Raw genomic sequence first — 44,069 nt, forward strand, 5'->3', positions numbered from 1 at the left:
ACCGCTCCGACAGCTCCGACAGCTCCGACAGCTCCGACAGCTCCGACAGCTCCGACAGCTCCGACAGCTCCGACAGCTCCGACAGCTCCGACAGCTCCGACAGCTCCGACAGCTCCGACAGCTCCGACAGCTCCGACAGCTCCGACAGCTCCGACAGCTCCAGCACCTCAGCCAGTGGCAACGCAGTCAGCCGCAGAATATTTGGCAAACCCACTTTAAGATTTCCGTTTAACAATAAAAAAGACGCCTTGGCGTCTTTTTTCATTTTAGGAAAATTAGGGCTTTTGCAGTTGTGTTAAGGTTTTACGCGCCAGTCCCGGATCATCTGCAAATACACCATCTACACCAGCTTTATAGAAGTTTTCAAATTCTTTGGCCGCCCCCGTATCACAGCGTTCTGTCGCCACAGAGCTACATTTTAAATAGTCAGGTAAAAAACCATTTTCAGGTCTGAGCGTATAAGGATGGACTTTCAAACCAGCAGCATGGGCATCTTTGACAAAAGTGGTTTGTTTAAATTCAGTGTTTGAAAAAATATAGGTTTTACTTGGACCTACACCATCTGCATATTTTGCCACTGATTTTAGGCCTTCTGCAGTGGCTAAACTTGCATAATTTTGAGGTGAGCTTTGTTGCTGTAAGTCACCCGGTATGGCAGTTGGGCTATCTAATAATTGAATAATTTTGCCATGTTTGAGGGTTTTCTTTTGCGTGAGTTGATCACGTAAGTACTTCAGATTGGTGGTTTCAAAGGACTGTAAATATACAGGCGCGATATCACGTGTATAACTATATTTGGCAAGCGTGCAAAACAGGGGGCTTGGTGACATGGGTTTTATCGTCATCCGAATTACATGCAGATAAACCGAAAACGCTAAATAGGAGCAGTGAAGACACGCTCCATGAGGATTTCACTTTACTTGTTATCGCTATATTCAACTGCTTTGTTAATTGTTTTTGCATGGCTGCCTCTGCATCTTTTTATATAAATGAATGATGTTGCAGGCATACATTGCAGGGCAGTGGCTAAGACTTCATGACAGAGGCGGTTTTGTCACATAAATTTACTAAAATAGCTGAAGTGGAGGCTCTCCATATTTTCTACATATTTCGCTCGAAGCAAGGTTTTTATGTAGTCTAGGCTTGTAATCAAGCTCATTGTGATTGATTATCAATAAGATTTTTTGAAAAAATTCAATCTACATTTTTTATTTCATTAATTGAAAAGTGACATGGACTGATGCTGTCTAAGTTTTTTATTTATCGACCAATTTTTGCAGGCGTATTGGCGATCATCGTCATGGCGCTCGGGCTATTTGCTGTCCTCAATTTACCCGTAGAGCGCTATCCAGATATTGCGCCACCACGAATTACGGTCAGCGCAAGTTATAGTGGTGCGTCAGCAGAAACAGTCGAGGAAAGTGTCACACAAGTTCTTGAGCTACAAATTAAAGGAATTGATCATCTTTTATATTTTAGTTCAAGCAGCGACTCTTCAGGTCGAAGCCGGATCAGTATCAGTTTTGAAAATGGTACTGACCCAGATACCGCTCAAGTACAAGTACAAAATGCCATAAATGGGGTAATCAATCGGCTGCCCGAAGATGTGCAGCGCCAAGGGGTAAATGTCTATAAATCTTTGGGTGATACCCATATGGTTATCGGCCTCTATGATGAGACTGGCAAGAGTTCGAATATCGAACTTGGTGACTATATGATGACGCATCTAGAACAGGACATTGCTCGAATTGAGGGCATCGGTGAAGTCGATGTTTTTGGTTCGCAATTTGCCATGCGCATTTGGCTCAACCCACTGAAGCTAAAGCAATATAGCCTTATGCCCAGTGATATCCGTGCGGCTGTTGAATCACAAAATACGCAGGTGGCCGCCGGCGCCGTAGGTGAATTGCCGAGTTTATCGGATCAATATCTCAATGCAAAAGTCACTTCAGGTTCACGTTTAAAGTCAGTTGAAGAATTTGAAAATATTATTGTCAAATCTGCACGAGACGGCAGTTTTGTCTATTTAAAAGATGTTGCACGTGTTGAATTGGGTGCGGAAAATTATTCAGGGGTGAATACCATTAATGGTTATCCATCTTCAGGGATGGGGATCTCATTGGCATCTGGGGCAAATGCACTTGAAACCTCAGCCTTAATTAAGCAAGAAATTGAACAGTTAGCGAAGCAATTACCTGCCGGTTATAAAATCGTTTATCCACGGGATAACACGCCATTTGTACAAGAATCGATTAAAGAAGTGGTGAAAACGTTATTCGAAGCCGTTTTACTGGTGGTTTTGGTGATGTTTATCTTCTTACAAAATTGGCGAGCAACGCTGATACCTGCGATTACGGTGCCTGTGGTGATTCTTGGGACTTTAGCGATTTTATATGCTTTGGGCATGACCATTAATACGCTCACATTGTTTGCATTGGTACTGGCCATCGGTCTGTTGGTCGATGATGCGATTGTTGTGGTGGAAAACGTCGAACGTTTAATGCATGAACAACAGTTAACAGCAAAACAAGCGGCCATCGAGTCGATGCATGAAATTAGCGGGGCATTAATCGGGATTACTTTGGTATTGACCGCTGTATTTATTCCCATGGCGTTCTTTGGTGGCTCAACGGGCGTGATCTATAGACAATTTTCCATCACACTCGTGGCTGCAATGGGCTTGTCACTGATGGTTGCGCTGATTTTAACCCCTGCATTATGTGCCTTAATTTTAAAACCCAATCCGAAACCACAGCGCTGGGCGATTTGGTTTAACACCAAATTAGAGACTTTAAAAACCAAATATCTAGCACTTGCACAAGCCACGGTTCGTTATCGCTTATGGACGGTGGTTTTGTTTGCGGGGCTCATTACGGTATTTGCTTTGTTTTATCGTGCTTTGCCGACCAGTTTTATTCCTAGTGAAGACCAGGGCATTTTGAGTGTGCAACTTAAATTACAAGAAGGTGCACCGATGTCGAAAAGTCGTGAGATCGGTGAACAAATTCGGCAGTACTTTTTGACTGAAGAAAAGCAAAATATTGATTTGGTGATGATTCGTTATGGACGAAATTTTTCTGGTACGGGTCAAAACTTAGGGCAAGGCTTTATTGCACTGAAGCATTGGGATGAACGTTCAGGACAATACAATTCAGCGCAAGCGATTCGTGAACGTGCTATGAAACATTTTAAAAAGTTCAACAATGCACAAATCAATGTCAGCATGCCGTCTTCAGTCAGCGGTCTTGGGCAAACCGATGGTCTGGAGTTTTGGCTGCGAGATATGAATGGTGAGGGTCGTGCTTATCTCGATGAGCAATTTAAAAGCCTGCAAGAGAAATCCGCACAATTCAGTAGTTTCGAAAATTTAGACAAACGCTCTAACCCAGACAAAGCTGAACTGAAAGTTGATATTGATCAAAAACAAGCGATGGCTATGGGTTTAACGCAAAATGCGATTAATAGCACCATGAGTAGTGCATGGGGCGGGAGTTATATTAACGATTTCATTGACCGTGGACGTATTAAACGCGTCATGATGCAGGCAGATGCCGAATTCCGTTCTAAACCAGAAGATTTGGCTTATTGGCATGTACGTAATGACCAAAATGAAATGATTCCATTTAGTAATTTTTCAACCATTGGCTGGAGTGGCGGCCCTGAAGTCGTCAATCGCTTTATGGGATACACCGCATTACAAATGGAAGCGGATACAGCCAAAAATGTCTCAAGTGGCCAAGCCATGCAGGATGTTAAAGCTTTAGTCGATCAGGTGCCTGGCGTGGATGTGGCATGGAGTGGTTTATCTTTTGAAGAGCAAAAATCAAGTCATCAAGCGATTTGGCTATATTTGGTCTCGATTGGATTTATTTTCCTCTGTCTTGCCGCCCTATATGAAAGTTGGAGCATTCCGACCGCAGTCATGAGTGCGATTCCACTCGGGATAGGCGGTAATATTTTGTTTAGCTACATGACCGGTTTTCCAAATGACATCTATTTCCAAATTGCCTTGCTGACGACCATCGGTCTGTCCTGTAAAAATGCGATCTTGCTTGTAGAGTTTGCAGCGATGGCACAAGAAAAAGGCAAACATGTAATCGAGGCTGCAATGGAAGGCGCAGCACTACGTTTACGTCCTATTTTGATGACCTCTTTGGCTTTTGGTGCAGGGGTGGTTCCTTTAGTTCTTGCTTTTGGCGCAGGTGCAGCCAGTCGTCAAGAGATTGGGGTAAGCGTACTCGGTGGGGTAATATTCGGTACGGTCTTGGTGCTGATTTTTATTCCGTTTATGTATGTGATGGTCCGCTCTATTTTTAAAATCAAACCGGTGTCTGAAACTTAGAAATAATTCACGCACAGTGTATAGCTCTAGTAAAAGCCACCGTGAAAGCTTGAGTACATCGCGGTGGCTTTTTATGTCGCCAAATTTATGTCACCAAACTTTCGACAGGGAATGTTCACAGAGAATTTTCGCAAACAACGTTCACCGAGAACATATTGAAGAGATTTGAAACTCTTTAGTTTATCCTTCAAAATGTGCTCTACATAGAAAGATTAAAATAAGAGTGAGTTGAATGGCGGATTTAATACAAAGACAGCGTGAAATTTCCGCTTTGCTGCAACAACAAAATTATGCAGCAGCAGTTTTCGCTTTACAGCCTCTGAACTACGCTGATCAGGCTCGTTTAATTCAGCAATTTCCAATCGAAGATCAAATCGAGTTACTTTCAGGTTTAGACCATCAAGGCTTGGTATTTGAGTTTTTCCCTTTTGAGTCACAGCGACAGCTGATTTCACGTTATCCACTGCGTCTACAAATTGAACTATTTGATGATATGCATTCTGATGATGCAACGGACTTATATAAAAGTTTAACTGATGCAGAACAAGATCGGATTTATCAACAACTTGATCAAGATACCCAAGAGCATCTAAAGGCGTTATCTGCATATGCAGAAGAGTCTGCAGGTGCAATCATGAGTTCAGACTATGTCAGTATGCCTGCTGACTTTACCATGCAACAAGCTATAGAGGCCTTACGCCATGAACCGCATGACCGTGAAACCCTGTATTTAATTTATGTCACCAATGATCAGTCTCAATTAGAAGGGGTGATTTCACTGCGGCAAATTTTGCAGGCCGATCGTGATGCACGGATTCAACAGGTGATGACCAAAGATGTGGTGACCGGCTGGATAGATGAAGATCAAGAAAGCATTGCGCGAAAATTGGCAGAATATGATTTTATGGCCTTGCCGATTGTGGATCATGCCCAGCGTTTGATGGGGATTGTCACCTATGATGATGCGATGGATGTGGTACAGGCTGAAACCACTGAAGACTTTTTAAAAGCCAGTGCGGTGAGTACCGAACCAGGTATGAGCATTAATAAAGCACCGATTTTAAAGTTGTATCAAAAGCGGGTGTTCTGGTTGGTGACATTGGTCTTTGGCAGCTTATTGTCCGGATTAGGCATTTCATATTATGAAGACATCATTGCCGCACATATCGTCTTGGTTTTTTTCTTACCCTTATTGGTCGGAAGTGGAGGCAATGCAGGTTCACAGTCTGCAACCTTAATGGTGCGAGCGCTTGCCACTGGGGATGTAAAAATTCGTGATTGGTTTTATTTATTGGGTCGGGAGACGCTCGTCGCGCTTTGCCTCGGTGGAACCATGGCCATTGCTGTATCGATTTTAGGCTACTACCGTGGTGATGCAACCGTCGCTTTGGTCTTGGCTTTAAGTATGATGGGTATCGTATTGCTCGGTTGTTTAATTGGCATGAGTTTGCCCTTTGTACTCAATAAGTTGAAGCTCGATCCTGCAAGTGCATCTGCACCCTTGGTGACCTCGATTTGTGATGCGACAGGCGTGGTGGTGTATTTGATGATTGCTTCACAATTGCTCAATTTATAGAGATTAGCATTTTGCTACAGATTGAAGACTTCTAATATGTTTTAATCTCAGTGATTTACACGGTTTTTATTGGATAAAACATGACTGAACCATTAAAACAAAAAATGTCAAAGCAAGAAGTCATTCGTCTTGAACGCGATCTCGCAAAGTTTGCCAATATGATGGACTCCGTGGTTCGGATTCCATTTACTCGACAAGGGGTAGGTGCGGACGCAGCGTTGAGTACCATTCCCGTAGCTGGTGATATCGCAGGATTTGTCTTGACCTGTTATGCCGTCTATAAAGCCAAACAGATTGGCGTACCACAAGCCAAATTAAATGGTGTGATGAAACTCGCAGTTATAGATGCTGTCGTGGGGTTTATTCCTGTTGCAGGGACGATCTTTGATGTGTTTATTCGACCGAGCCGTAAAGCTTTAGATGTTGTACATACGCACATTCGTGAAGAATATCAAATCAGTACAGATCAACATGTGGTACATCCGTTTTTACATGAAAAATTAGAACAGAAACAACAGCAATCTGCTTTTTGGCGCAACCCTGTGGTTGCATGGATATGGATCCATATCCCAGATATACTCGGGATGATTTTCTTATTAGTCTTTATCTTTGCAATTTATATGGGTGGTTCATTGCTTTGGCAATGGTTAAAGGCCAATGGGGTATTGTAGAGAGAAATGCACTGTTGCTTGAGCGCGATCAATGAAAGGCTATTCAACTGAAAAGTGATTGATAAAACGGTAAACGCTCTGAGAAAAATTAGACTCAATAAAAAAGCCTCCATAGGGAGGCTTTTTTACGACTTACATCAGATGCTGAATTATGGGCAATCTAATTGTTGTAAAGCCGCAACACGTTGTTCAATCGTTGGGTGTGTTTGGAACAATGCAGCTAAGCTGAAACCTTGTTCTTGACCCGCAGAAATAGCAAAGGCTTTCATTTCTTTTGGCATTTGATCTGGCATTTCAGATTCTGCTTGTAAACGTAATAGGGCAGAAATCATCGCTTGTTTACCTGCTAGACGCGCACCAGCTTCATCGGCACGGTATTCACGGTAGCGAGAGAACCACATCACAATGGCAGACGCTGCGATACCAAAGACAATATCTAATACAATCGTAATGACGAAATATGCGATACCCGGTGCTTCACCATCTTCACGACCGAAGACATTACGGTCGATAAAGTCACCTGCTACACGTGCAAAGAACATGACAAAGGCGTTGACTACACCTTGCACCAAAGCAAGGGTCACCATGTCACCATTGGCTACGTGACCAATTTCGTGAGCGAGTACGGCACGCAGTTCATCTTTGTTCATACGCTCCAATAGACCGGTAGAAACCGCCACTAAAGCATCATTTTTGTTCCAGCCTGTTGCAAAGGCATTAGACTGGTACGATGGGAAAATACCCACTTCTGGCATTTTGATACCAGAACGTTGTGCCAGTTGCGCAACTTCGTTGAGTAACCATGCTTCAGCTTGGCTACGTGGTGCATTAGGGTCAATCAGCTCTGTACCCGTGGTTTTTTTCGCCATCCATTTTGACATGAATAGTGAGATCATCGAACCCACCATACCGAACACAAAACAGATAACGAGCAAGTTGCCTAAGTTTAAGCCGCCTGCACCGTGGTAACTACCGACACCGAAGAGTGACAAGATTATGCCAGCTACAACCAGTACCGCGAGGTTGGTCAGCAAGAACAAACCAATCCGCATCATTGGGTAAATCCTCTTATTATAGAAAAATGATCTGATTTACAAATAAAAATCATTAAACTCAATATGAGGTGAAAGTCTTAAAATTTCAAGGAAAAATTAGTAAAACAGATGCAATTTTACAAAATCAGTGATTTTATTCATTGAAATAAATGCGCGCTGAGGCAGAAGCATTTGCTGTCGCAAATGAACCTGAAGGTGCATCGGTAAAACTACCATTGTCCGTTTGAATAATTTGACGTGCTGGAGACTTGGCTACAGTAGGGGCAGCGGCATGATAATTGTCCGAACTGGCAATAATCCGACCACTATTTGAAGTGCTATTTGAACTACTCGAACCCGAGACACTTAAACTACCAGCATATAGGTTGCTGTAGCGGCTAGTGACACGGCGGACATAGTCTTGAGTTTCACGAAAAGGAGGGATGCCACCATATTTTGCGACATTGCCTTCACCTGCGTTATAACCTGCTAAGGCAAGTGAGGTGTTACCATTAAAACGTTTCAGCAGCCAAGATAAATAGCGCGCACCAGCCATAATGTTCTGATGTGGATCATAGGCATTTGATACATTGAAGCGACGTGCAGTAGCAGGCATGAGTTGCATTAAACCTTGCGCACCGACAGGCGAGCGTGCATTGGTGTTAAAACCTGATTCGGTATGCATCACCGCTTTGATTAGACCTTCGGATACACCATGCTGGGCCGCGGCTTGTTTAATAATATTGTCAAAGGCATTTTTATTACGGCTATAACTTGGTAACACAGACGCTTCATTTGAGCCCCAGTTACTATAACTATGGATATTACTGTCCGGATAGTAGGTTTTTTTCTCGACTTTCAGATTGCTATAGCGGCCTTGTTTATTGGTTAGTAGCGTTGTGCCGTTACTTTCACGTAATTGATAGATCGTTTGGCCGGCAAAAATGCTCGGTGCAGCTAAACTGATAGCCACACTTCCACTTAATAACAGCCCCAAAGTCCAAGTATTGTTTTTCATTTTATTGTGAAGAAAAAAATTCTGTCCCCAAACAGTTAAAATAGAGTTTATCAAAAAAAAATCAGATGAAAAGGCTTCGAGGGCTGATTTCTTCTTTACTTTGTAAAAATCAAGTCATTTTGATGATTCAATAATCAAAAAAAATATTTATTTTTTTTTAATGAGCATAACTTGACACATCTAAAGCATTGATAAGTAAGGGATAATAAATTGATCAAAAAATGATCAATTTAAATAGAAGCCTTAAAATAAGGGCAGCTCACCTTGTCAAGTCATTTAAAATCCACAAAGTTATCCACAGCTTTTGTGGACAACTGTGGAAAAGTCCAAAAGATAAGCGTTTCGCCTAAAAAATGAACTCGACCGTATAAAATAATGCGCTGAGGATGACGTGATCATGACAGTATTTTTACTTTTTTCGGAAATTACATTCTTTTGATGCGAGAAGTCTGCGAATCGGATAAAATTGCGCGGTATTTTTTTTTAGGTTTAACTCGTCTATGTTCTCGCCAGTTGAGTCCGAACAAGGATTTAATTTCAAACCAGAACTACCAACTAGCTCTGCGTATTATCGTTTATTGAAAAAGCTACGCCGTCAGGTCGGTCATGCCATTCGTGATTTTAAAATGATCGAAGAGGGCGACAAGGTGATGGTCTGTATTTCAGGCGGTAAAGACAGTTATACCTTGCTCGACATTTTGTTGCAGTTTAAGCGTATTGCACCGATTAATTTTGATGTGGTTGCGGTCAACCTTGACCAAAAACAACCGGGTTTCCCTGAAGAAGTATTGCCACGTTATTTAGAAGAAAACAAAATTCCGTATTACATCTTAGAAAAAGATACCTACAGCATTACTAAACGTTTAACCCCAGAAGGTAAAACGTATTGTGCAGTATGCTCACGTTTACGTCGTGGTTCGTTATACGGCTTTGCTCAAGAAATTGGGGCGACGAAAGTGGCTTTAGGTCATCATCGTGATGATATTTTGGCGACGTTCTTCTTGAACTTGTTCCATGGCGGTAGCTTAAAAGCCATGCCACCGAAATTATTGTCTTCTGATAAAAAGAACATTTTGATTCGTCCACTGGCTTATGTGGAAGAAAAAGACATTATCAAGTATGCAGAAATGCGTAAGTTCCCAATTATCCCATGTAACTTGTGTGGTTCACAGGAAAACTTACAACGTGCGATGCTAAATGACATGCTGCGTACTTGGGATAAAGAATTTCCAAAACGTTTACACAGTATTTTTGGCGCATTGCAAAATGTATCGCCTTCACAACTGGCAGACCGTGAGTTATTCGACTTTGAAGCCTTGGATGAACAACGCGAATTTGACTTCAAAAATAGCGAAAGTTGTTCAACTGAAGAAGGTGAGCCTGAAAGCAAACGCATTAATATGGTGAACTTAGGTTTTATGGCAGATTAAGCCGAAAACTTCATCACGCAAAAGGCATTCTACGGAATGCCTTTTTTATGCTTATGATTTTTCTCATTTTGTTGTTAAACAGTTAAATATTGAACGGTGCGTACAAAAAACTTTAGCCTTTTCGCAAATGATCATGCTATAACAAGCCTCAAGCAAAATATGCTTGCACTGATGTTGTCCGGAACGGCAACACACACGAACAAAATAAATTGAGGAAAGATCATGCCTGCTTTTTTAACTGATGATTGGTTTTCAACTGTAGAAACTCTGACAGCTCAAGCTGGTGATTTAAACTTACCACCTGCATTGGCTAATCTTGCAATTAACCTTGTGGTTGCTGACGCTGCAGGCAATACTGAATTGTCATTAGATGGTGGTGCAATTAAAAAAGGTTTATCTTCAAACGCGAAAACAACGTTGAACATGGATGCTGAAACTTTACGTAAAGTATTCCTTGAGTTTGATATGGCTGCAGCGATGCAAGCGTTTATGACGGGCAAAATAAAAGTACAAGGTGATATGTCACAATTGATGGCATTACAAACAGCAAAACCAAGTGCTGAGCAAAAAGATTTGTTCAAAAAAGTACTTGAGCAAACTGCTTAAGTTTAAAACGAAAAAAGCTTACCTAAAGGTAAGCTTTTTTTTGTGCGCTCACATGTAAATGTTAGGTGGACGCATATTAGATATTCACAAGTTGAGGTGTGGTTTTAATATGTTCCAAATACGCACGAATACGCGTGACATATTGCACAGCTTGACGATAACGACCATTGCTGGCCTTGTTACGGTCTAGATAAGCATATAAATTCACCCACTTATTCGGGTTTTTACCCTGAGACTGGATGCGCTTTTGAATCTGACTTACAGCACCAGGACCCATGTTATAAGCCACTAAGGCATACCAATTACGATCAGGGTACGGAATGTTACTATAACGGTTTAACATTTGGTCATAGTACTTTGCACCACCTTGAATGCTTTGAGTCGCATCTGTACGGTTGCTCACACCCATGGCTTTTGCTGTACTGTTGGTCAGCATCATAATGCCACGAACACCCGTTGGGGATACCGAGTCAGGTTTGAGGTAAGACTCTTGATAACCAATTGCTGCCAATAAATGCCAGTCTAGGTCGTATTGCTTGGCCGTGTTTTTAAAACTTGCCTTATAGATCGGCATACGTTTACTTAAATCACGTTGAATCACATTCCAAGAATCTTGTTTGACCACATTACGGTTGTAGAATGATGCCAACTGTCCAATTGCGCCATTTTGTTTGGTACGGCAAATAAAGCCACTCGCGGTTTGGCTGAGTGGATCGTCTGCATTTTTAAATACCCAGTTTAAGTTGCTGTTTAAACCATTCTTTTTCAAAGAAACGGTATCACCACAACTGGCTGAAAATGACGTCAAATGCTTGGCTTCAATGGTACTCATTTCGGCAGTGGTCATAGCAAAATTGGCTTGACCTTTGGCAACCATTTTTAAAGCAGTGGCATTGTCATTCACTGTTTTAAAATCTAATTGGACATTTAAACTTTCTGCATAGTTACGTGCAAGGTCGTAACCAAAACCATGTCGATGTTTACCATCCTGAAAAACAATGTCAGGATTGGCAACGGCAACAACAGTGAGTTTATTACTGTTGACGACAGCATCATATTGATGAGCTGTTTTGCTGGCATTAATACTGTGAAAAGGAATTAAGACAGTACTAAGTGCAAGCGCTTTAAATGGGAGAGAGTTAAAAGAGTTAAGGCAAAGCCTCGACCCAGAAGTTGAACTACTGTGCATGTTGTCTCCGCTACAAGTAATTTATGCCCTAAAAAGCAAAGGCAAACACGCCTCAGACTTTTTCAAGTTTGATAAATTCAATAAGGGTTGGGCAGTCATGACGTCATTCAAAAATGACTAGGGGTTTTCGGGAAATATGTAGAAAATCTACACTGGATAAAAATTAAACAAGCCTGAAAGATGTGCGCATAATAATAAGCAAAAAAATACTTGTCAAATTTTGTACGAAAAAATATTAAAATATGTAACATAAATAATTGATTTTGTTTGCGAATAAATTTTATATACTTTGCCTGTGTAGAAATGGAGGATAAAATAGGCATGTTTTGTAAAAATCAGCGCTTGCTCAAGGCCGAAAAATCATCATGAAATCTAACTTAATTACCCGTGGTGGACACGATTTATTGGTCGCTGAACTTCAACATTTATGGCATGAAGAACGACCTGAAATTACCAAAAAAGTGAACTGGGCGGCCAGTCTTGGCGACCGTTCGGAAAACGCGGATTATCAATATAATAAGCAATTGTTACGCAAAATTGACCGACGTGTACGCTATTTGGGAAAACGTTTGGAAGAGCTTCGTATTATCGATTATTCACCCGAACAAAAAGGGAAAGTCTATTTTGGGGCGTGGGTCGAAATTGAAAATGAAGACGGCGAACAAAAAACACTAAGAATCGTGGGGGTAGATGAAATTTATGATCATCATCCGCAGCATATCTCAATTGATTCACCTATGGCTCGAGCACTCCTGTCGAAGCAAGTGGATGATGAGGTCGAAGTCCTAACTCCATTGGGAAAAAAATGTTGGTATATCAATTCAATTCGTTATGAAATGGGCGAAAGTACTGAAAAATAACAAACTGCTTTTATTTTGTTCAATTAGACGTATTTTTTACAAAATAATTTGCCATTGCTGAATTTTGTTTATATGATGGCGGCCATGGAAGCGTGGCAGAGCGGTTTAATGCACCGGTCTTGAAAACCGACGAGGGCGCGAGTCCTCCGTGAGTTCGAATCTCACCGCTTCCGCCAAATTCAAAAACCCTGATGTTTTTAACATCAGGGTTTTTTTATATGTGTAAATTTAGGCAATGCAATTAGCTATGATCTCAATTTAATACATATTTATTCACCTTCAATTTTTCTGACCTAATCCAAAATTTTCGAATCGCCTAAATTTTGTATGAACGATTCGCCAAGTGTTCAAAATAAAGCAAAATAATTTGCCAAGCTGAATTTTTATTTATATGATAGCGGCCATGGAAGCGTGGCAGAGCGGTTTAATGCACCGGTCTTGAAAACCGACGAGGGCGCGAGTCCTCCGTGAGTTCGAATCTCACCGCTTCCGCCATATTCAAAAAACCCCAATGTAAAACATTGGGGTTTTTTATTGCCTAAATTTTTTGAATAGTTTTTTTCTACAGGCGAAGCTGATATACAGCATGGATATGACATGCTATTAATTATTCACAATAAACAGAAAACAAGATCAATCGATTTAGAAAAGGAATTCACCCATGCAAAAACCAGAGCTTATTCATGAACTGGAATGGCAAGCGCGTTGTCAATTGGCGGCTCTGTATCGCTTGGTGGCTTATTATAAAATGACCGACTTAATTGATACCCATATCAGCTTACGTTTAAGTCATGAACCGGAGCATTTTCTGATTAATCGTTATGGTGTGACCTTTGACAAAATGACGGCTTCGGATTTGGTCAAAATTGATCATGAAGGTAAAATTGTTGAAACCTATGATGCAGGGAAGATGGTGAATGTAGCAGGCTTTGTGATTCATTCTGCCTTACATCATGCGCGTGCAAATATTAATTGCGTGATTCATACGCATACTGCGGATGGCGTGGCAGTTTCTGCACAGGAACATGGATTATTGCCAATCTCACAACATGCGTTAAAGTTCTATCAGAACATTGCTTATCATGAATATGAGGGCATAGCCTTTTCAACTGAAGAGCGTGAAAGATTGGTACAGGATATGAGGCATTATCGCTGTATGATTTTACGTAATCACGGTTTGCTTGCGACTGGTGATAGTGTGGCACGGGCATTTCATGAAATTTACTTTTTAGAACGAGCTTGTCAAATTCAAGTAAAAGCATTGTCGAGTGCTACATTGCATTATCCAAGTCCGAAGGTTTGTGAACATACGTTGCAGCAGTTTGAAAATCCGATGGCCGAGCCCATTATTCAAGCGGCTTGGCAGGCGGCCTTGTCCTTAATTGACGATCAGCAGTCAGATTATTGCAGATAATATAATTTTCAATCATCTAGCTCATAGAGTATAGGCGCTATGCCTTATGTGCAGAAGAATAGTCATGGCTTGAGCAACGCGTTATCATGTTCATAGTGGAACTATGAGATGAACTATGAAAATCGTTGCAGATGAAAATCTGGCATTTACTGAGTATTTTTTTGCCGAATTTGGTGAAATAAAGCAAGCGGCAGGTCGAACATTGACCCATGCAGATGTCAAAGAAGCCGATGCATTGTTGGTACGATCGGTGACTCAGGTAAATGCAGACTTAATTCAACAGACCGCACTCAAATTTGTCGGTAGTGCTACGATTGGAACAGATCATTTAGATATTACTGCTTTAGAAAAGCAGGGGATTGCTTGGTCAAATGCCGCAGGTTGTAATGCACAAGCGGTTGCTGAATATGTGATTACGGCATTGCTTTATGTTAAACCTGAATTGTTGAATGCAAATGAAAAATTTACCTTGGGCATTGTTGGTTTAGGTAATGTTGGTTCACGTTTAGCCGTCATGGCAGAATTATTCGGTTGGAATGTCATTGGCTATGATCCATTTGTGCAATCTGATCAGGTGAAACAAGTTGAATTTGCAGAACTGTTAAAAAGTGCAGATGCGATTAGTACTCATGTGCCACTGACCAAAGAGGGTGAACATCCAACCTATCATTTAATCAATGCTGCTGCGCTTGCTGCTATGAAGCCAACTGCGATCTTGATTAATTCCGCGCGTGGGCCAGTGGTCGAAGAAGTTGCCTTAATTGCCGATATTCAACAGACACAGCGTAAAGTGGTCTTAGACGTTTTTGAGCATGAGCCAGAGATTTCAGCAGCGTTGTTAGATTTAATTTACGTGGTGACACCACATATTGCGGGCTATAGCTTGGAAGGTAAAGCACGTGGCACACAGATGATCTATGAAGCATTTTGTCAAACTTTCAAGCAACCGATAAATAAAGCTTTTGAAAGTCAGTTGCCCGTCTGTGAGCAGTATTTTACGGGTGCTGACTTTAAGACGGTATTACAGCGTTATTTAAAAGATATTTATGACATCGCTCGTGATGATGCCAACTTACGTGCTTGCCTAAAAGACGGCAAGGTGGATCAAAAAGCCTTTGATTATTTACGTAAAACCTATCCTTTACGCCGTGAATGGGCTGCACATGGAGGCCCAGCAGCATGAGTCAAATGAACTTTCAACCGAGTTGTGAACTCACTGCACTTCGTGCACGTGCCACGATGTATGCTCAAATTCGCCAGTTTTTTGCGGCACGTGATGTACTAGAAGTGGAAACACCTGTGCTTTCTCAAGCGGGTGTCACCGATGTGCATTTAGCATCGGTACAGGCTCAGCGCCATGTGAATGGTCAAAAGCAAACGCATTATTTGCAAACTTCACCTGAATTTGCCATGAAACGTCTGTTGGCAAGTGGCAGTGGATCTATTTACCAAATCTGTAAAGTTTTCCGTGATGATGAACATGGACGTAAACACAACAGTGAATTCACCATGTTGGAATGGTACCGTCCGGGTTTTAGCTTAAAAGACTTGATGTTTGAAGTGACGGACTTATTGAATGAAACTTTGAAACAGCGCTTTGGTGAAGTTCGTCCAACTATTTTGAGCTATAAGCATGCCTTTATGGATCGTTTGGATTTGAACCCGTTACAAGCTTCTTTACAAGATCTGAAAGATTGCTGTCGTCGTGTGGGACTAAGCTTAGATCTGGGTGAAGACCGTTTAGGCTATATCGATTTATTGTTCTCGCATTATGTTGAGCCGAGCCTCGGTTTTGATACGCCAGTGTTCCTTACAGATTTTCCACCGGAAATGGCTTCTTTGGCGAAAACCCGTGTGGACGAAGATGGTGAATTGGTTGCAGCACGATTTGAGCTATATATCGAAGGTTTAGAGTTAGCAAATGCTTATGATGAACTGATTGATGCAGACGTTTTACGCCGTCGTTTTGAGGCGGATAATGCAGAGCGCGCTAAACTTGGCTTGCATGTGATGCCGATTGATGAATATTTGCTTGCTGCATTACCGTATATGAGTGAGTGTGCAGGTATAGCCTTAGGCATTGATCGATTGCTAATGGTGGCAACGAATCAGTTAAAACTTGAAAAAGTCATTAGTTTCCCAGCTGATATTTCTTAAAAAATGTCTTGATCGGCTGATGGTAAAATTGGCCGATCAATTTAAATATTTAGTAAAACCCAAACTATAGGCTTCAAACCCTAAATTTTGATAAAAAGCATGTGCGGCATAGCGTTCAGGACGATTACCACTGTTGAGTAAAATACGTTTTAGACCTTGTCGCCGAGCGCTTTGCTCAATGGCTTGCATGAAGCGTCGCCCTAAACCTTGACCGCGATAACTGGCATCAATGACAAAAGCCTGAATCCGAATAAATCCTTCCTCAAACTCCCAACTGTATTGTTGGATAAAACCTGCATAACCAATGACGCGGTCATCAGCCGTCATCACCAAGGTTTGATAATGCTTATCCAAATGAATCAACTGCCAATGCTGTTGGAGTCGCTCTGGTGGTATTTCATAACCCAATTGGAGTGTGAGTTGATGAATGTCGAGGAGATCTTTTGGGAGGTGTAGTGGACGAATTTGGGGATGCATATTGTCAGCTCGATGGTTTGTTTTCCTTAGAGCATAGATGAATGAGCCTTGATGTGAATGCAGATATTTTTCAAAGCTTATCTATATCTGAAAGGGCAAGGTGAAATATTGCAAAAGTTAAAGTTTTAAAAATATAGAAAAGGAAAATATAGAAAAGGTAAATTAAAAAAGCACCCGAAGGTGCTCTAATTATGCTTCAACTGCATATTGACTGGTTTTTAGTTCTGCAATGGCTTGGATACGTCGTTCAATCAGCATTTCACCAATATCCGGCCCTGATACATCAGGTGGAAGATCGGCAGCTTTAATATTGCGAACCACCTGCATGGCATCTAAAACGTATTGAGCTTGCGGATAGGCACGATCCTCTAAACCTAAGCGACCACGTGAATCACATTCACAGGCTTGTACAAAGGCCTCTACGCGTTCAGGACGGCGTAGTACATCCATGCGTTGTAACAGACGCCATAATGTACCCGGTTTTAAACTCAAGGCTTGATGGCATTTTAAATGCTCTTTACATACTGAGATGGCCAATTGCTTGGTATTGGTGGGAACACGCATACGGTCACAGACTTCGGTAACGGGTTTTACACCACGTTCTTCATGCATGATATGGCGCGGTAACTCATCTACTGGAGTAAGTGCTTTGCCTAAGTCGTGTACCAGTACGGCAAAACGAACATCCAGAGAATAATTGGCACGACAGGCTTGCTGTAGCGACATCATGGTGTGAATGCCGCAGTCTATTTCAGGGTGATATTCAGGACGCTGTGGAATACCGTATAACGCATCAATTTCTGGGAACAAGACTTTTAAAGCACCACAGGCTCTTAAGACTCCAAAATATTCATCTGCATGGTCTTCCATTAACGCACGAGACGTTTCCTTCCATACACGTTCAGGTGTAAGGGCTTCAAGTTCGCCAGATTGAGCGAGATCTTGCATCAGCGCAAGTGTTTCTTCAGCCACTTTAAAACCTAAAGCTTTATAACGTGCCGCAAAACGTGCAATCCGCAGAACTCGCAAAGGATCTTCGACGAAGGCATCAGACACATGGCGAAGGATGCGTCGCTCTAAATCTTGTTGACCATGGTAGGGATCATAAATCTGACCTGCATCATCCATAGCAATCGCATTGATCGTGAGGTCACGTCGAATGAGATCTTGTTCGAGTGTGACATTGACGTCGGTATAAAATTCAAAGCCATGATACCCATGTCCAGACTTACGTTCTGTACGGGCTAAGGCATATTCGTCTTTGGTCTCTGGATGAAGAAAAACAGGGAAATCTTTACCCACAGGTTGATAACCTTGAGCAAGTAATTGTTCCGGCGTTGCACCGACAACGACATAATCTTTTTCGTGATAGGGGTGCCCGAGCAAGTGATCTCGAACTGCACCGCCTACTAAATAAACTTGCATGAAAAAACCTCTATTCTTAGAGCAATCATGCTACAGAACAGAGGTTTTCTCAAGTCACAAAGTGTGTTCAGGTCAACTAAATTAGAGTGCTAATTTTTCGTTTTCTTGAATCTCTGCAACAGTCAATGCAGTCATATTCACTAAACGGCGAGTTGTCGCTGTTGGCGTTAAAATATGAACAGGTTTTGCAGCACCCAAAAGAATTGGGCCAATCGTCACGTTACTGCCCGATGTTGATTTCAACAAGTTGAACGAAATGTTCGCTGCATCCAGATTAGGCATAATCAGCAAGTTCGCAGAACCTTTAAAACGTGAGTTCGGGTATGCGAAATGACGAATATTTTCATCCAGTGCGGCATCACCATGCATTTCACCTTCAACTTCAAGTTCAGGTGCAATTTCTGATAAAATATCATAAACCTTACGCATTTTTTGTGCGCTAGGATCATTTTGGTCAGAACCGAAACTTGAGTGAGAAAGCAATGCTACACGTGGCGTAATACCAAAACGGCGTACTTCTTCAGCCGCTAAAATGGTCATTTCAGCAAGTTGTTCAGCTGTTGGGTTACGGTTAATGTAAGTATCGGCAATAAACAAGTTACGATCTTCAAGCATCAATGCATTCAGCGTAAAGAAGTTATTGCGGCCTTCTTTTAGCCCAATCACATTGCTGACGAAGTCTAAGTGAATGTCATAGCTTGAATAAGTACCACATAGCATACCGTCAGCGACACCATGACGAACCAACATTGCCGCAATAAGTGTAGAACGGCGGCGTGCTTCACGCTGAGCGTATTCAGGCGTTACACCTTTACGCTGCATGATGCTGTAATAATCGTCAGCAAACTTATCATAATCAGGGTTTTTCTCTTGATCGACGATAGTGATGTTCACGCCGTCTTCAAGACGTAGGCCTAATTTCTTGATGTTTGCTTCAATGACTGCAGGGCGACCGACAAGGATTGGTTTTGCCAAACCTTCATCAACAGCAATTTGCACCGCGCGAAGTACACGTAAATCTTCACCTTCAGCATATGCAATGCGTTTTGGATCAGTTTTTGCTTGCGCAAAAATTGGTTTCATCATGAATGCAGAGTTATAAACAAACTCAGACAAACGTTGACGATACGCAGAGAAGTCTTGAATTGGACGAGTTGCAACACCTGAATCCATCGCTGCTTGCGCAATAGCAGGTGCAATTTCAAGAATCAAACGTTGATCTAATGGGCGCGGAATGAGGTAATCACGACCAAATGAAGCAGATTTTTCACCATATGATGCAGCATCAGCTTCGACATGTGCCATGCGAGCAATCGCATGTACACAAGCAATCTTCATCTCTTCATTAATTGTGGTTGCACCAACATCTAGTGCGCCACGGAAGATATAAGGGAAGCAAAGCGCATTGTTCACTTGGTTTGGATAGTCTGAACGACCAGTTGCCATAATCACGTCTGGACGTGCTTCATGTGCATGTTCAGGAAGAATTTCAGGGTCTGGGTTAGCAAGGGCAAAGATAATCGGATCTTTCGCCATGACTTTAACCATTTCTTTGGTCAAAATACCTGCTGCTGAAAGACCGAGGAACATGTCCGCACCTTCCATTACATCAGCAAGCTGAGAGCCTTCGATGTCTTGAACGTATGCCTTTTTCGACTCATCCAAGCCTTCACGTTTAGTCGTCAATAAACCGCGTGAATCTGCCACAACGATGTTTTCTTTTTTCACGCCAAGTGCGCAAAGTAAGTTCAAACATGAAAGGGCAGCAGCACCTGCGCCAGAAGCGACAATTTTGATTTCTTCAATTTTTTTGCCATTGAGTTGAAGTGCATTCAGTAATGCAGAACCCACAATGATTGATGTACCGTGTTGGTCATCATGGAACACAGGAATATTCATGCGTTCACGAAGTTTTTGCTCGATGTAGAAACACTCTGGGGCCTTGATGTCTTCAAGGTTGATACCACCGAAAGTTGGTTCCAATGCTGCAACGATATCTACGATTTTGTCTGGATCGTTTTCAGCAATTTCAATGTCAAAAACATCAACACCTGCGAATTTTTTGAATAGAACGCCTTTACCTTCCATAACAGGTTTTGACGCTAAAGGACCAATGTTACCTAAGCCCAGTACGGCTGTACCGTTACTGACTACAGCAACAAGATTACCGCGCGCTGTGTAAAGTGCAGCAGTAGATGGGTCGCGTTCAATTTCTAAACAAGGTGCAGCGACACCTGGCGAGTATGCGAGGGCTAAATCGTGTTGGTTGACCAATTGTTTGCTTGGTGTAACGCTGATTTTCCCCGGAGTTGGAAATTCGTGATAATACAAAGCCTGCTGTTTTAAAGATTGATCGTCCATCTGTATCTCGATTGTGTTTTGTTTATCCAATATAAAGCTGCAATGCTTGCTTTATCCGCTTGAATATAACATTAGTTGCACAGTTGGGACAGTCGAAGTCGCGTCTTTTTCAGACAATCTTATAGCTCAGGCATAGTGACTTATATTAAGTAAGTATAAGCAGGCGAAGAGATATTATTTTCAAGGAACACGGTTGCCTCTTCTTGTGGCAGTGGCTTAGAGAAAAAATAGCCTTGAGCAATGTCACATTCTAAGTCTTGTAGATACTGTAACTGCTGTTCAGTTTCAATCCCTTCAGCGACTACCGTCATGCCCATCGCTTTACCCATGGCAATCATGGCACTAACGATGGCCAATTGTTTATTTTCACCAATTTTAGAGATAAAACTGCGGTCTATTTTTAAGATATCAATTGGAAAATCAGCTAGATAGGATAGAGAAGAATAGCCCGTACCAAAGTCATCAAGTGAAATATTGATCTTACGTTTTTTTATTTCATTTAACAGTTCACGTACTGAATCTAGATTTTCGACCAAAGAAGATTCTGTAATTTCCAGTTCCAGACTGGCACCATCAATCTGATTGGCATCTATCGCTTCATCAAGATCATTTAACAATTGTCCACGGCGCAGTTGCTGCGCGACAATATTGACGGATACACAAATATTTTGATAACCCAAATTGTTCCAAAAACGAATTTGCTGCGCGGTTTTTTGCAGGACAAAACGCCCAATATCCGAAATTAAACTGGTTTGTTCTGCTAGAGGAATAAATAAGCCCGGTGGTATTAAGCCTTTTTCAGGATGATTCCAACGCACTAAGGCTTCAAAACCATAAATATTTTTATCACGGAAATTGATCTTCGGTTGGTAATACACCACCAGCTCATTATTTTGAATGGCTTTACGCAAGTCTCGTTCCAAGAAGATCCCTTGCTCTAATAATGCGGTATTTTCATTGGAATAATAACGTGTGGTATTGCCGCCCAAATTTTTTGCTTCGCTTAGCGCTTGTTCTGCACAATTATTCAGATAATCCAACTGACGGCCATGCTCAGGATAGAACGCAACACCCATCGATAAGGTGATGACATGGTCTTGACCAAAAATATTAAATGGAATGCTAAAAGCTTTATTGATGCGTTCACAATGTTCTTGTACTGAAGGGCGGATGTGCGAGATTTCATACACAATCGCAAAATCATCGCCATTTAAGTGTGCGACAAACAGAGCTTCGGCATTGGTTAGACGTAAACGCTGTGCGACTTGGCGTAACAGTTCATCACCACCATTGTTGCTGAGATATTCATTTAATGGACGGAAACGATCGATGTTTAAACGAATGACAGCCAACTGTTTAATCGAATCTTGCTGCGAAACTAAATATTGATGCAGTTGATAGTTGTAATAAAAACGGTTCGGTAAATCCGTTAAGGTGTCATAGTTTTCTAAATATGATAAGCGTTGTTCTTGCAATTTACGTTCGGTCAGGTCTGAAACGATCCCGATATAATGGGTGACACGGTTTTGATCATCGGTAATGGCATTAATATGCATCCACAGCGTCAGTTCTTTACCTGAAAGAAATTTTTCGTGCAATTCACCATCATATTCACCAATTTTCAGCACTTGTTTAATGATCGAGTAGTGCATACTGCGTTGAATTGATTTGTAATTCGCTGTGATATCAAAAAGATGTTTGCCAATAATTTGGTCGTAGTTAAATCCGGTTAATTGTTCGTAAAACGGATTGACTTCGATATAGCACAGTTCTTCATTTAAAATGAAAATTCCTTCAGCGGCTTGTTCGAGTACACTAGCTGCAAGTTTTAAACGTTCTTGTGATGTCCGTTCTTGATGGATATCACGTCGAATACCGACCATGCGCAATGGCTTATGATTATTTGGATCGCGTTGAATGACCCGTCCAATATCATGTACCCAACTCCATTTTCCTTGACTGTTTTGAATCCGATAGGTGGCCTCATAACGGTCTTTAAATCCACGTAGATGTTGAATCATTGCCGACTTAAAATGAGGGATATCATCAGGATGGATCACATGTTGTAACTGTTGCTGATGCTCTTTCGAATGTCTAAGGGTTTTTTCTTGCTTATAGTTGGTGACAACGATTTTACGATCCTTGATATTCCAATCCCAAGGACGTAAACCGGCGATTTCATGCGCAAGGACTAAATTGGCTTGTTGGTTTTCTAAATCCTTGTTCATTTGCTCAATGTCGAAGGTCCGTTCTTTGACTTTTTGTTCAAGGATTTGGTTACCTAGTTGTAATTGTAATTCGATGTCACGTGATTTGTTGACTTCATCTTGGAGCTGCTGACACAGTTCATCAGTCCATTTGACTTGTTGCTTGGCACTATCAACCAGTAGGTTGTTTTTTGCATGTAAGGTCGACACACGACGGTGAATCCGATATGACGTCATGGCGCACATTAGAATCACAATGAGCCCAAAATTAATACTCAGGCTAAATAAGTGATTTGAACTATCTAAGAAAAAGAACTGTGCAATCAGATACGGCACGATAGACGGGATAAAGGCTAAACAAAAATAATTGAGTTTTTGCGTTAAATAGGTCAAACCAAAGGTTTGTGTCACGATCAAGAGTAGGGCGGAGAGCGTTAAGGCCTGAATCGGTTCAAAGCTTTGATTGGTCGCAGGTAAATAATAAAAAATTAAAAAGATACCGCTCGCAATCAGCGTACCGACTGAAAAACACTGAAACTGTAACCAACGATGCGCAATCATCAGTGAATATTGTTCAGGTTTAAAATAAACGGTGCTAATCAGCCAGCATAAACTGACAAAAACTTCGGTAAAAATAAACCAAATATTGAAATACAAAGATGGCGATTTATAAAAAATTTGATATATCGAAAAAATATATAAGCAAATAATCAGAATACTGACTAAAAAATAGCGGCTATGGCGAATCGTGTTCGCAATTTGAGCAGTATGATTGTACTGCTTGATATATTCATCTTGTTTATACGTCATGAATATAAAAATCCTGCCTTAACCAAATCTAGATCGTTGTATTTGTATTGTTCCTGAGAGTATTTGTTTATTCTTAGTAACAAATCATTTGTTTTTATTGACTCTAGGGTAATTGCGTTACAAATAAAAAGCAATATCAAGGATGCCATCATTGATGCTTTCAGATGAACTATCGAGTAAAAATTAAATAGATTTATAATTTAAAATTGAAAGTGCAACTACAGGTGCAGTTTCTGTGCGAAGGACACGTTCACCGATACACCAGTTCACGAAACCTTTCTCATTTGCTGCGCTGATCTCTGCTTCGCTCAAGCCACCTTCAGGGCCAATCAGTAAGGCAAAGTGCGGGTCAGCATCAGCTAATACATCAGCTTCATCTTTATTGGGTGCGAGTACCAATTTAGTTGTCGGCAGATCACTTTCCAACCATTTTTCAAGGGAAAGTGGCGCAAGTACTTTAGGGACAATGTTGAGACCACACTGTTCGCAAGCTGCAATGGCAATACCTTGCCAATGGTCGAGTTTCTTTTGATCACGATCGTACTTCAAACGCATTTCACAACGTTCTGAAGTGAGTAGTTGAATTTCCGAAACACCGAGTTCCACAGCTTTTTGAATCGCATAATCCATGCGGTCGCCTTTGCTCATCACTTGACCCAATAGTGCCGTAAAATGTGGTGTGCGATTGCTTGGATTGAATTGCAAAACTTGGACGGCAGCCGACTTTTTAGCGACTTCAACCAATTCAACATGGTATTCGCCACCTTGCCCATTGAACAAAGTGGCAGTTTCGCCTACTTGAGCACGTAAAACTTTTACCCAGTGATGAAACACTGTTTCCGTTAATTCAACAGTCGTATCAACAGTTAAATCAGCTTCAATATAAAAACGTGGCATTAAAGTTTTACTCTCAAAAAGGTCGAAATGTCTTATGCAAGACCGAGGTCTTTCACAAGTTGACGTGTAGGGTCAGTGGTGTTCATGGTGTAGAAGTGCAAGCTTGGCGCACCGCCAGCAATCAGGCGTTCGCAAAGTTTAACAATCACTTCATGACCAAAAGCTTTGATAGAAGCAGTGTCATCGCCATAAGTCGCAAGCTGTTTACGAATCCAGCGAGGAATTTCTGCACCTGTACCATCAGCAAAGCGGATTAAATTGCTTGCATTGGTAATCGGCATAATGCCTGGCGCTACAGGAATTTTCACGCCTTCTTTTTGAATGCGCTCTACAAAGTAGAAGTATGCATCTGGATTAAAGAAGAACTGTGTCAAAGCTGCGTTTGCGCCCGCATTGGCTTTATCGCAGAAACGTTTGATGTCGAGATCAAAGCTGTCTGCTTGCGGATGCATTTCTGGGTAAGCTGCAACTTCAATTTTGAAGTGATCACCAGTGTGCTCACGAATGAAACGCACCAAGTCAGTTGCATAAGGCAATTCGCCTAAGCCTACTTGACCAGACGGCAAGTCACCACGCAGCGCAACAATACGGTCAATGCCTTGTGACTTATACAAATCCAGCAATTCAGCAATACGTTCTTTGCTGTCACCAATACAAGACAGGTGAGGGGCAACCGGTGTGCCTTTACCGTTGAAATCGTTCAATGTAGACAAAGTGCGTTCACGGGTAGAACCGCCTGCACCATAAGTCACAGAGAAAAATTCAGGATTTAATAATTGTAGTTCTTGGTGTACAACTTTAAGTTTTTCCGCGCCCGCATCAGTTTTGGTCGGGAAGAACTCAAAGGAAATAGGAATCTGTTTTGACATGTTCAAATCCTTTTTTTATAAATACTTTTATTTAAAAAAATCCCCTCATCCTAACCTTCTCCCAGAGGGAGAAGGGACTTCCATTATGAAAGTAATAGTTATTTGGAGTTAACAACAAATTTGCTTTCACAATGAAGAGTTCCCTCTCCTTTTAGGAGAGGGTTAGGGAGAGGTATTTATAAAACTTAGTATTTATAAGCCTCAGCTTTGAACGGGCCTTCAACTTGAACACCGAGGTAATCCGCTTGTTCTTGAGTCAAAGTCGTCAATACGCCACCGAAACCTGCAACCATTGCTGCAGCAACTTCTTCATCTAATTTCTTAGGAATAAGTTCTACGCGGATCGCCGCTTGTTTTTGATCTTCAGGAAGATCAGCAAATTTTTCAGCGAATAGGTGCATTTGCCCCAATACTTGGTTAGCAAAAGAACCATCCATAATACGCGATGGGTGACCAGTTGCGTTACCAAGGTTCACCAAACGACCTTCAGAAAGAAGGATTAAGTAATCGTTTTCATTTTCGGTACGATACACTTGGTGAACTTGTGGCTTCACTTCAACCCACTTGTAACCGCGTAGGTAGTTTGTATCGATTTCAGTGTCGAAGTGACCGATGTTACAAACTACAGCGCCAGCTTTTAATGAATCAAGCATTGCTGCGTCACATACGTGGTAGTTACCAGTCGTTGTTACGATCAAGTCAGTATTTTGAAGAAGGTCAAGGTTGATGTCTTCTTTCTTGCCAGTTTGAATGCCATTTTTATACGGAGCAACAACTTCGAAACCGTCCATGCATGCTTGCATTGCGCAGATTGGGTCAACTTCAGTTACACGTACAATCATGCCTTCTTGACGAAGTGATTGAGCAGAACCTTTACCTACGTCGCCATAACCGATTACAAGCGCACGACGACCAGATAAAAGCATATCTGTACCACGTTTGATTGCATCGTTTAATGAGTGGCGGCAGCCGTATTTATTGTCATTTTTAGACTTGGTTACAGAGTCATTTACGTTAATCGCTGGAACTTTTAAAGTACCGTCGCGGTGCATTTCGTAAAGACGTTGAACACCTGTAGTGGTTTCTTCTGTAATACCGTGGATTTTAGCAATCACTTCAGGATATTTTTCGTGAACAAGCGCAGTTAAGTCACCGCCATCATCCAGAATCATGTTGGCATCCCAAGGTGTACCGTTCACATTGATTTGCTGTTCAAGACACCACATGTATTCTTCTTCAGTTTCGCCTTTCCAAGCAAATACAGGAATACCTGCAGCAGCGATTGCAGCAGCAGCGTGGTCTTGAGTAGAGAAGATGTTGCATGAAGTCCAGCGTACTTCTGCGCCCAATTCAACTAGAGTTTCAATTAAAACTGCAGTTTGAATGGTCATGTGGATACAGCCAAGGATTTTCGCACCAGCAAGCGGTTTAGCCGCTGCATAGCGTTTGCGAAGACCCATTAGGGCTGGCATTTCTGCTTCTGCAAGTTTGATTTCTTTACGGCCGTAGTCAGCTAGTGAAATATCGGCAACTTTATAATCTGTAAATGAAGCATTAACCGCGTTCATCACGATCTCCTTAATAAAAACAATTGATCATTATGTTCGCGGATGCCGTTGTTGATTGGAGCGAGTGTCCAACCGAATCGTCGAGCCTAGCGATCTTATATTTAGTGCCTATAAGAAAGTCGCAGCATCCCTCGACTAGGGCAGTATTGTACTTGGAAATAGAGTGAGTTCCAATCCGAAAATGCTTAATATCTGACTTATAGGTTTTTTGATCTGTAAAATTACGTCGCGAATATTTAAATTTCATAAATCGGTCAGGAGTATAAGAATAATGATTAAACCCGTAATGGCTTTATTGATGTTTTGGCCTGTTATTGTCGCGGCCAACGACTCAACAGGCTACGTGGCAACAGGCGGTGTACAGTATCTGAAAAGTAAAGACATTCAAATGTTCAGTGAAGACCTGTTTATTAGTAAAAAAATCATTAAGGTCGATTATCAGTTCAAAAATTTAAGCAATAAAGATGTGACTGAAACGGTCTTATTTCCGTTGCCAAAAGTTGAAAACTTCTTTGAATCTGATTTTGCCAATACAGAAAAGCTGCTCAAAAGTTTTAAAGTTCAAGTGAATGGAAAAACGATTCAGCCTGAAATGCACGTACGCACTTTTATTCAAAAAGATGAGAAAACAGCGCCGATTGATATGACTGAGAGTTTTAAGCAATGCGGATTTACGGAAAAAGACATGCTGAATCCGTGGAGCAGGCAAGATGTTGAATATAAAACTTTTGAGGCAAAGCTTAGAAACTGTAAAAATGCAGCGCTGCAAAAAGTATTGCCCAAAGATTTGAGTGAAGAAATTTCATGGTCATCTCAGGTGATTTATAGCTGGAAGCAAACGTTTAAAGCCAATGCGCTCACACGTGTACAGCATCAATATGCACCGCTAGTGGGTGGGTCTGTGGCTTTATATCCTGATGAATATAATAAAAGTTATTGTATGGATCAAAACTTTAAGGCAGGACTCAGAAAGGCTAAATCACAGCATGCACCATTTCAAGCGCTGGGCTATATCTTAAAAACTGGTGCCAATTGGGCAAAGCCTATTCAAGATTTTAAACTGACTATCGAGCGTGATGCAGGAGAGTTGGTTTCTTTTTGCTGGGCAGGTAAAGTGAAGAAAATCAGCGCTACGCAGTTTCAAATGGTTGAAAAGAATTTTGTGCCCAAACAAGATTTGGACATTATTTTTGTGCATGTGAAATCAGGTCTGGATTAAAACTTGCAGGCAAAACTGCTGCGATTTGTTTATCATCGTCCATAAGCAATTTTGAGTTTTGATATATGTCGATGGAAATACCTGATGAGTTGGCAAATTTAGAAGCCAATGGCGGCATTTATGCAGTGTGGATGTTGCTGCAGCACTTAGGTATAGATGCAGACATTCAGCAGCTCATCGAAGTTTGCGCTTATGAAGCTGGCCATGGCACAACAACCATTGGTTTGGCTGTAGGACTGAAAAAGTTTGGCTTTCTAGTAAAGTTTTACACAGAGCATGATCCTGAGCTGCAAGACAGTGAAAAACGCAGCTATGCAGAAGCGGATCAATTGGAACTGCCTATATTACCTGCAATTGGCTATGCACAAATCCAGCAGGCTTTTGAACAAAATCAGTTTGTGATTGTCTATTACGACACCCTAGAAGGCGTGGGGAATCATTCCTTGGTGTATGACATTGATGAGACAGAGATCAGTTTCTTTGACAGCTTTGATGCCATGCCAGCAGACGTATTTGAACAGCAGCGTGGTGCGGAAGGCATTTGCCGACAAGTCATTATTGTGGATGTAAATGATTATGTGGCGAGCTGAGCCATATTGTTGAATGAAAAAAGCCCATCATGAGATGGGCTTTATTTTTTAGAAAATAATTGGATTATTGCTCAGCCATATTGGCTTTTTCATTCCAAAAATCTGCTTTTTCTTCATCGGCGTCGATGCCTAATCCATTGGCATAAATAAAAGCCAAATCACGCATGGCCTGAACTTCACCTAATTTTGCAGATTGTTCAACCAGTTCAATGGATTTAGCGACATCTTTTTCCACCACATCGCCGCGACGGTAAAAATTGGCCAATTCTAAAATAGCAGCAGGATGGTCATGCTTCGCCGCTTGTTCTAACCAGCGGTGCGCATGTTCAAAATAGGTTTTAGATTCTTCCGGATCTTCTTCGAGCATATCTTTGGCATAGACTGCATAGCCTTCACCCAGCCAATACATTGCTTCTACATGACCTAACTGAGCTGCTTTGAGTGCCCATTCTTCTGCAAGTTCAACATGCTCATCATTTTCACTTTGCATATAAATTTCAGCCAGTTCAAATTGAGCATCTTTATTGCCTGCCATGGCACGGTTATATAAAGCAGGAGAGATCGAAAGTTCAGACATGTGTAATCCAAAAGAGCAGAATAGGCATAGCCTAATCGGTTGGCATGAAAAAAGCCAATCCGAAGATTGGCTTTCAATGTTTAGAGAAGCTTGTCTAATGAATTAAAATTTCAATAACACAGCTGACAATACAAATACGACAACCAATGCACCAATAATTTTCCAAAAATATTCAGCGATATAACTAATACATAGCCCGACAAATAAAGCCGCAATAGTCAGCGCGCCAAACCAATAACTGATGTTATTGCTCGGCGTGCCAAGAGAGAGGCAAATTATCAAGGCGATGATCAATAGCGCCCAGCCGACTAGCGTGGCTAACCGTGTTTGGCCCACACTTAGTTCTTTGCTGTAGAACTGCTTTTGATGTTTTGACATGCTGCTTGCCAAGGCAAAAAAACCTAAGCTACTCAGTGTCCAAATCAGGAGAAAGAACATCATGCTTCAACCTCCTTTGTGCCACGTGCTTTTTTAACAGGCAGCCCTTTATGCTTTTTCACTTTATAAAATGAATAGGCAAACAAGATAGCCAAAAGCCACATTGCAAGATCAAAGGATGCAATCATCCATTGGCCATTTGCCATGGTATTCCAAAGCGGTTGACCACCAGTCATGAAGTTTACAATCGGCAGTAAGGCAAAAATTGCTGTGGCAAAAGCTAAAAGTTCTAGCCACGCTTGACGATGCGTACGGAACATCGCATAAATAAGCGTTAGTAGCCAAACAATAAAGAAACTACGAATTTCTAATTCCGAACGGTTTTCAAGTTGTGCGGGAATAAAACGGTTGGCATAGAAAAATGCTGCGCAGGCAATCGGCAAACCAATAATCGCTGCAATATTGGTCACTTCAACCGTGCGGTAGCCAAATGATTTAAAGCCTTGTTTTTGCTGTTGCGGCGCACGTTTTACACACCACAGAATGAGACCTGTAGCGACCATCAGTGTGCCTACAATCCCTGAAATAAACAGCAGCCAACGTAGTGCTAAATCTACACCGCGTGCTTCATGCAGCGTAGTCATTACATTGTAAATACCCATCGGTACAGAAGGGTGCTTTAACTTGGCACTTTCATCAGTTAGGTCTTTGCCAGTTACGCCATCAAATTGTTTGCTTGCATAGACATTTCGATACGCGACACTTTCACCATGTAAGGCACGTAGCTCAATTTTAGCTTGGTCTGTATTTGGTGCAATGATGCTAACGGTACTAATCGGATTGGTTTTCCATTCAGTCTGAACCGCAGTCACGATTGGCGCTAAGTTGGTCAACGGCGCAGCAACGACAGGTTGCTCTTCACGTTTAGAGCGACGATCTCCTCGACCTTCACCACGGCCCTCAGCACGATTTTCGCCTTGGTTTTGCGCAGAATTGGCACGGGCTTGCTGTGGGCGTTCGCCACGTTCTTCGCGTCCTTGGGCAGATTCACGTCCTTCAGGTTTATTTTCTTGAACTAGGGCACGATTTTGTTCTTGTAAAAATTGTCCCCGGTTTTCATAAATACGCTCAATCCCCCAAGGCATGATCGCAAATAACAGCAGCAACAGGCCACTAAAGGTGATCATGATGTGGAAGGGAAGCGCAAATACTGCGGTTGCATTATGTGCATCGAGCCAAGAACGTTGTCCTTTACCTGAACGAAAGGTAAAGAAATCTTTAAAGATTTTTTTATGAGTAATCACACCACTAATGATGGCAACTAACATCAACAGTGTGGCTATCCCGACAAACCATCGCGTCCACATACGTGGCATACCATATAGTTCGAAATGGAAACGATAGAGAAAATTACCACCACGCGTATCGCGCGGCTCAAGCACTTCACCTGTAGCACTATCAATGTAGATTTGTTTACCGCCACGGCGTGCGCGAGGGTCTTCACCTTGTTCACGCACGGTAATTAAGGTGGCATTTTGACGCGTATTCGGCAGCAAAATATTCCAAGCACCTGCATTTGGATGATTTTGCTGTAAATAATTCAGTGCGACTTCAGTTTGTTGGACTTGTGAACTGGCTGGAACAGATTGATGCAGCTCAGGAGTCATCCAAACATTGATTTCATTTTTAAAGAAGCTTAGGGTCCCGGTCAGGAAAATAGCATACAGCAACCAACCTAAGATTAGGCTAGCCCATGTATGCAGCCAAGACATGGACTGTCGAGGTCCCTCTACTTTTGCATCAACACGCATTTTAGCTTCCCATCATCATGTAAATGGCATACAAACACACCGCAGGGATCACAATGCCTAAAGTTGCTTTGAGGGTTTTATTCACCATAAAGACCCAAATAAATGCACAGCTCCACAGGATAAATGAAATTAAAGTTGCACTCATAGCTGCACTTCCACGGTCTTCGCTAAATACATCTGCAATTACGATGGCAGATAGCATTGCGACAACATATCCGCCCACTAAAGCGAGGGCAAAGCGATAGAAAATCATCAAGCGATAGGTCAATAGAGAAGGAGTGTCTTTACGCGTTTTAGGCAGCGCAGATTTGAGGGGTGTCACGAGTGCCTCAGGTGGTGAGCTATTCATAAAATACTTAAGCGCTTGGAAATTGTATTAAAGTTAATATAAATGATAACAATTATTATTAATAATTAGAATAATGTATTCACATAATTATTGATATTTCAGCATGCTGAGTAGAAATTGATTTAAAAAGAGGGGAAATAAAGGCAAAAAAATAGCGACCGAAGTCGCTATTTTAGAATGCAAGAATGCTTAATTGTCTACATTATTGCTCTTGTTGAATGCCTGCAACCAACCAGTCTTGATCAGAACCCGCAGGTTTAACAAAATGCCATACTTCAGCAAATGGCTGTGGCAGGCTATTTAAGTCTTCGCTTACCGTACCTGTAAAACGCACACTTACAACGTATTGACCATTTTCGTTAGCAGAATCGACCACCATAGCATTTAAGTTAGAAAACTCAGCAACGTCTTCGTCTTTATTCGCCATAATGTCGTTATACATAGACTGGTAAAGATCAGGCGTTAAGTAACGCTGAATTTCAGAAATGTTGCTTGCCGTATTCATCGATTGAATGTGGTTAAAACGCTGACGTGCAACACGTAAAAATGTTGCTGGTTCTGTACCATCAGGCAATTGATTGCCGCTGTTGGTATAGGCAGCACCAAAAGGCGCATTCGTTGCAGCAGCTGCACCAAATGGAGCATTTGAAGCTGCTGAATTACCGCCTACAGAATTACCAAAAATATTCGTATTGTCATTACCTGCACGAGGTGCAGCATTTTGCTGGCCAAACGGTGCATTGTTTGCACCGCTGTTTGGCGCATACGGATTGTTAGCGGCTAGTTTTTTTTTTGCGCCCATCTTACGGAAAATGAAGAAGGCAACAGCAGCGGCAAGTAAAATCCAGATCCAGCCTGGAATACCACCTTTCTCTTCCTGTTGTTGAGCTTGCGCTTCAGAAGCTGCTTGACCGTTATTGTCATCGGCCATCGCATTTGCAGCGACTGCACCAATTGCAGCACCAGCCACACCAGCTGCAACCATTCCGCCCACATTCGAGCCAGATTTAGCTGGAGCGCCAGCAGTTGCAGGCTGTTGAACAGGAGCAGATTGACGAGGTTGCTGATAAGACTGAGTTGGAGCAGCTTGACGGCTCATACCATGGCTTTTACCACCACCGGCACGTTTCGCTTCTGCAATCGGCGCTACCAAAAGGGCTGCTGTTAAAAGAGCAGTCATCAAACCACGCTGTCGAACTTCCATCAAATTTTCCTATATCTATATAAATTTAAAATAGCCATCTAGTTATGCCGCCATTTGTACTGAATTTCAATAGAACATCGGTAAAAAATTGAAAATTCATTCAAAATAAACTATTCAACGTGACTAAGACTCATCGGTAAGTGTAATTGCCTGACTCAACGCCTCATGTAAACGTGCGACAGAAATAATCTCTACACCTGAAATTGGTTTTTGCGGTGCATTCCCACGCGGTAAAATAATGGTTTTGAAGCCATGCTTAATGGCTTCTTTGAGTCGTTCCTGTCCATTGGGTACAGGACGGATTTCGCCTGAAAGGCCGACTTCACCAAATACCGCCAAATGCTGTGGCAGGGCTTTAGCTCTTAAGCTAGAGGCGCAGGCTAAAAGTACCGCAAGGTCAGAACCGGTTTCAGTGATTTTTAAACCACCGACGACATTGACATAGACATCTTGTCCAGCGGTTTGTACGCCACCATGACGGTGCATAACGGCTAAAAGCATGTTTAAACGGTTTTGTTCTAAACCTAAGGCCACGCGTCGAGGTTGTCCGTGTGCATCATCTACCAAAGCCTGAACTTCAACCAAAAGTGGGCGTGTACCTTCACGGCTAATCATGACGATAGAGCCCGGAATGGCTTCATCATAACGACTCAGGAAAATAGCGGAGGGGTTTGATACCTCGCGCAGACCTTTATCGGTCATGCCAAATACACCAAGCTCGTTGACCGCACCAAAACGGTTTTTCACCGCCCGAATCATACGGAAGCGCGAGTCAGACTGACCTTCAAAATACAAAACACAATCGACCATGTGCTCAAGCACGCGAGGGCCAGCCAAAGAACCTTCTTTTGTTACGTGACCGACGATAAACAGTGCTGTGCCACTATTTTTGGCAAAGCGGGTCAGGAGTGCAGCCGATTCACGAATTTGGGAAACACCGCCCGGCGCAGACTGGAGTGTCTCGGTGTATAAGGTTTGGATCGAATCTAAAATGGCAACGGCAGGGCGTTCATGTGCCAATACTTCACAAATACGCTCGACACAGGTTTCTGCCATGACTTTGAGTTGATCGGTCGGCAAATCTAGGCGTTGGGCACGTAGCGCCACCTGAGACAAAGATTCCTCACCTGTGACATATAAGGCAGAACTTTTACTCGCCGCCATATAGGTTGCGGTTTGTAGCAAAATAGTGGATTTACCAATGCCGGGGTCACCACCAATCAGCACTACTGAACCTGTGACCAGTCCACCGCCAAGCACACGGTCAAATTCACCAATACCTGTTGCCATTCGGGTTTCATGCGAAACAGAAACTTGATTTAAGGTAGTCACTGCTGCGGCTTGACCTGCATAGCCACCGCCCATTTTAGGCTGCGCACGGTGTGTAACGGCGGGTGCAAGGCTGACTTCGACTAATGAATTCCATTCACCACATTCGGTACATTGACCGGCCCATTTGGGATGATCAGCACCACATTGTTCACATCGATAGACACTTTTTGCTTTCGCCATAATATTTACTGTGCACAAACTCAAATTGAGTCACAGCATAGCGGTGAATACATCGAAAAACCAAGTTTTTATCGCATGAAATGACTGTTGAAGGTCAATTGATGTCGTTTTATTTTCAATAGCTGCACTTTTATATAGTAAGCACTTTATAATAGCGCATTATATTTTTTGAAATGGGTCACCACATGACTGAACTATTACGACATATCGATGCCATCGCACGTGAAAAAAATCGTGATGTGTTATTTGTGCATTTTGAAGAATATGATCATCAACATCCTGAAAAAAATACGGTGCGTAATGACGTTATGCACTGGTTTGACCTGCAAAATATCGACTATTTCCCTTGTATGGGGCTAGAAGGTGAGTCTTTGATCGATAGCTATACAGGTGATTTATACCTCGACGTGCCTTTCGATGAAAGCAGTCCTGCATATAAAACCCTCAGTGAATACCTTGAAGATGAGCAAGGGAATATGAAAATTCAGGGGGTATTGTTCTTTTCTTTATCCTTGGAAATTGCCCTAGAAATCGAAGCCGATTTGATGGAAGCCAGTGCTGTAGATTCTGAATATGCTGAAAATGAGTTTGGTGACCAATTTGGTGAAGGCTTTATTGAAGATGCTGAAGCAGATCCAAAAGATGAAGCAGCCAATGAAAGCAACACGAAAAACGACAAATTTGATGATGGTCAAATTGGTACGATTCAATAAGTAAATATTGATTTTCAGTCCGAATAAAAATGCCACGTGAATTCACGTGGCTTTTTGTTTAGCAGGGGATTAGTACAATTCACCTGATTTACGACGTTCAATAAAATCTTTTGATTCTTTCACAATGATGCCTGAGAGCAATAACAGTGCAATACAGTTTGGTGCAGCCATCAAACCATTAAAGGTATCGGCAAATAACCAAACGAGATCGAGTGTTACGACACAGCCGACAAAGACTGATGCGATATAAATTAAGCGATAAATCAGTACTGACTTTTCACCTAAGAGGTATGTACAGCATTTTTCACCATAATAGCTCCAACCCAGAATGGTTGAATAAGCGAAGAAAATAATACCGAAAGTTACGACCCAACCACCGAAGCCCGGAAGTAGTTTGTCAAAAACACTAATCGTCAAAACTGCACCGGTTTGATCACCAAAGCTTTGTCCCGCCATGATGAAGCCCATCACAAGTACGATACCTGTAATAGAGCAAACAATGATGGTGTCTAAGAACGTACCTGTCATAGAGACAAGACCTTGACGTGCTGGGTGGTCAGTTTTTGCAGCCGCAGCGGCAATGGGTGCTGAGCCCATACCTGCTTCATTAGAGAATACACCACGTGCCACACCATAACGAATCGCAGCACCAATCGCACCACCCGCAGCAGCTTCGCCCGTAAATGCATAGCTAAAGATCATTTTTAGTGCAGGGATCACCAATTCAAGGTTGGTGAAAATAATGATTAAGCCACCCAATACATAACCTACCGCCATAATTGGAACAATAAATGAAGAGGCTTTAGAAATGGATTTGATGCCGCCTAAAATAACGAGTGCAGAGAATATGGTGATAACGATTGCAGTGGTGAGTGTGTTGATCCCTAAGCTGTTTTGCACAGCAAGCGCGACAGTGTTCGACTGTACTGAGCTACCAATACCAAAGGATGCCAAAGTACCAAATAGGGCAAATACCACTGCCAACCATTTCCACTTAGGCCCAAGTCCACGTTCGATGTAATACATCGGACCACCGTTCATTTCGCCATTTTCATTTTTATGACGAAACTTTACAGCGAGTACACCTTCACCATATTTGGTTGCCATACCAAAGAGCGCGGTTATCCACATCCAAAACACTGCGCCCGGACCACCGAGCACACAAGCGGTGGCTACACCGGCAATATTACCTGTACCAATGGTGGCTGAAAGTGCGGTCATGAGTGAGGCAAAATGTGAAATATCGCCATCATGTTGATCTGCTTTAGGATGCTTGCCAAAGACTTGTTTGAATGCGAAAGGCAACATGCGAAATTGCCAGAAAAGCAGTCGGAAGGTGAGGAATACACCTGTTCCAACAATGAGGACCAACATGTATGGGCCCCAGACCCATCCACTGAGTGTTTCCATGATATTTTGAATTTCTTGCATAGTATCTTCTTCTTATCGGCCCTGAGTGAGTGAATGCTACATTTTTGATATCTGTAGCAATTGATATGCCATTGTTAGAAACTTCCATGATTTTTGGCATAAATTTTTATCGTTGGTAAAATATTTTTTGCATAAAATTTAAGTTATTACAAGTAAATTGTTGTTTTATTGGTCGCTTTAAAATGTGAACTGGCGCTAAGATTTTTATATATAAGAAAAATAAATTAACTTTGTCACTTAATCCGAAAATATAGATGATGAAAAATAATTTTGTATTTTCTGAAATTTTTACGTTAATTTGTCGCAATTGGAACGCGAAGTTGAATTAAATAATGTCAAATGAAATTCATGGATCGCACGCTGATAGCGGCGATTTGAAACGAAGCTTGTCCAACCGACACCTGCAATTGATTGCGATTGGTGGTGCGATTGGTACAGGTTTATTTATGGGGTCAGGAAAGACCATCAGTTTAGCTGGTCCGTCCATCCTTATTATCTATATGATTATTGGTTTTATGGTTTTCCTCGTCATGCGTGCATTAGGCGAGTTATTACTATCAAATCTTGAATATAAATCTTTTATCGATTTTGCAACCGACTTAATCGGCCCGTGGGCAGGTTATTTTGTGGGTTGGACCTATTGGCTGTGCTGGATCACTATAGGGATTGCTGATTTATCGGCCATCATTTATTACCTGCAATTCTTTAATGGAGGTAACCCGTTCTCGCCCGAAGAAGGGGTGATGATCAGTGTTGCCGCCATTGTTTTTATCATGGGTTTAAACCTTGTTACGGTTAAACTTTTTGGTGAATTAGAGTTTTGGTTTGCACTGATTAAGATTATTGCAATCGTGGTGCTCATTGGTGTCGGTCTTTGGATGATCTTTACCGGTTTTACCTCATCGACAGGTGAAATCGCATCATTCACACATTTATGGTCACATGGTGGTCTATTCCCAACAGGAGTAACTGGCTTCTTGGCAGGTTTCCAAATCGCCATTTTTGCCTTTGTCGGCGTAGAACTCGTGGGTACTACGGCAGCAGAAACCAAAGATCCAGAACACAACTTGCCTAAAGCTGTGAACTCGATTCCGATTCGTATCATTATTTTCTATGTGCTGGCACTTGTGATTGTGATGTCCGTTACGCCATGGAATGCCATTGACCCAAGCATTTCACCATTCGTGAACTTGTTTAGCCAAGCCGGTATTGCTGCTGCTGCGATTATTATGAACTTGGTTGTGTTGTCATCAGTTATGTCATCGATGAATAGTGGTGTGTTCTCGACTTCACGTATGTTGTTTGGTTTATCTCGTGAAGAGCAAGGTCCAAAAGCGTTTGGCCGTCTAAACTCACGTGCAGTTCCGGCAAATGCGTTGTATTTCTCGGCAGTTTGTTTACTGTTGGGTGCGGCATTACAGTATTTCGTACCGAACACGGTTGAAGCCTTCACTTTAGCAACTACACTGTCGACGATTTTATTTATCTGCGTATGGCTCATGATTATCTGGAGTTATATCGTTTACTATAAAACTCGTCCTGAGTTGCATGCGAAATCAACCTTTAAACTACCGGGTGGTTTATATACCTGTTGGCTCGTGATTATCTTCTTCATCGGCATGATTTATGTCTTGTCGCTAGAAGCAGATACCATGAAAGCGCTCATGGTGAGCCCGATTTGGTTCATCATATTGATTATTGGCTATTTCGGTTTTTATAAGAAAAAGCACCATTAATTTACATTTTTAATCTGATGTAAAAACATAAATAGCTGCTCCTGAGGGGGCAGCTTTTTTATTTGGATATGGACTTATTTTAAGTTAAAACAGACTGTTTATTAGCGTTTCGATTTGTATTAAATAGCATTCAAATTGATATGCTATTTCAGTGAAATCAATAGCCTGATCGAGCTAGAAATAAAGACAAATAAGGATTGAAAATAGCACCATCAAAATTTGCTTAAATTTAGTGCAGAATGGCAAAAAGCTCACTTGGAATTACAGGGCTTTTCTTTTATCCGCGGGTTGATCACGTTATACTCGGAAAAATCTTTTCATTAGGTACGTTTATGTATCGTTTTATGAATTATAAAATTATTGTATTAGCAAGTGCTGTGCTGCTGACCGCTTGTGGTCAGTCTGGTGCATTGCATTTACCTTCAGATGCAAATGCAGATAAGCGCGCAAAATATCTGATTTATCCAGATACGCCTGCACATCAAAAGCAGGAAAAACAAGCGGCTCCTGTTGCAACTGAATCGGAATCTTCAAATTCTAACCCTACACCTTAATGCTTTTATAGAAAGGATACTTTCATGAGTTTCACCCGTACGAATGGGGTATTGCATGCAGAGCAATGTTCTTTACAACAGCTTGCACAGCAATATGGCACACCGCTTTATGTTTATTCAAAAGCTACTTTTGAAAAGCATTATTCAGATATGGATCGTGCATTTAGCTTTATCGACCATCAAATTTGTTTTGCGGTAAAGTCAAACTCTAATCTTGCGGTGTTAAACGTACTTGCCAAGCAGGGCGCTGGTTTTGATATCGTGACGGGTGGTGAACTCGCACGTGTGTTAAAAGCCGGTGGTGAAGCTTCTAAAATTGTATTCTCAGGTTTGGGTAAAACTGAAGCCGATATCCAAAAAGCATTGGACGTGGGTATTGCATGTTTTAACGTAGAATCTCATGCAGAGCTAGATCGAATCCAAAAAGTTGCTGCGGCAATGGGTAAGAAAGCACCGATTTCATTGCGTGTAAATCCAGATGTGGATGCTAAAACCCATCCTTATATCTCTACGGGTTTAAAAGAAAATAAATTCGGCATTCCTTCAGACAGCGTTTTTGAAACTTATGCGTATGCGGCATCATTGCCAAATCTTGAGATTATCGGGATTGATTGTCATATCGGCTCACAGTTGACTGAAACTCAGCCTTTTGTTGATGCACTTGATCGTGTCATTGTGATGATCAATCAACTGAAAGAGATGGGTATTCATCTAAAACATATCGATATCGGTGGTGGCTTAGGCGTAACGTACAAAGACGAAGTTCCGCCAACCGTTGAAGAATATGCTCAGGCAATGCGTCCAGCTTTAGAGAAATTAGGCCTTAAGGTGTATATGGAACCGGGGCGTAGTATTTCTGCAAATGCAGGTGTGTTGTTAACCAAAGTTGATTTACTCAAACCGACCAATCATCGTAATTTTGCCATTATTGATGCTGCTATGAACGACTTAATCCGTCCCGCTTTATATGAAGCATGGATGGATATTCAGGAAGTAACGCCTCGTACTGATACAGAAAAGAAAGACTGGGATGTTGTTGGTGCGATTTGTGAAACCGGAGATTTCCTCGGAAAGCAACGTCATTTGGCGATTCAAGAAAATGATGTGCTTGCAGTATTGGGTGCGGGTGCTTATGGTTTTGTCATGAGCTCAAACTACAACAGCCGCGGACGTGCTGCTGAAGTGATGGTTGATGGTGATCAGTCTCATTTGATTCGTGAGCGTGAAACCATCGAATCCTTATGGGAACGTGAACGTTTATTGCCTTAAGGAGAAATTCGAGATGTTATTAGAATTTACCAAAATGCATGGCCTTGGCAATGACTTTATGGTGGTCGATCTAATTAGCCAACGGGCTTATTTAGATACAGTGACGATTCAGCGTTTGGCTGACCGTCATTTTGGTATTGGTTTTGATCAGCTTTTGATTGTAGAGCCACCTGATTTGCCTAATGTCGATTTTAAATATCGTATTTTTAATGCAGATGGTTCGGAAGTTGAACAATGCGGTAATGGCGTACGTTGTTTTGCGCGCTTTGTGCATGAACGTAAGTTGACCAGCAAAACCAAAATCAAAGTACAAACCAAGTCAGGTATCGTAGAGCCTGAATTAGGTGCGAATGGTTGGGTGCGCGTCAACATGGGTTATCCACGCTTTTTGCCGCATGAAATTCCATTTATTGCGGAAGAGCCTGAAAACTTATACGACATTGCATTGGCGAATAATGAACAACTCACCATTGATGTGGTGAGTATGGGTAATCCGCATGCAGTGACGATCGTTCCTGATGTTATTACCGCAGACGTTGCTAAAATTGGTCCACAAGTCGAATCGCATGAGCGTTTTCCACAGCGTGTAAATGCAGGTTTTATGCAAATTGTGGACGAGAAACATGCACGCTTACGTGTATTTGAACGTGGTGTCGGTGAAACTATGGCCTGTGGTACAGGTGCTTGTGCAGCGGCAGTATCAGGTATGCGTCGTGGTTTATTAGCTAATTCGGTCGAAATAGAGTTGGCAGGTGGTAAGCTGCAAATTGAGTGGCAAGAAGGTGGTGTGGTTTGGATGACTGGACCAACTGCAACAGTTTACGAAGGACGCTTAGATTTAAGTTACTTCCAAGGTTAAAATCAAAGCCCTGATTCATTCAGGGCTTTTTTCATAAAATAAAAAGTGAATAAAAAATTATAATTCAATTGGATTGGAATCAACATGGAACAAATAAACGAAGAAATAAAAGAAGAAATCTTAGAACAACTTTTTCATAAAGCCTTACATGAACCCGCGTATCGACCCGAATTTTTAGCTCAGTTATTGGCAGCCAATGTGTATTGTGTGGGAACAACAGGGGGACGTGATTCACGCATTGCCGAAGATTTGATCTTGGATGAAGGCGACAGTGTTCAATTGAAATCATGGGAAGATGAAACATATGATTGCGTCATTCCATTTTTTACGTCCTTGGAAAAAATGCGTTTAGCAATATCTGAAGAGGAGTCGTATATCCGGCTACCAACCAAGGCATTATTTGAAATGACTTTAGGAGCAAGGCTTGTATTGAATCCACAATCACCTGATGCGACGAAGGACTTTGTACCAGAAGAAATTCAACATTTGCTGAACGGGCAGTATATTCAGCCCTCAGAAAACTATGAAGTTACGGAAGATACGGAAGTTTTAATTGGTCAGCCGGCGGAATATCCGCAGTTTATGATTGATCAATTAAGCATTTTTTTCGGCACAGAGCGTGTGGTAAAAGCTGCTTATTTAGCGCAAATGCTGAATCAAGCTCGAGATGATTCACCGACTTTGTTGATCGGATTAGATTTAGAAGCAGGATTATCTGAACAACAAATTCAAGAATTGCACAGTAAAATTGGTCGTATCACACAGGATAGTTTAAAAGAGCAATGCCCAGTGGATTTAATCCATGTCAATCCGCACAGTGTCGATGGTGTAGAAGGGTATTTGCTTAATGAAACGCAAGCTTTTTACCAACGTGTTGATGGTAAGCCTAAGGGGTTCTTTGCTAGACTCTTTTCATAAAACAGATATGTAAGATCGCTTTAGAGAACGTACCACAACGCTAAAGCACATGTTGAAATGGGAGAAGACAGGTGACGATGGATCAGAGTCAACTACTGGCTATGTGGTTGAAGGAACGTGAAATTCAAAATCAGTCTAAACATACCTTGCAAGCGTATGAGCGCGATGTCAGTGATTTTCTCCAATTTTGTACAATACGCAACTTGCCACTGCATGATGTCGAAAAGTCAGATCTGCGTGAATTTGTTGCTCATAAAGTGGAACAGTTTCAGCTCAGTCCAAGTAGTTTGCAGCGCATGTTATCTTCGATACGCCAATTTATGAAATGGGCAGAACAAGGAAATTATCTCAATTTTAATCCTGCAGATGATTTTCAGCTCAAACGCCAATCACGTCCTTTACCTGGATTGGTCGATATTGAAACCATTAAACAAATCATGGAACAGCCTGAGCCGGAAAGTGAAACTCAACGGCAGCTTTGGATACGTGATAAAGCGATTTTGGAGCTGCTCTATTCAAGTGGTTTACGTTTGGCTGAAGTGCAGGGCTTAACCATTCGAGATATTGATTTTAATCGCCAACTGTTACGTATTACGGGTAAAGGGAATAAAACGCGCATTGTACCTTTTGGTTCTAAAGCCAAAGAGGCTGTGATGCATTGGTTGCAATTATATCCTGCATGGCATGGTGATTTTGTCCCAGAAGCCCAAGTTTTTATCACTCAAAAAGGTAATCCACTGGGGGTAAGACAAATAGAAAATCGAGTTAAATTTCAAGCTCGACGTGCAGGTGTAAATGTCGATTTACATCCGCATTTATTACGACATTGCTTCGCTAGCCATATGTTGTCCAATAGCGGTGACTTGCGTGCTGTACAAGAAATGTTGGGTCATAGTAATTTAACCACTACACAAATTTATACCCATGTGGATTTTGATCGATTGGCACAAGTGTATGATCAGGCCCATCCAAGGGCACAGCATAAAGATTCGTAACAATTGCAAAAACGACTTTGGTACTCAGTGGTCTAAATTTTGCTTAAATTCACAGGCTAGATTTCACATTTTGCATCCTAAAGTGGTCTACTTCATGAAAATTAAATAAGGATGTGAAAAAATATTGGTAAAATTGACCGACATTTTGAACTATTGTCGCATTATAAAAATTCAAATTATCGGGTATAAAAATTGTCCATTATTGAATTGACGTAAGTGCCGAAGTGAAATTCGCCATTTACTAAATTGCTGTACCGTTAAAAATATATAGGCCATACCATGATTTCAGATATTCAAGAAAAATATGACCAGTTAAATGGTCAGCAAAAAGAAATTTTTGCAGGATACGGCTTACGCCAGATCAAACACTTTGTTGAAATCAGTTTGCCTGAAGTAGAAGCTGTATTGCCTGAAGGTGCGCAGCTACAAGGGATTAATGCCGATGGTAAAGTTCAGGCGTTTAATGCGGCGACGGGCCAATACTTTATTTGGATTTCGGATAAACAGTGGCAGCTTAGCAATAAAGCAACTGTAAAATTTGACAGCAAAGAAGATGCTCTCACCATTTGGCGCATTTTTGATTTGGCACAATATGAACTTATTGACCTAAGCCACATCCATCGTGACTTTTTGGAAAATCAGCCAGCCTAAACTATCCGGCAAATATACAACTCATGGGCTATCTTCATTGGATTTGGATGTTTAGCCCTTATATCACTTATACCATGACATCTTGATTTGCTCTTGTGCAGAGCGTTAGAGTGTTGACCTCATTTGGTTTTAAGCTTTCAAATGTACATTTGAGGTGAGCCGATGGACTTTCTTTGCATAGCTTAGCTGCCTAAACAAAATCTCTAAATGCCAACCCTTTTCGCTGCTCAGTGATTTAATTCATTCAGTCTTGATAGTGTGAGCCGGCTTTGTTGCACAAACCTATCTGTAAAGGCTTTTTCAGCGATATAATTTTCAAATGAAGAAGCCTACACACAAAATCTACCGCACAACCAATTGGCCCGCATATAACCGAGCACTCATGAGTCGCG

The 44,069-nt window shown here is 41.7% G+C and carries 36 protein-coding genes, 2 tRNA genes and 2 pseudogenes; 22 read left to right on the forward strand and 18 right to left on the reverse strand.

Going from position 1 to position 44,069, the window contains the following annotated elements:
- On the forward strand, positions 1–219 hold a 219-nt coding region (locus FTT77_RS17490; protein ID WP_257234580.1), incomplete at its 5' end, for a hypothetical protein.
- Between the two features lie 56 nt (positions 220–275).
- On the opposite strand, the pseudogene FTT77_RS13755 reads toward FTT77_RS17490, so the two are convergent.
- A pseudogene (locus tag FTT77_RS13755) lies at positions 276–815 on the reverse strand (glycerophosphodiester phosphodiesterase family protein); the annotation flags it as partial.
- Between the two features lie 425 nt (positions 816–1,240).
- Between FTT77_RS13755 and FTT77_RS13760 the strand changes: the two are divergent.
- The 3 genes from FTT77_RS13760 (at position 1,241) to FTT77_RS13770 (ending at position 6,589) form a co-directional block, all read left to right on the forward strand.
- On the forward strand, positions 1,241–4,342 hold the full coding sequence (locus tag FTT77_RS13760; protein ID WP_180109441.1) for a multidrug efflux RND transporter permease subunit: 3,102 nt from the start codon (positions 1,241–1,243) through the stop codon (positions 4,340–4,342).
- A 232-nt stretch (positions 4,343–4,574) separates the two neighbouring features.
- Positions 4,575–5,918, forward strand: coding sequence for a magnesium transporter (mgtE, locus tag FTT77_RS13765; protein WP_180026672.1), 1,344 nt, complete (start codon positions 4,575–4,577; stop codon positions 5,916–5,918).
- An 80-nt stretch (positions 5,919–5,998) separates the two neighbouring features.
- Positions 5,999–6,589, forward strand: coding sequence for a DUF4112 domain-containing protein (locus tag FTT77_RS13770; protein ID WP_111883898.1), 591 nt, complete (start codon positions 5,999–6,001; stop codon positions 6,587–6,589).
- 149 nt (positions 6,590–6,738) lie between these two features.
- On the opposite strand, the gene htpX is transcribed toward FTT77_RS13770, so the two are convergent.
- Together htpX and FTT77_RS13780 are read right to left on the reverse strand one after the other, a co-directional pair.
- Positions 6,739–7,644 (reverse strand): protease HtpX, encoded by a 906-nt coding sequence (gene htpX, locus FTT77_RS13775; RefSeq protein WP_078190437.1) that lies wholly within the window; start codon positions 7,642–7,644, stop codon positions 6,739–6,741.
- 133 nt (positions 7,645–7,777) lie between these two features.
- On the reverse strand, positions 7,778–8,641 hold the full coding sequence (locus FTT77_RS13780) for a lytic transglycosylase domain-containing protein (protein ID WP_180007505.1): 864 nt from the start codon (positions 8,639–8,641) through the stop codon (positions 7,778–7,780).
- Positions 8,642–9,141: 500 nt separating this feature from the next.
- Between FTT77_RS13780 and ttcA the strand changes: the two genes are divergently transcribed.
- Both ttcA and FTT77_RS13790 read left to right on the forward strand, forming a co-directional pair.
- On the forward strand, positions 9,142–10,071 hold the full coding sequence (gene ttcA, locus FTT77_RS13785) for a tRNA 2-thiocytidine(32) synthetase TtcA (protein ID WP_168378304.1): 930 nt from the start codon (positions 9,142–9,144) through the stop codon (positions 10,069–10,071).
- Between the two features lie 222 nt (positions 10,072–10,293).
- Positions 10,294–10,677, forward strand: coding sequence for an SCP2 sterol-binding domain-containing protein (locus FTT77_RS13790; protein WP_180008384.1), 384 nt, complete (start codon positions 10,294–10,296; stop codon positions 10,675–10,677).
- A 76-nt stretch (positions 10,678–10,753) separates the two neighbouring features.
- Here FTT77_RS13790 and FTT77_RS13795 read toward each other — a convergent pair whose 3' ends face one another.
- Positions 10,754–11,866 (reverse strand): transglycosylase SLT domain-containing protein, encoded by a 1,113-nt coding sequence (locus tag FTT77_RS13795; RefSeq protein ID WP_180109442.1) that lies wholly within the window; start codon positions 11,864–11,866, stop codon positions 10,754–10,756.
- 365 nt (positions 11,867–12,231) lie between these two features.
- On the opposite strand from FTT77_RS13795, the gene greB reads away from it, so the two are divergent.
- The 6 genes from greB to epmA all read left to right on the forward strand — a co-directional run bounded on the left by greB (position 12,232) and on the right by epmA (position 16,297).
- Positions 12,232–12,726: a transcription elongation factor GreB gene (greB, locus tag FTT77_RS13800; protein ID WP_180008380.1), complete on the forward strand. Its 495-nt coding sequence runs from the start codon at positions 12,232–12,234 to the stop codon at positions 12,724–12,726.
- Positions 12,727–12,812: 86 nt separating this feature from the next.
- A tRNA-Ser gene (locus FTT77_RS13805) sits at positions 12,813–12,902 on the forward strand.
- A 229-nt stretch (positions 12,903–13,131) separates the two neighbouring features.
- Positions 13,132–13,221: transfer RNA gene (locus FTT77_RS13810), tRNA-Ser, on the forward strand.
- A gap of 166 nt (positions 13,222–13,387) precedes the next feature.
- Positions 13,388–14,140, forward strand: a complete 753-nt coding sequence (locus FTT77_RS13815; RefSeq protein WP_180008378.1) for a class II aldolase/adducin family protein — start codon at positions 13,388–13,390, stop codon at positions 14,138–14,140.
- A gap of 115 nt (positions 14,141–14,255) precedes the next feature.
- On the forward strand, positions 14,256–15,323 hold the full coding sequence (locus FTT77_RS13820) for a 4-phosphoerythronate dehydrogenase (protein ID WP_180008376.1): 1,068 nt from the start codon (positions 14,256–14,258) through the stop codon (positions 15,321–15,323).
- Positions 15,324–15,328: 5 nt separating this feature from the next.
- Positions 15,329–16,297, forward strand: coding sequence for an EF-P lysine aminoacylase EpmA (gene epmA / locus FTT77_RS13825; RefSeq protein ID WP_373683566.1), 969 nt, complete (start codon positions 15,329–15,331; stop codon positions 16,295–16,297).
- Between the two features lie 36 nt (positions 16,298–16,333).
- On the opposite strand, the gene FTT77_RS13830 is transcribed toward epmA, so the two are convergent.
- From FTT77_RS13830 to ahcY, 7 genes are all read right to left on the reverse strand, one after another.
- The gene (locus tag FTT77_RS13830; protein WP_180008372.1) at positions 16,334–16,774 is read right to left on the reverse strand and encodes a GNAT family N-acetyltransferase; all 441 of its coding nucleotides are present in this window, start codon (positions 16,772–16,774) and stop codon (positions 16,334–16,336) included.
- A gap of 189 nt (positions 16,775–16,963) precedes the next feature.
- Positions 16,964–18,199, reverse strand: a complete 1,236-nt coding sequence (locus FTT77_RS13835) for a multifunctional CCA addition/repair protein (protein WP_168378286.1) — start codon at positions 18,197–18,199, stop codon at positions 16,964–16,966.
- An 81-nt stretch (positions 18,200–18,280) separates the two neighbouring features.
- Positions 18,281–20,560, reverse strand: coding sequence for an NADP-dependent malic enzyme (locus FTT77_RS13840; protein ID WP_078192090.1), 2,280 nt, complete (start codon positions 20,558–20,560; stop codon positions 18,281–18,283).
- Positions 20,561–20,700: 140 nt separating this feature from the next.
- Positions 20,701–23,577 (reverse strand): EAL domain-containing protein, encoded by a 2,877-nt coding sequence (locus FTT77_RS13845; protein ID WP_180109443.1) that lies wholly within the window; start codon positions 23,575–23,577, stop codon positions 20,701–20,703.
- A gap of 183 nt (positions 23,578–23,760) precedes the next feature.
- Positions 23,761–24,474 (reverse strand): 16S rRNA (uracil(1498)-N(3))-methyltransferase, encoded by a 714-nt coding sequence (locus FTT77_RS13850; RefSeq protein ID WP_180089057.1) that lies wholly within the window; start codon positions 24,472–24,474, stop codon positions 23,761–23,763.
- A gap of 32 nt (positions 24,475–24,506) precedes the next feature.
- Positions 24,507–25,343, reverse strand: a complete 837-nt coding sequence (gene metF / locus FTT77_RS13855; RefSeq protein ID WP_180109444.1) for a methylenetetrahydrofolate reductase [NAD(P)H] — start codon at positions 25,341–25,343, stop codon at positions 24,507–24,509.
- Positions 25,344–25,528: 185 nt separating this feature from the next.
- Positions 25,529–26,911 carry an adenosylhomocysteinase gene (ahcY, locus tag FTT77_RS13860; protein WP_180039608.1) on the reverse strand — a complete coding sequence of 461 codons (1,383 nt, stop codon included), beginning with the start codon at positions 26,909–26,911 and terminating at the stop codon, positions 25,529–25,531.
- 271 nt (positions 26,912–27,182) lie between these two features.
- Here ahcY and FTT77_RS13865 point away from each other — a divergent pair, with 271 nt between their 5' ends.
- Positions 27,183–28,130, forward strand: a complete 948-nt coding sequence (locus FTT77_RS13865) for a DUF4424 family protein (protein WP_180065032.1) — start codon at positions 27,183–27,185, stop codon at positions 28,128–28,130.
- Between the two features lie 65 nt (positions 28,131–28,195).
- Complete coding sequence (locus FTT77_RS13870; protein WP_180008354.1) at positions 28,196–28,720, forward strand: peptidase C39; 525 nt, start codon at positions 28,196–28,198, stop codon at positions 28,718–28,720.
- A 64-nt stretch (positions 28,721–28,784) separates the two neighbouring features.
- Here the strand turns inward: FTT77_RS13870 and FTT77_RS13875 are convergent, their stop codons facing one another.
- From FTT77_RS13875 to radA, 6 genes are all read right to left on the reverse strand, one after another.
- On the reverse strand, positions 28,785–29,297 hold the full coding sequence (locus tag FTT77_RS13875; RefSeq protein ID WP_180008352.1) for a tetratricopeptide repeat protein: 513 nt from the start codon (positions 29,295–29,297) through the stop codon (positions 28,785–28,787).
- A 102-nt stretch (positions 29,298–29,399) separates the two neighbouring features.
- Complete coding sequence (locus FTT77_RS13880; RefSeq protein WP_180008350.1) at positions 29,400–29,738, reverse strand: DUF3325 domain-containing protein; 339 nt, start codon at positions 29,736–29,738, stop codon at positions 29,400–29,402.
- The gene (locus FTT77_RS13885; RefSeq protein WP_180109445.1) at positions 29,735–31,486 is read right to left on the reverse strand and encodes a PepSY domain-containing protein; all 1,752 of its coding nucleotides are present in this window, start codon (positions 31,484–31,486) and stop codon (positions 29,735–29,737) included. The genes FTT77_RS13880 and FTT77_RS13885 overlap by 4 nt, the downstream gene beginning before the upstream one ends.
- Position 31,487: 1 nt before the next feature.
- Positions 31,488–31,835: a hypothetical protein gene (locus tag FTT77_RS13890; protein ID WP_180109446.1), complete on the reverse strand. Its 348-nt coding sequence runs from the start codon at positions 31,833–31,835 to the stop codon at positions 31,488–31,490.
- 202 nt (positions 31,836–32,037) lie between these two features.
- A complete protein-coding gene (locus FTT77_RS13895; protein WP_078192078.1) occupies positions 32,038–33,039 on the reverse strand; it encodes a Tim44 domain-containing protein in 1,002 nt (333 codons plus the stop codon).
- A 123-nt stretch (positions 33,040–33,162) separates the two neighbouring features.
- A complete protein-coding gene (gene radA, locus FTT77_RS13900) occupies positions 33,163–34,551 on the reverse strand; it encodes a DNA repair protein RadA (protein ID WP_168378273.1) in 1,389 nt (462 codons plus the stop codon).
- A 185-nt stretch (positions 34,552–34,736) separates the two neighbouring features.
- On the opposite strand from radA, the pseudogene FTT77_RS13905 reads away from it, so the two are divergent.
- Positions 34,737–35,093 (forward strand): annotated as a pseudogene (locus tag FTT77_RS13905) (hypothetical protein); the annotation flags it as partial.
- A 240-nt stretch (positions 35,094–35,333) separates the two neighbouring features.
- On the opposite strand, the gene FTT77_RS13910 reads toward FTT77_RS13905, so the two are convergent.
- Positions 35,334–36,695 carry a sodium:alanine symporter family protein gene (locus FTT77_RS13910; RefSeq protein ID WP_180109447.1) on the reverse strand — a complete coding sequence of 454 codons (1,362 nt, stop codon included), beginning with the start codon at positions 36,693–36,695 and terminating at the stop codon, positions 35,334–35,336.
- A gap of 332 nt (positions 36,696–37,027) precedes the next feature.
- On the opposite strand from FTT77_RS13910, the gene FTT77_RS13915 reads away from it, so the two are divergent.
- From FTT77_RS13915 to FTT77_RS13945, 7 genes are all read left to right on the forward strand, one after another.
- On the forward strand, positions 37,028–38,431 hold the full coding sequence (locus tag FTT77_RS13915) for an amino acid permease (protein WP_078192075.1): 1,404 nt from the start codon (positions 37,028–37,030) through the stop codon (positions 38,429–38,431).
- Positions 38,432–38,775: 344 nt separating this feature from the next.
- Positions 38,776–38,985, forward strand: coding sequence for a lipoprotein (locus tag FTT77_RS13920; protein WP_373684424.1), 210 nt, complete (start codon positions 38,776–38,778; stop codon positions 38,983–38,985).
- A gap of 24 nt (positions 38,986–39,009) precedes the next feature.
- Positions 39,010–40,254, forward strand: a complete 1,245-nt coding sequence (lysA, locus tag FTT77_RS13925) for a diaminopimelate decarboxylase (RefSeq protein WP_180003346.1) — start codon at positions 39,010–39,012, stop codon at positions 40,252–40,254.
- Between the two features lie 13 nt (positions 40,255–40,267).
- Complete coding sequence (gene dapF / locus FTT77_RS13930) at positions 40,268–41,113, forward strand: diaminopimelate epimerase (protein WP_111883917.1); 846 nt, start codon at positions 40,268–40,270, stop codon at positions 41,111–41,113.
- 84 nt (positions 41,114–41,197) lie between these two features.
- Entirely contained in the window at positions 41,198–42,031 is an 834-nt protein-coding gene (locus FTT77_RS13935; protein WP_180109449.1) for an enhanced serine sensitivity protein SseB C-terminal domain-containing protein, read from the forward strand.
- A 77-nt stretch (positions 42,032–42,108) separates the two neighbouring features.
- Positions 42,109–43,026, forward strand: coding sequence for a tyrosine recombinase XerC (locus tag FTT77_RS13940; protein WP_180026696.1), 918 nt, complete (start codon positions 42,109–42,111; stop codon positions 43,024–43,026).
- A 279-nt stretch (positions 43,027–43,305) separates the two neighbouring features.
- Complete coding sequence (locus tag FTT77_RS13945) at positions 43,306–43,677, forward strand: hypothetical protein (protein ID WP_218947587.1); 372 nt, start codon at positions 43,306–43,308, stop codon at positions 43,675–43,677.
- Positions 43,678–44,069 lie beyond the last annotated feature (392 nt).

It is taken from the genome of Acinetobacter sp. YH01010, from assembly GCF_013420775.1.
Lineage (GTDB): Bacteria > Pseudomonadota > Gammaproteobacteria > Pseudomonadales > Moraxellaceae > Acinetobacter > Acinetobacter amyesii.

Bases quoted from the DNA above. Each gene is read 5' to 3' on its own strand.
- FTT77_RS13760 (WP_180109441.1), top strand. From the start codon at position 1,241: ATGCTGTCTAAGTTTTTTATTTATCGACCAATTTTTGCAGGCGTATTG.
- mgtE (WP_180026672.1), top strand. From the start codon at position 4,575: ATGGCGGATTTAATACAAAGACAGCGTGAAATTTCCGCTTTGCTGCAA.
- FTT77_RS13770 (WP_111883898.1), top strand. From the start codon at position 5,999: ATGACTGAACCATTAAAACAAAAAATGTCAAAGCAAGAAGTCATTCGT.
- htpX (WP_078190437.1), bottom strand. From the start codon at position 7,644: ATGATGCGGATTGGTTTGTTCTTGCTGACCAACCTCGCGGTACTGGTT.
- FTT77_RS13780 (WP_180007505.1), bottom strand. From the start codon at position 8,641: ATGAAAAACAATACTTGGACTTTGGGGCTGTTATTAAGTGGAAGTGTG.
- ttcA (WP_168378304.1), top strand. From the start codon at position 9,142: ATGTTCTCGCCAGTTGAGTCCGAACAAGGATTTAATTTCAAACCAGAA.
- FTT77_RS13790 (WP_180008384.1), top strand. From the start codon at position 10,294: ATGCCTGCTTTTTTAACTGATGATTGGTTTTCAACTGTAGAAACTCTG.
- FTT77_RS13795 (WP_180109442.1), bottom strand. From the start codon at position 11,866: ATGCACAGTAGTTCAACTTCTGGGTCGAGGCTTTGCCTTAACTCTTTT.
- greB (WP_180008380.1), top strand. From the start codon at position 12,232: ATGAAATCTAACTTAATTACCCGTGGTGGACACGATTTATTGGTCGCT.
- FTT77_RS13815 (WP_180008378.1), top strand. From the start codon at position 13,388: ATGCAAAAACCAGAGCTTATTCATGAACTGGAATGGCAAGCGCGTTGT.
- FTT77_RS13820 (WP_180008376.1), top strand. From the start codon at position 14,256: ATGAAAATCGTTGCAGATGAAAATCTGGCATTTACTGAGTATTTTTTT.
- epmA (WP_373683566.1), top strand. From the start codon at position 15,329: ATGAACTTTCAACCGAGTTGTGAACTCACTGCACTTCGTGCACGTGCC.
- FTT77_RS13830 (WP_180008372.1), bottom strand. From the start codon at position 16,774: ATGCATCCCCAAATTCGTCCACTACACCTCCCAAAAGATCTCCTCGAC.
- FTT77_RS13835 (WP_168378286.1), bottom strand. From the start codon at position 18,199: ATGCAAGTTTATTTAGTAGGCGGTGCAGTTCGAGATCACTTGCTCGGG.
- FTT77_RS13840 (WP_078192090.1), bottom strand. From the start codon at position 20,560: ATGGACGATCAATCTTTAAAACAGCAGGCTTTGTATTATCACGAATTT.
- FTT77_RS13845 (WP_180109443.1), bottom strand. From the start codon at position 23,577: ATGACGTATAAACAAGATGAATATATCAAGCAGTACAATCATACTGCT.
- FTT77_RS13850 (WP_180089057.1), bottom strand. From the start codon at position 24,474: ATGCCACGTTTTTATATTGAAGCTGATTTAACTGTTGATACGACTGTT.
- metF (WP_180109444.1), bottom strand. From the start codon at position 25,343: ATGTCAAAACAGATTCCTATTTCCTTTGAGTTCTTCCCGACCAAAACT.
- ahcY (WP_180039608.1), bottom strand. From the start codon at position 26,911: ATGAACGCGGTTAATGCTTCATTTACAGATTATAAAGTTGCCGATATT.
- FTT77_RS13865 (WP_180065032.1), top strand. From the start codon at position 27,183: ATGATTAAACCCGTAATGGCTTTATTGATGTTTTGGCCTGTTATTGTC.
- FTT77_RS13870 (WP_180008354.1), top strand. From the start codon at position 28,196: ATGTCGATGGAAATACCTGATGAGTTGGCAAATTTAGAAGCCAATGGC.
- FTT77_RS13875 (WP_180008352.1), bottom strand. From the start codon at position 29,297: ATGTCTGAACTTTCGATCTCTCCTGCTTTATATAACCGTGCCATGGCA.
- FTT77_RS13880 (WP_180008350.1), bottom strand. From the start codon at position 29,738: ATGATGTTCTTTCTCCTGATTTGGACACTGAGTAGCTTAGGTTTTTTT.
- FTT77_RS13885 (WP_180109445.1), bottom strand. From the start codon at position 31,486: ATGCGTGTTGATGCAAAAGTAGAGGGACCTCGACAGTCCATGTCTTGG.
- FTT77_RS13890 (WP_180109446.1), bottom strand. From the start codon at position 31,835: ATGAATAGCTCACCACCTGAGGCACTCGTGACACCCCTCAAATCTGCG.
- FTT77_RS13895 (WP_078192078.1), bottom strand. From the start codon at position 33,039: ATGGAAGTTCGACAGCGTGGTTTGATGACTGCTCTTTTAACAGCAGCC.
- radA (WP_168378273.1), bottom strand. From the start codon at position 34,551: ATGGCGAAAGCAAAAAGTGTCTATCGATGTGAACAATGTGGTGCTGAT.
- FTT77_RS13910 (WP_180109447.1), bottom strand. From the start codon at position 36,695: ATGCAAGAAATTCAAAATATCATGGAAACACTCAGTGGATGGGTCTGG.
- FTT77_RS13915 (WP_078192075.1), top strand. From the start codon at position 37,028: ATGTCAAATGAAATTCATGGATCGCACGCTGATAGCGGCGATTTGAAA.
- FTT77_RS13920 (WP_373684424.1), top strand. From the start codon at position 38,776: ATGAATTATAAAATTATTGTATTAGCAAGTGCTGTGCTGCTGACCGCT.
- lysA (WP_180003346.1), top strand. From the start codon at position 39,010: ATGAGTTTCACCCGTACGAATGGGGTATTGCATGCAGAGCAATGTTCT.
- dapF (WP_111883917.1), top strand. From the start codon at position 40,268: ATGTTATTAGAATTTACCAAAATGCATGGCCTTGGCAATGACTTTATG.
- FTT77_RS13935 (WP_180109449.1), top strand. From the start codon at position 41,198: ATGGAACAAATAAACGAAGAAATAAAAGAAGAAATCTTAGAACAACTT.
- FTT77_RS13940 (WP_180026696.1), top strand. From the start codon at position 42,109: ATGGATCAGAGTCAACTACTGGCTATGTGGTTGAAGGAACGTGAAATT.
- FTT77_RS13945 (WP_218947587.1), top strand. From the start codon at position 43,306: ATGATTTCAGATATTCAAGAAAAATATGACCAGTTAAATGGTCAGCAA.